Annotated in this window: 52 protein-coding genes (1 of these 52 running past the window's edge); 33 read left to right on the top strand and 19 right to left on the bottom strand. The window is 72.7% G+C overall.

Translation table 11 applies throughout. From position 1 onward, the window contains the following. Positions 1-618: the 5' portion of a hypothetical protein gene (locus ACPZVR_RS20645; protein ID WP_436701565.1), read on the bottom strand. 453 nt of this gene lie to the left of the window's left edge; 618 of the gene's 1,071 nt are visible here — the first part of the coding sequence; it begins with the start codon at positions 616-618; its stop codon lies beyond the left edge, outside the window. Between the two features lie 149 nt (positions 619-767). Between ACPZVR_RS20645 and ACPZVR_RS20640 the strand changes: the two genes are divergently transcribed. The 5 genes from ACPZVR_RS20640 (at position 768) to ACPZVR_RS20620 (ending at position 7,572) form a co-directional block, all read left to right on the top strand. Beyond that, the gene (locus tag ACPZVR_RS20640) at positions 768-2,525 is read left to right on the top strand and encodes a methylmalonyl-CoA mutase family protein (protein WP_436701564.1); all 1,758 of its coding nucleotides are present in this window, start codon (positions 768-770) and stop codon (positions 2,523-2,525) included. Continuing rightward, positions 2,522-4,687, top strand: a complete 2,166-nt coding sequence (scpA, locus tag ACPZVR_RS20635; protein WP_436701563.1) for a methylmalonyl-CoA mutase — start codon at positions 2,522-2,524, stop codon at positions 4,685-4,687. Before ACPZVR_RS20640 ends, scpA begins: the two co-directional genes overlap by 4 nt. Then, positions 4,687-5,682, top strand: coding sequence for a methylmalonyl Co-A mutase-associated GTPase MeaB (gene meaB / locus ACPZVR_RS20630; RefSeq protein WP_436701562.1), 996 nt, complete (start codon positions 4,687-4,689; stop codon positions 5,680-5,682). The genes scpA and meaB overlap by 1 nt, the downstream gene beginning before the upstream one ends. A 44-nt stretch (positions 5,683-5,726) precedes the next feature. Continuing rightward, positions 5,727-6,905 (top strand): amidohydrolase, encoded by a 1,179-nt coding sequence (locus tag ACPZVR_RS20625; RefSeq protein ID WP_436701561.1) that lies wholly within the window; start codon positions 5,727-5,729, stop codon positions 6,903-6,905. A gap of 61 nt (positions 6,906-6,966) precedes the next feature. Next, positions 6,967-7,572 carry a DUF3060 domain-containing protein gene (locus ACPZVR_RS20620; RefSeq protein ID WP_436701560.1) on the top strand — a complete coding sequence of 202 codons (606 nt, stop codon included), beginning with the start codon at positions 6,967-6,969 and terminating at the stop codon, positions 7,570-7,572. A gap of 25 nt (positions 7,573-7,597) precedes the next feature. Here the strand turns inward: ACPZVR_RS20620 and ACPZVR_RS20615 are convergent, their stop codons facing one another. The 4 genes from ACPZVR_RS20615 to ACPZVR_RS20600 all read right to left on the bottom strand — a co-directional run bounded on the left by ACPZVR_RS20615 (position 7,598) and on the right by ACPZVR_RS20600 (position 12,899). Further along, entirely contained in the window at positions 7,598-8,887 is a 1,290-nt protein-coding gene (locus tag ACPZVR_RS20615; protein WP_436701559.1) for an ABC transporter permease, read from the bottom strand. Then, entirely contained in the window at positions 8,884-10,137 is a 1,254-nt protein-coding gene (locus ACPZVR_RS20610; protein WP_436701558.1) for an ABC transporter permease, read from the bottom strand. Before ACPZVR_RS20610 ends, ACPZVR_RS20615 begins: the two co-directional genes overlap by 4 nt. Then, a complete protein-coding gene (locus ACPZVR_RS20605) occupies positions 10,134-11,648 on the bottom strand; it encodes an ABC transporter ATP-binding protein (RefSeq protein ID WP_436701557.1) in 1,515 nt (504 codons plus the stop codon). Before ACPZVR_RS20605 ends, ACPZVR_RS20610 begins: the two co-directional genes overlap by 4 nt. A gap of 162 nt (positions 11,649-11,810) precedes the next feature. Then, positions 11,811-12,899 carry a BMP family lipoprotein gene (locus tag ACPZVR_RS20600; RefSeq protein ID WP_436701556.1) on the bottom strand — a complete coding sequence of 363 codons (1,089 nt, stop codon included), beginning with the start codon at positions 12,897-12,899 and terminating at the stop codon, positions 11,811-11,813. 201 nt (positions 12,900-13,100) lie between these two features. On the opposite strand from ACPZVR_RS20600, the gene ACPZVR_RS20595 reads away from it, so the two are divergent. Both ACPZVR_RS20595 and ACPZVR_RS20590 read left to right on the top strand, forming a co-directional pair. Continuing rightward, complete coding sequence (locus ACPZVR_RS20595; RefSeq protein WP_436701555.1) at positions 13,101-13,526, top strand: cytidine deaminase; 426 nt, start codon at positions 13,101-13,103, stop codon at positions 13,524-13,526. Further along, positions 13,523-14,833 carry a thymidine phosphorylase gene (locus tag ACPZVR_RS20590; RefSeq protein WP_436701554.1) on the top strand — a complete coding sequence of 437 codons (1,311 nt, stop codon included), beginning with the start codon at positions 13,523-13,525 and terminating at the stop codon, positions 14,831-14,833. The genes ACPZVR_RS20595 and ACPZVR_RS20590 overlap by 4 nt, the downstream gene beginning before the upstream one ends. 18 nt (positions 14,834-14,851) lie before the next feature. Here the strand turns inward: ACPZVR_RS20590 and ACPZVR_RS20585 are convergent, their stop codons facing one another. The 3 genes from ACPZVR_RS20585 to ACPZVR_RS20575 are packed head-to-tail and all read right to left on the bottom strand — an operon-like array spanning position 14,852 to position 18,548. After that, positions 14,852-16,270 carry a YlbE family protein gene (locus tag ACPZVR_RS20585; RefSeq protein WP_436701553.1) on the bottom strand — a complete coding sequence of 473 codons (1,419 nt, stop codon included), beginning with the start codon at positions 16,268-16,270 and terminating at the stop codon, positions 14,852-14,854. After that, a complete protein-coding gene (locus tag ACPZVR_RS20580; protein ID WP_436701552.1) occupies positions 16,267-17,745 on the bottom strand; it encodes an AllF/FdrA family protein in 1,479 nt (492 codons plus the stop codon). Before ACPZVR_RS20580 ends, ACPZVR_RS20585 begins: the two co-directional genes overlap by 4 nt. Next, entirely contained in the window at positions 17,742-18,548 is an 807-nt protein-coding gene (locus ACPZVR_RS20575; RefSeq protein WP_436701551.1) for an oxamate carbamoyltransferase subunit AllH family protein, read from the bottom strand. Before ACPZVR_RS20575 ends, ACPZVR_RS20580 begins: the two co-directional genes overlap by 4 nt. A gap of 119 nt (positions 18,549-18,667) precedes the next feature. Here ACPZVR_RS20575 and ACPZVR_RS20570 point away from each other — a divergent pair, with 119 nt between their 5' ends. The 16 genes from ACPZVR_RS20570 (at position 18,668) to ACPZVR_RS20495 (ending at position 39,188) form a co-directional block, all read left to right on the top strand. Then, positions 18,668-19,897 carry a PucR family transcriptional regulator gene (locus ACPZVR_RS20570; RefSeq protein WP_436701550.1) on the top strand — a complete coding sequence of 410 codons (1,230 nt, stop codon included), beginning with the start codon at positions 18,668-18,670 and terminating at the stop codon, positions 19,895-19,897. A gap of 163 nt (positions 19,898-20,060) precedes the next feature. Beyond that, positions 20,061-21,422 (top strand): uracil-xanthine permease family protein, encoded by a 1,362-nt coding sequence (locus ACPZVR_RS20565; protein WP_436701549.1) that lies wholly within the window; start codon positions 20,061-20,063, stop codon positions 21,420-21,422. Next, positions 21,419-22,294: an FAD binding domain-containing protein gene (locus ACPZVR_RS20560; protein WP_436701548.1), complete on the top strand. Its 876-nt coding sequence runs from the start codon at positions 21,419-21,421 to the stop codon at positions 22,292-22,294. Before ACPZVR_RS20565 ends, ACPZVR_RS20560 begins: the two co-directional genes overlap by 4 nt. After that, a complete protein-coding gene (locus ACPZVR_RS20555) occupies positions 22,291-22,797 on the top strand; it encodes a (2Fe-2S)-binding protein (protein ID WP_436701547.1) in 507 nt (168 codons plus the stop codon). Before ACPZVR_RS20560 ends, ACPZVR_RS20555 begins: the two co-directional genes overlap by 4 nt. Then, positions 22,794-25,172, top strand: coding sequence for an aerobic carbon-monoxide dehydrogenase large subunit (gene cutA, locus ACPZVR_RS20550; protein ID WP_436701546.1), 2,379 nt, complete (start codon positions 22,794-22,796; stop codon positions 25,170-25,172). The genes ACPZVR_RS20555 and cutA overlap by 4 nt, the downstream gene beginning before the upstream one ends. Next, the gene (locus ACPZVR_RS20545; protein ID WP_436701545.1) at positions 25,169-25,813 is read left to right on the top strand and encodes an SRPBCC family protein; all 645 of its coding nucleotides are present in this window, start codon (positions 25,169-25,171) and stop codon (positions 25,811-25,813) included. Before cutA ends, ACPZVR_RS20545 begins: the two co-directional genes overlap by 4 nt. Continuing rightward, positions 25,810-27,201, top strand: coding sequence for an amidase (locus ACPZVR_RS20540; protein ID WP_436701544.1), 1,392 nt, complete (start codon positions 25,810-25,812; stop codon positions 27,199-27,201). Before ACPZVR_RS20545 ends, ACPZVR_RS20540 begins: the two co-directional genes overlap by 4 nt. A 238-nt stretch (positions 27,202-27,439) precedes the next feature. Beyond that, entirely contained in the window at positions 27,440-29,518 is a 2,079-nt protein-coding gene (locus ACPZVR_RS20535) for a hydantoinase/oxoprolinase family protein (RefSeq protein ID WP_436701543.1), read from the top strand. 1 nt (position 29,519) lies between these two features. Continuing rightward, positions 29,520-31,523 (top strand): hydantoinase B/oxoprolinase family protein, encoded by a 2,004-nt coding sequence (locus tag ACPZVR_RS20530; RefSeq protein ID WP_436701542.1) that lies wholly within the window; start codon positions 29,520-29,522, stop codon positions 31,521-31,523. Positions 31,524-31,533: 10 nt separating this feature from the next. Continuing rightward, positions 31,534-32,277: an SDR family oxidoreductase gene (locus ACPZVR_RS20525; RefSeq protein ID WP_436701541.1), complete on the top strand. Its 744-nt coding sequence runs from the start codon at positions 31,534-31,536 to the stop codon at positions 32,275-32,277. A 90-nt stretch (positions 32,278-32,367) separates the two neighbouring features. Next, on the top strand, positions 32,368-33,303 hold the full coding sequence (locus ACPZVR_RS20520) for a carbamate kinase (RefSeq protein ID WP_436701540.1): 936 nt from the start codon (positions 32,368-32,370) through the stop codon (positions 33,301-33,303). A gap of 23 nt (positions 33,304-33,326) precedes the next feature. Then, on the top strand, positions 33,327-34,433 hold the full coding sequence (bar, locus tag ACPZVR_RS20515; RefSeq protein WP_436701539.1) for a barbiturase: 1,107 nt from the start codon (positions 33,327-33,329) through the stop codon (positions 34,431-34,433). A 165-nt stretch (positions 34,434-34,598) separates the two neighbouring features. Next, entirely contained in the window at positions 34,599-35,084 is a 486-nt protein-coding gene (locus ACPZVR_RS20510; RefSeq protein ID WP_282403476.1) for a (2Fe-2S)-binding protein, read from the top strand. Beyond that, positions 35,081-37,567, top strand: a complete 2,487-nt coding sequence (locus ACPZVR_RS20505; protein WP_436701538.1) for a xanthine dehydrogenase family protein molybdopterin-binding subunit — start codon at positions 35,081-35,083, stop codon at positions 37,565-37,567. The genes ACPZVR_RS20510 and ACPZVR_RS20505 overlap by 4 nt, the downstream gene beginning before the upstream one ends. Beyond that, the gene (locus ACPZVR_RS20500; protein WP_436701537.1) at positions 37,564-38,421 is read left to right on the top strand and encodes an FAD binding domain-containing protein; all 858 of its coding nucleotides are present in this window, start codon (positions 37,564-37,566) and stop codon (positions 38,419-38,421) included. Before ACPZVR_RS20505 ends, ACPZVR_RS20500 begins: the two co-directional genes overlap by 4 nt. 2 nt (positions 38,422-38,423) lie before the next feature. Continuing rightward, complete coding sequence (locus ACPZVR_RS20495; RefSeq protein WP_436701536.1) at positions 38,424-39,188, top strand: SRPBCC family protein; 765 nt, start codon at positions 38,424-38,426, stop codon at positions 39,186-39,188. Between the two features lie 4 nt (positions 39,189-39,192). On the opposite strand, the gene ACPZVR_RS20490 is transcribed toward ACPZVR_RS20495, so the two are convergent. The 9 genes from ACPZVR_RS20490 to vapB are packed head-to-tail and all read right to left on the bottom strand — an operon-like array spanning position 39,193 to position 45,896. Next, complete coding sequence (locus ACPZVR_RS20490; RefSeq protein WP_436701535.1) at positions 39,193-39,915, bottom strand: hypothetical protein; 723 nt, start codon at positions 39,913-39,915, stop codon at positions 39,193-39,195. Beyond that, positions 39,912-40,880, bottom strand: coding sequence for a VWA domain-containing protein (locus ACPZVR_RS20485; RefSeq protein ID WP_436701534.1), 969 nt, complete (start codon positions 40,878-40,880; stop codon positions 39,912-39,914). Before ACPZVR_RS20485 ends, ACPZVR_RS20490 begins: the two co-directional genes overlap by 4 nt. Continuing rightward, the gene (locus ACPZVR_RS20480) at positions 40,877-41,950 is read right to left on the bottom strand and encodes a vWA domain-containing protein (protein WP_436701533.1); all 1,074 of its coding nucleotides are present in this window, start codon (positions 41,948-41,950) and stop codon (positions 40,877-40,879) included. The genes ACPZVR_RS20485 and ACPZVR_RS20480 overlap by 4 nt, the downstream gene beginning before the upstream one ends. Further along, a complete protein-coding gene (locus ACPZVR_RS20475; protein WP_436701532.1) occupies positions 41,923-42,435 on the bottom strand; it encodes a hypothetical protein in 513 nt (170 codons plus the stop codon). Before ACPZVR_RS20475 ends, ACPZVR_RS20480 begins: the two co-directional genes overlap by 28 nt. Then, entirely contained in the window at positions 42,419-43,327 is a 909-nt protein-coding gene (locus tag ACPZVR_RS20470; RefSeq protein ID WP_436701531.1) for a DUF58 domain-containing protein, read from the bottom strand. Before ACPZVR_RS20470 ends, ACPZVR_RS20475 begins: the two co-directional genes overlap by 17 nt. Before the next feature lie 7 nt (positions 43,328-43,334). Continuing rightward, the gene (locus tag ACPZVR_RS20465) at positions 43,335-44,393 is read right to left on the bottom strand and encodes an AAA family ATPase (protein ID WP_436701530.1); all 1,059 of its coding nucleotides are present in this window, start codon (positions 44,391-44,393) and stop codon (positions 43,335-43,337) included. 35 nt (positions 44,394-44,428) lie between these two features. Beyond that, a complete protein-coding gene (locus tag ACPZVR_RS20460) occupies positions 44,429-45,235 on the bottom strand; it encodes an RDD family protein (protein ID WP_436701529.1) in 807 nt (268 codons plus the stop codon). Between the two features lie 29 nt (positions 45,236-45,264). Next, positions 45,265-45,666, bottom strand: a complete 402-nt coding sequence (locus tag ACPZVR_RS20455; RefSeq protein ID WP_436701528.1) for a PIN domain-containing protein — start codon at positions 45,664-45,666, stop codon at positions 45,265-45,267. Continuing rightward, complete coding sequence (gene vapB, locus ACPZVR_RS20450) at positions 45,663-45,896, bottom strand: type II toxin-antitoxin system VapB family antitoxin (protein WP_436701527.1); 234 nt, start codon at positions 45,894-45,896, stop codon at positions 45,663-45,665. Before vapB ends, ACPZVR_RS20455 begins: the two co-directional genes overlap by 4 nt. An 86-nt stretch (positions 45,897-45,982) precedes the next feature. On the opposite strand from vapB, the gene ACPZVR_RS20445 reads away from it, so the two are divergent. The 10 genes from ACPZVR_RS20445 (at position 45,983) to ACPZVR_RS20400 (ending at position 55,190) form a co-directional block, all read left to right on the top strand. Then, the gene (locus ACPZVR_RS20445; RefSeq protein ID WP_436701526.1) at positions 45,983-46,987 is read left to right on the top strand and encodes a stage II sporulation protein M; all 1,005 of its coding nucleotides are present in this window, start codon (positions 45,983-45,985) and stop codon (positions 46,985-46,987) included. 30 nt (positions 46,988-47,017) lie between these two features. Further along, positions 47,018-48,373 (top strand): protoporphyrinogen/coproporphyrinogen oxidase, encoded by a 1,356-nt coding sequence (locus ACPZVR_RS20440; RefSeq protein ID WP_436701525.1) that lies wholly within the window; start codon positions 47,018-47,020, stop codon positions 48,371-48,373. Positions 48,374-48,442: 69 nt separating this feature from the next. Continuing rightward, the gene (locus ACPZVR_RS20435; RefSeq protein ID WP_436701524.1) at positions 48,443-49,156 is read left to right on the top strand and encodes a hypothetical protein; all 714 of its coding nucleotides are present in this window, start codon (positions 48,443-48,445) and stop codon (positions 49,154-49,156) included. A 62-nt stretch (positions 49,157-49,218) separates the two neighbouring features. Beyond that, a complete protein-coding gene (locus ACPZVR_RS20430) occupies positions 49,219-51,270 on the top strand; it encodes a sensor histidine kinase (RefSeq protein ID WP_436701523.1) in 2,052 nt (683 codons plus the stop codon). Beyond that, positions 51,267-51,935, top strand: a complete 669-nt coding sequence (locus ACPZVR_RS20425) for a response regulator transcription factor (protein WP_436701522.1) — start codon at positions 51,267-51,269, stop codon at positions 51,933-51,935. The genes ACPZVR_RS20430 and ACPZVR_RS20425 overlap by 4 nt, the downstream gene beginning before the upstream one ends. A 20-nt stretch (positions 51,936-51,955) precedes the next feature. Next, positions 51,956-52,687 carry a hydrogen peroxide-dependent heme synthase gene (gene hemQ, locus ACPZVR_RS20420; RefSeq protein ID WP_436701521.1) on the top strand — a complete coding sequence of 244 codons (732 nt, stop codon included), beginning with the start codon at positions 51,956-51,958 and terminating at the stop codon, positions 52,685-52,687. A 66-nt stretch (positions 52,688-52,753) separates the two neighbouring features. After that, entirely contained in the window at positions 52,754-53,230 is a 477-nt protein-coding gene (locus ACPZVR_RS20415) for a cysteine dioxygenase (protein WP_436701520.1), read from the top strand. Beyond that, a complete protein-coding gene (locus tag ACPZVR_RS20410; RefSeq protein ID WP_436701519.1) occupies positions 53,227-53,658 on the top strand; it encodes a rhodanese-like domain-containing protein in 432 nt (143 codons plus the stop codon). The genes ACPZVR_RS20415 and ACPZVR_RS20410 overlap by 4 nt, the downstream gene beginning before the upstream one ends. A 22-nt stretch (positions 53,659-53,680) precedes the next feature. Then, a complete protein-coding gene (gene msrB / locus ACPZVR_RS20405; RefSeq protein WP_436701518.1) occupies positions 53,681-54,085 on the top strand; it encodes a peptide-methionine (R)-S-oxide reductase MsrB in 405 nt (134 codons plus the stop codon). Positions 54,086-54,095: 10 nt separating this feature from the next. Further along, the gene (locus ACPZVR_RS20400; protein ID WP_436701517.1) at positions 54,096-55,190 is read left to right on the top strand and encodes a DNA polymerase domain-containing protein; all 1,095 of its coding nucleotides are present in this window, start codon (positions 54,096-54,098) and stop codon (positions 55,188-55,190) included. Here the strand turns inward: ACPZVR_RS20400 and ACPZVR_RS20395 are convergent. Both ACPZVR_RS20395 and ACPZVR_RS20390 read right to left on the bottom strand, forming a co-directional pair. Continuing rightward, positions 55,187-55,717: a hypothetical protein gene (locus ACPZVR_RS20395; RefSeq protein WP_436701516.1), complete on the bottom strand. Its 531-nt coding sequence runs from the start codon at positions 55,715-55,717 to the stop codon at positions 55,187-55,189. The genes ACPZVR_RS20400 and ACPZVR_RS20395 overlap by 4 nt on opposite strands. Before the next feature lie 32 nt (positions 55,718-55,749). Continuing rightward, complete coding sequence (locus ACPZVR_RS20390; RefSeq protein WP_436701515.1) at positions 55,750-56,874, bottom strand: ATP-dependent DNA ligase; 1,125 nt, start codon at positions 56,872-56,874, stop codon at positions 55,750-55,752. Between the last annotated feature and the right edge of the window lie 134 nt (positions 56,875-57,008).

Below are 57,008 nucleotides of genomic sequence, written 5' to 3'. Positions count from 1 at the left end.
GCCGTACGCCACCGGGCCGTCGGGATACAGCGGCGCCGCGCGACCCGCCTCGACCTCCCCGGTCGCCATGGCGACCGTCTGGGACTGGTCCTCGTAGGTCACCTCGACGCCCAGGTCGTCGCCGCCCCCGGCGACGACCGCGATGAGGGACCGCTCGGGGAACACGCCGGAGTCGAGCGTCTCGTGCAGGTCGACGTCCTGCTCGCCGAGCTCGGTGCGCTCGCCGCCCGCGGTGAGGGCGAGGGTGAACGTCGCGGGGTAGCCGAGCAGGTCCTCGTAGGCGAGGGAGGGGCGGAAGGTCCAGGAGATCGGCACGATGACCGCGTCGTCCCCGGCGCGGACGGAGCCGTCGCCCTGCTTGCCGACCCGTCGTGCCGCGATCTCGTCGAGCGGGCCGCCCGAGGCGAGCTGCACGGTCCCGATCGGGAGCCGGACCTCCGCCTCGTGGCTCATCGCCGAGCCGGACGTGCCGTCCGCGACGAAGCCGGGCTCGAGAGTGTCGCCACCGAGCCGGGCCACGGCGACGGCGACGCCGGCGGCGATCGCCAGCACGGCGACGACCGCGACCGCCCACGCGGCCTTCCTGCTCCCGAGCATCGAGCGACCTTCCTGATCCATGCGACCCCCATGCGGACCTGTCAGCGTTTGTTGCCTGGCGGTGGACCCGCCAAACCTGTCACCCTGCGCCGAGTTCGGTTACCTAGGGGTAGCCGGAGATATCTCACACCCCGCTGACACCGGCGCTGTCACGGATAGGCTCTCCCCTTGTGACTGACTCGCCCCTGACGCTGGCGCAGCCCGAGGATGCGCACACGCGCGCCGAGTGGGAGGCCGCCACCGCCGCCGTCCTGCGCAAACAGCGCAGGCTCGGCGACGACGCCCCCGACAGCGCGGTGTGGGACAAGCTGACCCGCACCACCCTCGACGGCATCGGCATCACGCCGCTCGGCCTGCCCGGCGCCCCGACGACGGCCGTGCGCCCGACCCGCCAGGGTGCCTGGGACATCCGCAGCCTCGTCGCGGGACCGGACGCCAAGCTGTCCAACGAGGCCGCGCTCGTCGATCTCGACGGCGGAGTCACCAGCCTGTGGCTGGCCGCCGATGCGGACACCGACCTCGCCGCGACCCTGAAGGACGTGCTCCTCGACCTCGCGCCCGTCGTCCTCGACGCGCCGTCGGCGACGACCACGGTGGCCGAGGCGTTCTTGGCACTGCCCGGCGCGAAGCACCCCGACAGCAACCTCGGCATCGACCCGCTCGGCGTCATGCTGCGCGACATCCCGCTGGCGGTCGACGAGGCCGTCGCGGAGCTGCGGACGCTGGCGGGCAAGGCCGACCAGCACGACATCCGGGCGATCGTCGTCGACGCCACCGCGGCCCACGACCTCGGCGCCAGCGACGCGCAGGAGCTCGGCTGGTCGATCGCGGTCGGCGTCGCCTACCTGCGCTGGCTGACCGACCACGGCCTCTCGGTCGAGGCCGCGGCCCGGCAGATCGAGTTCCGCTATGCCGCCACCGACGAGCAGTTCCCGACCATCGCCAAGCTGCGCGCGGCGCGGGTGCTGTGGGCGCGGGTCCTCGAGCTGAGCGGCGTCGGGGTGGACGCGGCCGACGGGGGCGTCGCGCAGCGGCAGCACGCGGTGACCAGCCGGCCGATGCTCAGCAAGTACGACCCCTACGTCAACATGCTGCGCGGCACGGTCGCGGCCTTCGCCGCCGGTGTCGGCGGTGCCGACGCGGTCACCGTGCTGCCCTTCGACAGCGCGAACGGCCGCCCCGACGCCTTCGGCCGCCGGATCGCGCGCAATGTCAACCACCTGCTCATCGACGAGTCGCACGTCGCCGCCGTGGCCGACCCGGCCGGCGGCGCGTACGCCGTCGAGCAGCTGACCACCGACCTCGCCGCCGCCGGCTGGGCGGAGTTCCAGCAGCTCGAGACCGAGTGGGAGGACGGTCACGACTTCGACCCGTTCCGGGCCCGCATCGCGGCGGTCGTCGAGCGGCGCGAGGCCGACATCGCGCGGCGCAAGCGCCCGCTGACCGGCCTGAGCGAGTTCCCGAACCTCACCGAGACGCTGCCGGAGCGCCCCGCGGACCCGCTCAACGACCGGGTCCGCCGCTACGGCGCCTCGTTCGAGGCGCTGCGCGACGAGCCGGCCCGGCAGCCGGTCTTCCTGGCCACGCTCGGGACCATCGCGCAGCACACCGCGCGCGCCACCTTCGTGAGCAACCTGTTCGCCGCCGGCGGGATCGCCGTCGAGGTCGCCGGCCCCACCGCGGGCGTCGAGGACCTGGTGGCGGCGTACCGCTCGTCGGGCACGCCGCCTGTCGTGTGCCTGGCCGGCACCGACCCGGCGTACGCGGAGTGGGGCGCCGCCGCGATCGCGGCGCTGCGTGAGGCCGGCGCCCAGCACGTGATCATCGCCGGCAAGCCCGACGCCGTGGACGCGGAGGTCGACGACGCCGCCGCCCTGGGCGTCGACGCCCTGGCGTTCCTGACCGCCACGAGGGAGAAGCTGGCATGACGATCCCCAAGAGCTTCGCGGGCCTCTCGCTCGCCGCCGACCGGGCCACGGCCGCCGCACCGGCCGTCCCCACGGGGGAGGGCTGGAAGAGCCCCGAGGGCATCGAGATCGCGCCGTCGTACGGACCCGCGGACCTCGCCGACCTCGACGCGCTCGACACCTACCCGGGCCTGAGCCCGTTCCTGCGCGGGCCCTACCCGACGATGTACACCACCCAGCCGTGGACGATCCGGCAGTACGCCGGCTTCTCCACCGCCGAGGAGTCCAACGCCTTCTACCGCCGCAACCTCGCGGCCGGCCAGAAGGGCCTGTCGGTCGCCTTCGACCTCGCCACCCACCGCGGCTACGACTCCGACCACCCGCGGGTGCGCGGCGACGTCGGCATGGCCGGCGTGGCGATCGACTCGATCTACGACACCCGCACCCTGTTCGACGGCATCCCGCTCGACCAGATGTCGGTCTCGATGACGATGAACGGCGCGGTGCTGCCGGTCCTCGCCCTCTATATCGCCGCGGCCGAGGAGCAGGGGGTGAAGCCGGAGCAGCTCTCGGGGACCATCCAGAACGACATCCTCAAGGAGTTCATGGTCCGCAACACCTACATCTACCCGCCGTCCCCGTCGATGCGGATCATCTCCGACATCTTCGCCTTCACCAGCCAGCGGATGCCGCGGTTCAACTCGATCTCGATCTCCGGCTACCACATGCAGGAGGCCGGGGCGACCGCCGATCTCGAGCTCGCCTACACGCTGGCCGACGGCGTCGAGTACATCCGCGCCGGCCTCGAGTCGGGCCTGACCATCGACCAGTTCGCGCCGCGGCTCTCGTTCTTCTGGGCCATCGGCATGAACTTCTACATGGAGGTCGCCAAGATGCGCGCGGCCCGGGCGCTCTGGTCGCGGCTGGTGCGCCAGTTCGACCCGCAGAACCCGAAGTCGCTCTCGCTGCGCACCCACTCGCAGACCTCGGGCTGGTCGCTGACCGCCCAGGACGTCTTCAACAACGTGGGCCGCACCTGCATCGAGGCGATGGCCGCGACCCAGGGCCACACCCAGTCGCTGCACACCAACGCGCTCGACGAGGCCATCGCGCTGCCGACCGACTTCTCCGCGCGGATCGCCCGCAACACCCAGCTGCTGCTGCAGCAGGAGAGCGGCACGACGTACTCCATCGACCCGTGGGCCGGTTCCTACTACGTCGAGAAGCTGACCCACGACCTCGCCGAGCGCGCATGGGCGCACATCGAGGAGGCCGAGGCGGCCGGCGGCATGGCCGCCGCGATCGAGCAGGGCATCCCCAAGATGCGCATCGAGGAGGCGGCCGCCCGCACCCAGGCGCGCATCGACTCCGGCTCGCAGAAGGTCATCGGCGTCAACACCTACCGCCTGCCGGCCGAGGACCCGCTCGAGGTCCTCAAGGTCGACAACGACGAGGTCTACCGCCAGCAGGTCGCCAAGCTGGAGCGGCTGCGCGCCGAGCGCGACCAGGGCGACGTGGACGCGGCCCTCGAGGCCCTCACCCGCTCGGCCGACACCGGCGAGGGCAACCTGCTCGACCTCGCCGTCGGCGCGGCCCGCGCCAAGGCCACGGTGGGCGAGATCTCCGACGCGCTGGAGAAGGTCTACGGCCGGCACCAGGCGGTGATCCGTACCATCAGCGGCGTGTACAGGGACGAGGCCGACCTGGCCAACGACGGTGAGGGCGACTCCCTCGTCGCCCAGGCCCGCGCGGCCACCGACGAGTTCGCCGAGGCCGAGGGGCGCCGTCCGCGCATCCTGGTCGCCAAGATGGGCCAGGACGGCCACGACCGCGGCCAGAAGGTCGTCGTGTCCGCCTTCGCCGACCTCGGCTTCGACGTCGACGTGGGCCCGCTGTTCTCCACGCCCGAGGAGGTCGCGCAGCAGGCGATCGACGCCGACGTGCACATCGTCGGCGTCTCGTCGCTCGCCGCCGGTCACCTCACCCTGCTCCCGGCGCTCAAGAGCGCGCTGGCCGAGCAGGGCCGTGACGACATCGTGGTCGTCATCGGAGGCGTGATCCCGCCGGACGACGTGCCCACCCTGAAGGAGATGGGCGCCGCGGCGGTGTTCCTCCCCGGCACGGTGATCGCGGAGTCCGCGCTCGACCTGCTGGCGAGGCTGCGCGAGTCGCTCGGGCACTGATGCGGGTCGAGGACCTGCTCGACGGCCTGCGTGCGGGGCACCGCGCCACCATGGCGCGGGCCATCACGCTCGTCGAGTCGACCGCGCCGCGGCACCGCGAGACCGCCCGCGAGCTCCTGCTCTCCCTGGCCGCCGACGCGGCGACCCGGACCCCCGCGGTCCGGGTCGGCATCTCGGGCGTGCCCGGCGTCGGCAAGTCGACCTTCATCGAGGCGCTCGGTGGCCGGCTGACCGCGGCCGGCCACCGGGTCGGCGTCCTCGCCGTCGACCCGTCCTCGGTGCGCACCGGCGGCTCGGTGCTCGGCGACAAGACCCGGATGGCCACCCTGTCTGCCGATCCCCACGCCTTCATCCGGCCCTCGCCCTCGGCCGGCACCCTCGGCGGCGTCGCCCGCGCGACGACCCAGGCGATGGCCGTCCTCGAGGCGGGCGGGTACGACGTCGTGCTGGTCGAGACCGTGGGCGTCGGTCAGTCCGAGGTGACCGTGTCCGGCATGGTCGACACCTTCCTCTTCCTGACCCTCGCGCGCACGGGCGACCAGCTCCAGGGCATCAAGAAGGGCATCTTGGAGATCGCCGACGTCATCGCGGTCAACAAGGCCGACCCGGAGGACCCGGCGCGGGAGCAGGAGGCGCGGGTGGCCGCCCGTGAGCTCGCCGGCGCCCTGCGGCTGGTCCGCGGGCAGGCGGGCGCCGGTGGGTGGTCGCCTCCCGTCGTGACCTGCTCCGGACTGACCGGAGCGCGGGTCGACGAGGTGTGGGGCCAGATCCTCCAGCACCGCGAGCACCTCGGCGAGGCGGGCATCGCCCGCAAGCGCGCGGAGCAGCAGCTCGACTTCACCTGGGCGCTGGTGCGCGACGAGCTCGACCAGCGGCTGCGCCACAGCGCCGGCGTCAAGGCCGTCCAGGCCGAGGTGCGGGCCGCCCTGCTCGCCGGCGAGCTGACGGCACCGCTCGCCGCGGACCGACTCCTCGCGGCGTACGACGGCTCCTGACCCGCCGTGTGCCGGCGTCCTCGCCCCGGGCATAGGCTGGTCGGGTGACCGCGCTCGCCCTGATCGACTCCGTCGTCGCGAAGTACGCCGACGAGCTGGTCGAGCTGCGCCGCGACCTCCACCGGCATCCCGAGCTGTCCTGGCACGAGCAGCGCACCTCCGACCGCGTCGTCGAGCACCTCGAGCGCCACGGCTGGCAGATCAGCCGGATGCCGCGCAGCGGCGTCGTCGCCGACCTGGGAGAGGGCGGCAGCACCGTCGGCCTGCGGGCCGACCTCGACGCCCTCCCGGTCGCGGACCTCACCACCGACCCGTGGCGCAGCGACGCCGAGGGCGTGGCCCACGCCTGCGGTCACGACGTGCACACCAGTGCCCTCGTCGGCGCCGGCCAGGCGCTGGCCGAGCTGCACGCCCAGGGCCTGCTGCCCGGCCGGGTGCGGCTGCTGTTCCAGCCCGCCGAGGAGGTCATGCCGGGCGGCGCCCGGCACCTGATCAACCACGGCGCGCTCGCCGGCATCGACCGCATCTTCGCGCTCCACTGCGACCCGTCGGTCGACGTGGGGGCCGTGGGGCTGCGGACCGGACCGATCACGAGCGCGGCCGACCGCATCGACGTCCGCCTCGAGGGCAATGGCGGGCACACCTCGCGGCCGCACCTGACCGGGGACCTCACCTTCGCGCTGGCGAAGATCACCAGCGAGCTCCCGGCGGTCCTGAGCCGCCGGATGGACCCGCGGGCGGGGGTCAGCGTGGTCTGGGGGATGCTCCGTGCCGGGTCGGCGGCCAACGTGATCCCCGACCACGGGATCGCCAGCGGCACGGTGCGGATCCTCGACGCCGAGGCATGGGCGTCGTGCGAGGCCGTGGTCCGCGAGGCCGTGCTCGACATCGTGCGTCCCTACGGCGTCACCGCGAGCGTCGACTACCTCCAGGGCGTCCCGCCGGTCGTCAACGACCGGGTCAGCGTCGCGATGGTCGCGTCGGCGGCCGACGAGATGCTCGGCCTGCACCACCGCACCGAGGTCGAGCAGAGCCTGGGCGGCGAGGACTTCGGCTGGTACCTCGAGCAGATCCCCGGCGCCATGTTCCGCCTCGGCACGCGCAGCCCCGGCGGAGCGACCTTCGACCTGCACCAGGGCGACTTCGAGGTCGACGAGGCGGCGATCGGGTACGGCGCCCGGATGCTGGCCGGTGTCGCGGTCAAGGCCCTCACCCAGGCGTGATCGCGCCCACCCCGCCCGGGCGCGGGGTTTCGTGCCCGGCCGCCCCGGCAAGGGTGCAGGCATGACTCGCCCCTCGCTGCTGCGCGCCCCTGCCACCCTCGCCGCGTCCCTCGCCGCCGTCGCCCTCGCCGGCGCCACCGCGGCCGTCGTCCCCGCTCCCGCGCAGGCCGCGGTCACGCTCGACTGCGCGACCGGCCCCCTCACCCTGGCCGACAGCACCGCCGACTATGTGCTGACGGGAGCCTGTGCCGACGTGTCCGTGACCGGGAGCAATGTCACCGTCACGCTGGCGAGTGCCACGTCGCTGACGGTGACCGGCGCGAACGTCGAGGTGGACGCGACCGGCGCCCTCGGCCCGGTCGTCGTGACCGGCGCCAACTCCTCGGTGGCGGCGGCCGCCGCCCCGCTCGTCCGGGTCCGGGCGAGCAATGTCGACCTCGAGATCCCGGCGCTCGGCAAGGCCGTCCTGGTCGGCTCCAACAACGAGGTCGAGGCCGTCAAGGGCGCGAAGGCCACGATGCGGGGCGCCAACAACGAGGTGACCTACCGCAAGCTGCGCAAGGTCGTCGTCCGCGGCGCCAACAACACCGTCAAGGTCCGCGCCGGCAGCACCAAGGTCCGGGTCAAGGGCGCCAACAACACCGTGCGGGTGCACCGCCGCGGCTGACCGGACCGGTCGGACGCCCGCCCGCTCAGCCCTTGCGGTACGGCTCGCCGTCGGCCGCGGGAGGCCGGGAGGCCCCGACCAGGCCGGCGACGGCGATGATCGTCACGACATAGGGCAGCATCAGCATGAACTGGCTGGGCACGGGGGAGCCGAGCACCGACAGCACCCCGGACAGGTTGGTGGCGAAGCCGAAGAGCAGCGCCGCCAGGGTCGCCCGCACCGGGTCCCAGCGGCCGAAGATGACGGCGGCGAGGGCGATATAGCCCGCGCCGTCGGTCATCTCCTCGCCGAACTGGGGCACGGAGACCAGCGTGTAGGTCGCGCCGCCCGCGCCGGCGATGAGCCCGGCGATGAGCAGGGTGGTGTAGCGGGTCCGGTTGACCTTGATGCCGACGGTGTCGGCGGCCTTCGGGTGCTCGCCGACGGCACGGACCCGCAGGCCCCACTTGGTGCGGTAGAGCGCCCAGGCGACGATCGCGACGGCGGCGTACATCAGGTAGACCAGGATCGTCTGGCGGAACAGCACCGGCCCGATGACCGGGATCTCGCCGAGCACGGGGATCGGGATCCGCGAGAAGTGGTCGGGGGCGTTGAGCTCCTTCGGGTGCTCGGCGAGCACCTGGCCGAACAGGAAGCTGGTCAGGCCGATCACCAGGACGTTGAGCACGACGCCGACGATGATCTGGTTGACGAAGTAGGTGATCGCGAAGAAGCCGAGCACCAGCGCGACGAGACCGCCGGCCAGCATCGCGGCGACGAGTCCGCCCCACGGCGAGCCGACGACGGTGCCGAAGACCGCGGCGGCGAAGGCCCCGAAGAGCAGCTGGCCGTCGATCGCGATGTTGACGACGCCCGCGCGCTCACCGAGGACGCCGCCGAGGGCGCCGAAGACGAGGGGGACGGCGAGGGCGATCGAGCCGCCCAGCAGGCCGATGACCGGCACCGACTTGCCGGCGGCGGCCCAGGCGAGGAAGCCGACCATGGCGATGACGGCGAAGAGCGCGACCAGCCAGACCGGCGTACGCCGCCCGCGGCTGACGAGCAGTGCCGAGGCCGCCGTGCAGGCGGCGAGGAGCACCACGACCGTCGCGACCGTGGCGGTCGACGGCACGGTGATCTCGGGCAGGTCGAAGAAGTCGGTCTCGGCCGCGAGGCGGAAGGTGGTCTTGCCGGAGCGGGCCTTCACCGCGATCAGCAGGGCGACCAGCAGCGTGACCACGCCGAGCATGATCGGCGCCTTGAGCGCCGTGCGCAGGGGGACGGTGGTGGGCTCGGTGTCGTCGACCGGGACCGGGACCTTGGCGGTGGTGCTCACGCGCTCGCCTCCTTCGGCAGCCGGAAGATAGCTCGCACCAGCGGGGGAGCGGCGATGAACAAGACGATCAGCGACTGGATGACGAGCACGATCTCGACGGGGATGCCCTCGGCCGCCGCCATCGAGAAGCTGCCCGCCTTGAGGCCGCCGAAGAGGAGACCGGCCGCGAGGATGCCGAGCGGTCGGGAGCGGCCGAGCAGGGCGACCGTGATGGCGTCGAACCCGATGCCGGCGTCGAGGTCGACGGTGATGCCGCTGGTCGCGGTGCCGAGGATCTGGTTGACGCCCGCGAGGCCGACCAGCCCGCCCGCGATGAGCATGACGGTGACATAGGTCCGGCCGACGTCGATGCCCGAGGCGCGCGCGGCGTCCGGGTTCTCGCCGACCGCGCGGAACCGGAAGCCCATCGCGGACTTGTTGAGGAGCCACCACACGACACCGACGGCGACGAGCGCGATGACGAACCCGAGATGGAGGTTGAAGCGGTCGCCGAGGAGCTTCGGCAAGATCACGGACTCCGGCATCGGCTCCGACTTCGGGTTGAGCGACCCGGGCGCCTGGAGCAGTCCCTGCTTGGAGAGTGCGTAGAAGACCAGGTAGTAGCCGACGTAGTTGAGCATGATCGTGACGATCACCTCGTGGGCCCCGCTCTGTGCCTTGAGGAACCCCGCGATGCCGGCCCACAGGGCGCCGGCGAGGGCGCCGGCAAGGACGGCCAGCGGCAGGTGCAGCGCGAGGGGCAGGTCCATCCCGACGCCGACCCAGCCGGCGGCGGCGCCGGCCAGCAGCATCTGGCCGCGGCCGCCGATGTTGAACAGGCCCGCGCGGAACGCGAGGCCGACGCCGAGGCCGGCGAGGATCAGCGGCGCGGAGAACTTGAGGGTCTCGGTCAGCGGCTTGATCCGGCCCTCGAAGCCCTCGACGTTGGTGTTGTAGATCGCGCCCCGGAACAGGGCCGAGTAGGCGTCGGAGATGGCGGTCCAGACCGCGCTGAAGAAGTCGCCCGGGCGCGCCCCGATGTAGCCGATCGTCTCGCGGACGTTCTCGTCGGTCAGCAGGATCATCAGCGAGCCGACGAGGACCGCCAGGACGACCGAGAGGACGGAGACCAGCGCGTTGCCGAGCACGATCTCGCGCACCACGCCGCTGAAGCGGCCGGCCTCGCCGGGACCGCCCGGACCGGTGGGCTCCTTCGGGTCCGCCGTCGGCTCGTCGACGGAGGTGGACTGGGTCTCGTCGTTCGCGCTCACGCGGCCGTCCCTTCGGGGCGCTCGCCGGCCATCATCAGGCCGAGGGTCTCGCGGGGCGTGTCCGCCGGCACGATGCCGACCACCTGCCCTCGGTAGAGGACCATGATCCGGTCGGAGAGCGCGACGATCTCGTCGAGCTCGGTGGACACCAGGAGCACCGGTACGCCGGCGTCGCGGGTGGCCACGACCTGCTTGTGGATGAACTCGATCGAGCCGACGTCGACGCCGCGGGTGGGCTGGGCGGCGACGAGGAGGCTCAGGTCGCGGGAGAGCTCCCGGGCGACCACGACCTTCTGCTGGTTGCCGCCCGAGAGCTGGTTGGCCTTGGCCTGGATGCCGGACGCGCGCACGTCGTACTCGACGAGCTTGCGCTGGGCGAAGTCCTCGAGCACCCCGGCACGGACGGTGCCGGCGGAGACGAAGGGCAGGCCATGGCTGCGGTTGAGCATGAGGTTCTCGGCGATCGTGAACTCGCCGACCAGGCCGTCGACCTGCCGGTCCTCGGGCACGAAGCCGACCCCGGCGTCGAGCACCTTGCGGACGGAGCGGCCGACCAGCTCCTGGTCACCGAGCCGGATCGAGCCGTGCACGTGGCTCTGCAGGCCCATGATGGCCTCGGTCAGCTCGGTCTGGCCGTTGCCCTGGACGCCGGCCACGCCGAGGACCTCGCCGCGGGCGATGGAGAAGCTGATGCCGTCGAGGTGGGTGTGGCCGGTGTCGTCGAGCACCCGCAGATCGCGCACGACCAGGGCGTCGGGTCCGGGCTGGGCCGGCTCCTTGTGCACGGTCAGCTCGACCGGCCGGCCGACCATGAGGGAGGCCAGCTCGGCGTTGGTGGCGGTCGGGCTGGCCTCGCCGACCACGGCGCCGCGGCGGATGACGGTGATCCGGTCCGCGATGGCGCGGACCTCGCGCAGCTTGTGGCTGATGAAGACGATCGCGGCGCCCGACTCGCGGAGCTGGCGCATGATGCCCATCAGCTCGTCGGTCTCCTGCGGCGTCAGCACGGCGGTCGGCTCGTCGAAGACGAGGACGCGGGCGTCGCGGGAGAGCGCCTTGATGATCTCGACGCGCTGCTGGACGCCGACGGGCAGGGTCTCGACCAGCGCGTCGGGGTCGACGTCGAACCCGAAGCGCTGGGAGATCTCGCGCACCCGCTCGCGCGCGGCGCCGATGTCGAGCGTGCCGGCGAAGCCGGTCGCCTCGTTGCCGAGCATGACGTTCTCGGCCACCGTGAAGACGGGGACCAGCATGAAGTGCTGGTGGACCATGCCGATGCCGGCGGCCATGGCGTCGCCGGGTCCGGCGAACCTGCGCACCTCGCCGTCCAGGACGAGCTCGCCCTCGTCGGCCTGGTAGAGGCCGTAGAGCACGTTCATCAGGGTCGACTTGCCGGCGCCGTTCTCACCGAGGAGGGCGTGGATCTCGCCCTCGTTGACGGTGAGGGTGATCCGGTCGTTGGCGACCAGGGGGCCGAAGCGCTTGGTGATGCCCCGGAGTTCGAGCGTCATGGGGGAATCCTCTCGGAGCAGGGGTGCAGAAGCCAGCAGGTGCGCGCCGGACGCGACGGGCGCGTCCGGCGCGAACGCCTCCGGGGGAGGTCGGAACCGACCTCCCCCGGAGGGTGTCTCCGCCCTGCGGTCGGCGCTCGGCCGGCGGAGGGCAGCGGGGTGTCACTGGTTGAGGTACGACTCCACCGGGATGCTGCCGTCGATGATGCCGGCCTTGACCTCGTCGAGCTCGGCCTGGAGGGTGTCGGAGATCTTCGCGTCGAAGTTGTGGAACGGCGCGATGCCGACCCCGTCGTTCTCGAGCGTGCCGACGTACGCCTCGGTGTCGAACTCGTCGTTGCCCGCAGCCACGACGGCCTCGGTCGTCGAGATCTTCATGTTCTTCAGGATCGAGGTGAGCACCAGGTCCTGGGTGTTCGGGTCGGTCTCGTAGAAGTCGGCGTCGACGCCGATGAGCGCGACGTCCTTGCCGGAGTCCTTGATCGCGGTGAGCGCGCCCTGGTAGATCGGGCCGCCGACCGGCAGGATCACGTCGGCGTTCTGGTCGAGGATCTGCTTGGCGGCGTTGGTCGCCTTCTCGTTGGCGTCGAAGCCACCGGTGAAGACGCCCTTGTCGTTGCCCTCCCAGCCGAAGAGCTTGACGTCCTTGCCCTTCTTCTCGTTGTAGTAGTCGACGCCCTGCTTGAAGCCGTCCATGAAGATGGTCACCGTCGGGAACGGCTGGCCGCCGTAGGTGCCGACGACACCGGTCTTGGTGTAGTCCGCCGCGGCGTAGCCGGCGAGGAACGCGGCCTGCGCGGTGTCGTAGAGGATCGGCTTGATGTTGTCGGCGTCCTTGGTGCCGTCGAAGTCGTTGTCGGCCGCGTCGTCGATGAGGATGTACTCGATGTCCGGGTTGGCCGTGGCCGACTCGACGGTCGCGGCGGAGAGCGCGAAGCCGACGGTCACGATCGCGTCGCAGCCCTGGGCGACGAACTGCTCGAGGGCGCCCGCGTAGTCGTTCTCGTTCTTGGACTCGAACTCCTTGTACTCGCTGCCGAGCTCCTCGGCGGCGTCCTGCACGCCCTCGTAGCTGAGCTGGTTGAACGACTTGTCGTCGAAGCCGCCCGCGTCGGAGAGGATGCAGGGGAGGAAGTCGCTCTTCTCCGAAGCGCCCTTGTCGTCCTCGGGCGCGTCGCCACAGGCCGCCAGGGCCGCGCTCGCCATCAGCGCCACGGCCGCCGCGGCCGTCGTCCTCTTCCAGGTCTTCACAGATGTCCTCCAGGTCGACGCCCGGCTCCGAGTCGCAGGGCAGGAAAGATTGGTTCTGATACTCCGGGGTGCATCCTCACCCACGGAGCGCGTTGCGGGAAGCGCATTCGTCGAAACGGTTACCAACTTGGGACATTTCCCGTCGAGACCTGCCAGCGCGGAAGATCCTCGCGACCGCCGTCCATGGCCTACCGTGGCCGCGTGGTCGACTGGGACAGCCTCACGCAGGCGGCGAACGAGATCGCCGCACGGGCCTACGCGCCGTACTCCGGCTACCGGGTGGGTGCCGCGGCGCTCGCCGACGACGGCCGCCTGGTGGTCGGCTGCAACGTCGAGAACGCGGCGTACGGCGTCACGCTGTGCGCGGAGTGCGGGCTCGTCTCCCAGCTGCATGCCACCGGGGGAGGCCGGCTCACCCACTTCGTGTGCGTCACGCTCGACCCGCGGGGCGCCGGCGAGGTGATCATGCCGTGCGGCCGCTGCCGCCAGCTGCTCTGGGAGAACGGCGGGGCGGCGCTGGAGGTGCTGACGCCGCGGGGCGTGCTGCCGATGGACGCCGTCCTGCCGCAGGCGTTCGGCCCCGAGGATCTCGAGCGCGTGGCGCGTCCTGGTACAAACGCACCGTGAGCAGCCACAGCGCCCCGTCGGGCCCCCAGCACGATGCCGTCGAGGTGATCCACGCCAAGCGCGACGGACGCACCCTCACCAGCAGCCAGATCGCGTGGATGGTCGACGCCTACACCCGCGCCGCTGTCGCCGACGAGCAGATGTCCGCGCTGCTGATGGCGATCCTCCTCAACGGGATGGACCGCCGCGAGATCTCCGACTGGACCGCGGCGATGATCGCGTCCGGGGAGCGGATGGACTTCTCCTCGCTCTCGCGCCCGACCACCGACAAGCACTCGACCGGGGGAGTCGGCGACAAGATCACGCTGCCGCTCGCTCCGCTCGTCGCGGCCTGCGGGGTCGCCGTCCCCCAGCTGTCGGGCCGCGGCCTGGGCCACACCGGTGGCACCCTCGACAAGCTGGAGTCGATCCCCGGCTGGCGGGCGCTGCTGTCCAACGAGGAGATGCTCGCGCAGCTGGAGTCGGTCGGCGCGGTCATCTGCGCGGCCGGCGACGGCCTGGCGCCCGCCGACAGGAAGCTCTACGCGCTGCGCGACGTCACCGGCACGGTCGAGGCGATCCCGCTCATCGCCTCGTCGATCATGAGCAAGAAGATCGCCGAGGGCACCGGAGCCCTCGTCCTCGACGTCAAGGTCGGTAGCGGCGCGTTCATGAAGGACGTCGACCGCGCGCGCGAGCTGGCGGAGGTGATGGTCGCGCTGGGCACCGACGCCGGGGTGCGCACCGTCGCGCTGCTCACCGACATGGAGACCCCGCTCGGCTTCACGGCCGGCAACGCGATCGAGGTCGCCGAGTCGGTCGAGGTGCTCGCCGGCGGCGGCCCGGCCGACGTCGTCGAGCTCACCGTCGCGCTGGCGCGCGAGATGCTCGCCGGCGCGGGTCGCGACGACGTCGACCCCGCCGACAAGCTCGCCGACGGCTCGGCGATGGACGCCTGGCGCCGGATGATCCGGGCGCAGGGCGGGGACCCCGACGCGGCACTGCCGGTGGCGCGCGAGCAGCACGTCGTCACGGCGTCCTCCGACGGGGTGCTGACGCGTCTCGACGCCCTCGCCGTCGGCCTCGCCGCCTGGCGCCTCGGCGCCGGCCGCGAGCGCAAGGAGGACCCGGTGCAGGCCGGAGCCGGTGTCGTGTGGCACGCCCGTCCCGGTGACGTGGTGACGGCCGGCGCACCGCTGTTCACGCTGCACACCGACACCCCCGAGCGCTTCGAGCGGGCACTCGCCGCGCTCGAGGGTGGCTACGACGTGGCGGCGGCCGGCACGTCGTACGTGCCGGCGCCGCTCATCATCGACCGGGTCGGCTGATCGGCGCGGCAGGCAGGATCAGCCCGCGGAGCGCTCGCGGGTGCGCCGGGCGAGCTCGGCCAGCGCGGCCGGGAAGATCGACGCCGGCGGCGTGACCAGGCCCGCGCCGACCTGGCCCACGCCGGCGACCTTGCCGGCCATGCCGGTGTTGATCTGCGGCAGGATGCCGGTGCGGCACACCGAGGACACGTCGATGCCGGTGGCGGCGCCCGCGAAGTCGAGCACGGGGATCGGCCAGCGGTTGTTCTCGCCGATGGTGATCTCGCGCATCCGGCGGCTGGTCGCCAGGGCGTCCGGCACGGTGCCGCCGACGAAGCGCACGATCGCGGGGGCCGCCGCCATCGCGAAGCCACCGATGCCGGCGGTCTCGGTGATCGCCGAGTCGCCGATGTCGGGGTTCGCGTCGTCCGGGCCGTAGTCGCCGAGGAAGAGGCCGTCGGCGAGCTGCGCGGGGCCGGTGAACCACTGGTCGCCGGTGCCGGAGACCTGGATGCCGAAGTCCGTGCCGTTGCGGGCCATCGCGACGACCATGGTGGAGCCGGGGATGTCGCGCGCGGCGTCGAGGGCCAGCTTGCAGGCCGGCATCGCGACGTTGAGGAAGAAGTGGTCGTTGCCGCCCATGAAGGCGAACGCCTCGGCGACCTCCTCGGAGGAGCGCGAGGAGCGGACCAGCGACGGCGCGATATCGCGCAGCAGCATCAGCGTCCCGGCGCGGTTGCGGTTGTGCGCCTCGTCGCCCATCTGCAGCATCTGGCCGAGGATCGCGGTGGCGTCGACCGGTCCCGCGGCGGCCACGGCCTCGCCGAGCAGCGGGCCGAGCACGTCGCGCATCCAGCGCAGCCGCTCGAGTACCTCGGGGGAGTAGGCGCCGTACCGCAGCACCTTGCCGAGGCCCTCGTTCAGCGAGCAGTAGGTACGCCGACCGGTGGCCGGGTCCTCGAGGACGAACATCCACATCGACGGCGAGACGACGCCCGCCATCGGGCCGACCGCGCTGCGGTGGTGGCACGGCTCCAGCGACACCTCGGCGCCGGAGGCGAAGAGCGCCTCGGCGTCCTCCGGGTCCTCGACGAGGCCCTCGAACGCGGCGGCGCCCATGAGCGCGCCACGCAGCGGGCCGGAGGCGCGCGACCACTCGATCGGCGGGCCGGCGTGGAGGAACTGGCCCTTCTCGAGGCCGAGCAGCTCGGAGGCGGGGGCGACGCCGACGAGCATCGCCTGCACGTCGAGCATGCGCGAGACCGCGAGCGCGTTGGCGTCGCGGCGCAGGGGGTCGGCGGCGACCGTGGCGAGGTCGTCGGTGGTGCCCTCCATCGGCGGCGTCCAGTCGACCCGCTCGACGGGCACGGCCTGGTCGGCCACGGCGCTGGCGAACATGTCGGCACCGACGGCGGCGACGGCGGCGGGGGCGGCGCTGGGCAGGGAGGTGGTGGTCATCGGGCGCCTCCAGTGGCGAGAGCGATCGCGCGGCGGGTGGCCGCAGCGTTGGACAGGTGGACCTCGGCGCCGGCGGCGGCCAGCGCCTCGGCCTGACGGGTCAGGCCCTGCGGGTCCGCGGAGGTGCCGACGCAGGCGACGACGACGGGGACCTCACGCGCGGCGCGGGCGGCGGCGATCGCGGGGGCGAGCCCGGCCGCCGGGTCGTCCTCGGCACCGTGGCCGATGACGACGTCCATGAGGACGACGGCGGTCTCGGGATCGGCCGCGACCTTGGCGAGGTGCTCCAGGCGCAGGGTCGGGTCGATCATCGGGTGGGCCCGGCCGCGGGTCAGGCCGTCGTCGCCGAAGTCGATCATCAGGTGGCCCGGGTCGAGCAGGCTGCTGCCGAGGGCCAGCTCGGGCGAGAGCGGGATGTTGCTGCGGATCGGGCCGAGCGTCTCCGCGGCGAGCAGCATCGCCTCGTCGCACAGCGTGCCGCCGACGAAGAGCCCGCGCAGGGCGGACCCGCCGTCGGGGGCCGGGACGGCGGGGGCGCCCCACGTCGGCCAGGTCGGCACGGCGACGCCGAGGTCGCCGAGCAGCGCCTCGACCTGCGTGGTGAGGTCGGGCTGGCCGGCGCCGAGCAGGGCGAAGCGCACCGGCGTGGTGAGGCCGGCGGCGTACTTCTCGACGGCGGCGGCCACCTCGGCGGCCGGCGGCTTCGACACGACGACGACCTGCTCGACGGCCGGGTCGGCGTCGAGCCGGTCCAGGGCCGTCATGGTGGAGATGCCGCCGATCGCCGCGGACAGGTCGCGACCGCCCACGCCGAGCGCGGCGGCGACACCGACGCCCGCGGCGTCGAGGAGCGCGAGGATCTGCTGGCAGCCGGTGCCGGAGGCGGCGACGATGCCGACCTTGCCGGGCGAGACGGTGTTGGCGAAGCCGAGGCCGACGCCGCCGACGACGGCCGTGCCGCAGTCGGGACCCATCACGAGCAGGCCGCGCTCGCGGGCGATCCGCTTCATGGCGAGCTCCTGCTCGACCGGCACGTTGTCGCTGAAGATCATCACGTCGACCCCGGCGTCGAGGGCGTCCATCGCCTCGACCAGGGCCGACGCGCCCGGGACCGAGACCAGGGCGAGGTCGCCGCCGGCGCGGCGCAGCGCCGAGCCGGTGGTGCGCGGCGGCGCGGTGACCTCGCCGCCGGAGGAGGAGCCCTTGCGGGCCGCCGCGAGAGCGGCGTCGACGGCCGCCAGCGCGGCGGACAGGGCCGACTCCTCCTCGAGCCGCAGTGCCACGACCATGTCGTTGGGGCTGGCCGCGGGCAGCGTGAAGCCCATGCCCTGCAGCACCTCCACGTTCAGCTCGGTCGCCATCGCCACCTGGGCGGCGGCGACGCCGGGCGTGGCGGCGACGTCCCGGCTGACCTGCAGCAGCGCGACGCTGTCGGCGTACGCACCGGGCCGGATCTCGACGTGCTCGACGGTCATCGAGTACTCCCTTCAAGGGCTTCATTGGTGATGGACACGGACGGAAGGTCCGGGGAGGAGAGGGCGAGGTGGGCGCCCAGGAGCATCCCGGCGCCGGAGGTGTGGCCCACGGCGAGCAGCCGGGCGACCGTCGCCGGGTCGCCGCCGGCCAGGGCCGCCCGGAACGGCGCGATGGCCTCGCCGTCGGCGGCGTGGCGCAGCAGCGTCGCGGACAGGCCGGTCGTGCGGGGGAGCAGCGCGCGGACCTCGTCGGCGACGGCACCGGGGTCCCCGCCGGCCGCACGCGTCGCGACCAGCCAGCCGGACAGCACGTCGTCGCCGACGGGGGTCAGCCCGTCGCCGCGGCCGACGAGCGGCCGCACGGAGGCCGGGTCGCCGGCGGCGAGGCGGTCGAGGGCAGCGGCCGGGAGCTGGTCCCGGGCGGGGGCCAGGTCGGCCGGGACGGCCAGCAGCCGGGCCGCGGCGTCGCGGGAGAGCGGCGGCGCGGCGAAGGAGACCAGCCGGGCGACGCCGACGCGCAGCGGGCCGACCCGCAGCGTCCCGGCGTCGACGGCGACGGGGGCGCCGACGGCGATGTCCGTCGGGTGGGGGAGCTCGGGGAGGGCCGTGGCGATCGCGCAGGGCACGTGCACGGCGCCGCGGGCGAGGACGCCCACGACCCGTCCGCCGAGATCGGCGTACACGGCCTGGCGGCCGGCGTGCACGACGGCACCGGTCGCCGGGGGGCCGTGGAGCAGGCCGCGCAGCGCCGGCGAGCCGGCGCCTCCGACCTGCGGGGCACCCCTGGAATCGACCCGTTGCACCTCTGGGACGCTAACGGCTGGGTATCGTGCATCGAATGGTGAGCATTGCCAACGTCCATGCAGAAGTCGGGCAAGAGTTGATAGCACCAGGGGGCAGCGGTATCGCCGACCATGGCGTCATGGATGTCGAGGAGCTCGCCGAGTCGCTCGCCCAGCTGGTGCTGGCCGGAGCGGACCTCGGCGACCTCGTCGCCGCGATCGGTGACGCGCTCGACGTCCAGGTCGCCGTCACGACCACCGACGGTCGGGAGCGGGCGGCGCGGATCGACGACGCCATGCGGGAGCGGATCACCGCCGCCGGCCTGACCGACGAGACCGGCCGGCTCCGGGTCGAGTGGCTGGGCGATCGCGGCGGCCACGAGGGCCAGCCGGTGAGCGGCGCCCACGTCCACCGCGAGCCGCTCGCGGCGCCCAACCAGGCCCTCGGGCACCTGGTCGCGATCGCCGAGGAGGGCATGCTGCCGCAGCAGGTGGTCGCCCTCCAGCGCGCGGCGACCGCCGTGTCCCTCTCGATCACCCGGGAGCAGGCCGTCTCCGCGGTGGAGAACAAGTACCGCGGCGACTTCCTGCGCGACGTCTTCCTGGGCCGGGCCGGCTCCGACGAGTTCGTACGCGAGCACGTCGTCGGGTTCGGCTGGGACCTCAGCGGGCCGACCATCGTGCTCGCCGCGCAGATCGACCCGCAGCCGTCGTACCAGCCTCCGGCGTCGGTCGAGGACCGGCGGCACTGGCAGGAGCGGTTCGCCAACGCCTGGCGCCAGGTGACCGCGTCGGTCGACCGGGCCATCCCGATCGCCGACTTCGGCTCCGAGGTGGTCGCGGTGCTGCCGGCCGAGGACCTCGACGCGTGCTCCGCCCTCGTCCGGCGTCTCGTGCACGCCGTCGCGGGCGACAAGGGAGGCGGGCGACGCCCGTTCACCGCGGGCGTCGGTCGCGTCGCGTCCGCGCCGTCGGGGCTGCCCGACAGCTACAGCCAGGCGCGCCGCGCGCTCGAGGTCGGCCGCCGGTTCCGCGGCCCGAGCACCACCACCTGGTTCGACGACCTCGGGCTGCACCGCCTGATCGCCATGGTGCCGGACACCGAGGAGCTGCGCGCCTTCGCCCACGACGTGCTCGGGGAGCTCGCCGGGACCACGGAGGAGGCGGTCACCCTGCGGGAGACCCTGCAGGTGCTGCTCAACACCAACTTCAACGTGGCCGAGGCCGCGCGCACGCAGTTCTTCCACTACAACACCATGCGCTACCGGGTCGGGAAGCTCGAGCGGCTCCTCGGGCCGGTCGCGTCCGACCAGAACCTGCGTCTCGACGTCGCGGTGGCGCTCAAGGTGCTGGAGGTCGTCAGCAAATGACAGGGCGGAGCTGAATCGCAGGCAATCTTCGACAGCACTTTCCCCGGATCCTTTGGCGGAAGTGGCCAGTGAGGTGTGATCTCGCCCTCAATAGGTTGGTGAGTCTCGACGGCACCATCAAGGGAGCACCAAGTCGAGCAGCCCCAGATCAGGAGGACTCAGCATGTCGATGTTCAAGTGGGAGGTAGTCGACCCGGCGCCCGGCGAACCGGTAGCGCCGAACCAACGGCTCCCTTGGGGGCGGACCGTAGGCCTGGGAGCACAGCACGTCGTCGCCATGTTCGGCGCGACCTTCGTGTTCCCCATCGTGATGGGCCTCGACCCCAACCTCGCCATCATGTTCTCGGGTATCTGCACGATCGGCTTCCTGCTGATCTGCAACAACAAGGTGCCGAGCTATCTCGGCACCAGCGCCTCGTTCGTGGCCGGTGTGGCCGCGATCCGCGCGCAGGGCGGTGACTCGGCGGACGTCACCGGCGCCATCCTGGTCGCCGGTCTCGTGCTCGCCGCGATCGGCGTCGCCGTGCACTTCGCCGGTGCCGGCCTCATCCACAAGCTGCTGCCGCCCGCCGTCACCGGCGCGGTGGTCATGCTCATCGGCTTCAACCTGGCGCCCGTCGTGGCGGGCACCTACTGGCCGCAGGACCAGTGGATCGCCCTGGCGACCGCGGCGTTCATGGTCTGTGCCGCCGTGCTGCTGCCGGGCTTCTGGTCGCGGATCGCGGTCTTCCTCGCGCTGGTGTTCGGATACGTGATCTCGTTCCTCGCCGACAAGATGTTCGGCTCGATCACCTCGGTGCTGCCGACCGGCCCCGACGCCGTCGAGCACGACCGCGTCTCGTGGGCCGCGGTGAAGTCCGCGGACTGGATCGGCTTCCCCAGCGGCGACCTCGCCGACGGCGTCTCGGTCGTCCACGGCCCGAGCTTCTCGATGACCTTCATCCTGCTGGTCCTGCCCGGCGTCATCGCCCTGATCGCCGAGAACACCGGCCACGTCAAGGCCGTCGCCGAGATGACCGGTGAGAACCTCGACCCGTACATGGGCCGCGCGATCGGCGCCGACGGTGCCGCCACCGCCTTCGCCAGCGTCTTCGGCGGATCCCCGACGACCACGTACGCCGAGAACATCGGCGTCATGGGCGCGACCAAGGTCTACTCGACCGCGGCCTACTACGTCGCCGGCATCGTCGCGATCCTGCTCGGCCTCTGTCCGAAGTTCGGCGCGATCGTCAACGCCACCCCGGGCGGCGTCCTCGGCGGCATCACCGTCGTCCTCTACGGCATGATCGGCCTCGTCGGCGCCAAGATCTGGGTCGAGAACAACGTCGACTTCGGCAACCCGGTCAACATGGTCGGCCTCGCCGGCGGCCTGATCGCCGGCATCGGCGGCGTGACGCTGAAGGTCACCGACGACTTCGAGCTCGGCGGCATCGCCCTCGGCACGATCCTCGTCATCGTCTTCTTCCACGCCGTGAAGGGACGCTCCACCGACGCCACTTCAGGAGAGGTGACCAAGAGGCTGTGAAGCCCGCATCGTTCGACTACGTCCGGCCGGGGACCCTGGAGGAAGCCCTCCAGGCCCTGGCCGGGCACCCGGAGGCCAAGGTCCTCGCCGGAGGACAGAGCCTCGTCCCGCTGCTCTCGATGCGCCTGGCCGCCCCGGCGGTCCTGGTCGACATCAACGACCTGCCCGACCTCGGTCACGTCCGCGCCGACGCGGACGGGGTGCGGATCGGGGCACTCGCCCGGCACGCCGAGGTCCTCCAGGACGCCGGCGTCGCCCGCGTGCAGCCGCTCGTGCCGCTCGCGCTCGCCAACGTCGCCCACGCGACCATCCGCAACCGCGGCACCACGGTCGGCTCCCTGGTCCACGCCGACGCGGCCGCGGAGATGCCGATGGTGCTGCGCCTGCTCGACGGCTCGGTCGACGTCGCCGGACCCGGCGGGCGTCGTACGATCCCGGCGGCGGAGCTCTACGTCGGCCCGCTCGAGTCCAGCCTGCACCACGACGAGATCGCCGTGGAGGCCTTCTTCCCGGCGCTCGCCGCCGGGAGCGGCGTGGCCTTCGAGGAGATCGCTCGGCGGCACGGCGACTACGCCATGTGCGGCGTCGCGGCGGTCGTCGGCGTCGAGGGGGACCGGGTCGTGTCGGCGAAGGCGGGCTACCTGTCCGTCTCCGACATCCCGGTCGTGGTCGACCTGACCGAGGCGCTCGACGGCACGGTGGACGCCGCCGCCCTCGCCGCGGCCGCCGCGGTCGCGCTGGAGCAGCTCGACCCCGAGACCGACATCCACGCAACGGCGGACTACCGCGCGCACCTGGCCACCGTGCTGACCGCGCGGGTCGTGACCGCCGCCTACGACGACGCCCGCACCCGGGCTGGGGGAAGCCGATGAGCGAGAAGCAGCACGAGATCAGGCTGAAGGTCAACGGCACCGATCACGAGGTGGCGGTGCCGGCGCGGCGGCTGCTGTCCGACGCGCTGCGGCACGACCTCGGCCTCACCGGCACGCACGTCGGCTGCGAGCACGGCGTCTGCGGCGCCTGCACCGTCCTGGTCGACGGCCAGCCCATGCGCAGCTGCCTGATGTTCGCCGTGTCGGCGTCCGGACACGACATCACCACGGTGGAGGGGCTCGCCCGACCCGACGGCGAGCTCGGCCCGGTGCAGCAGGCGTTCCGCGAGTGCCACGGCCTGCAGTGCGGCTTCTGCACCCCCGGCTTCCTGACCACCATCACCGCCGGCATCGCCGAGAACCCCGACCCCACCGAGGACGAGGCCCGCGACATGGTCGCCGGCAACCTGTGCCGGTGCACCGGCTACCAGAACATCGTCAAGGCCGTGTGCCGTGCCGCGGAGCTGGCCCGCGACGAGCGTGCCGAGGACGGTGCCGCATGACGACCAAGATGATGGGCGCCAAGGTCCAGCGGGTCGAGGACGACCGGCTGGTGCGCGGCACCGGTCGCTACGTCGACGACGTCGCGCTCGACGCGCTGCACACCGCCGTCCTGCGCAGCCCCCACGCCCACGCCCGGATCCTCTCCATCGACGTCGACGGCGTGCTCGACGTCGAGGGCGTCCACGCCGTGTGGACCTACGACGACCTCGAGGGCGCGATGGCCGAGCCGCTGCCGCTGCTCATCCCGCACCCGACGCTCACCCACGGCCGCACGCAGTACGCCCTGGCCAGGGACGAGGTCAACTACGTCGGCGAGGCGATCGCCTTCGTCGTCGCCGACGACCGCTACCTCGCCGAGGACGCCCTCGCGCGGATCGTCGTCGAGTACGAGCCCCTGCCCGCCGTCGTCGGGGTCGAGGCCGCGCGGGCCGCCGCGAACCTGGTCCACGACGACGTCCCCGGCAACGTGGCCGCGCGCATGGAGCAGTCCAACGGCGACGCCGCCGCGGCGATCGAGAGCGCTCCCCACCGGCTCTCCCTCGACCTGCAGATCGAGCGCAGCGCCTGCATGCCGATGGAGGGTCGCGGCACCGTCGCGCGCTGGGACCCCGACCAGAACCGGCTCCAGGTGTGGACGTCGACGCAGACCTCCACCGGCGTGCGCGCCGCCGTGGCCGCCAAGCTCGGCCTCGACCTCGGCCAGGTCGACGTCATCACGCCCGATGTGGGCGGCGGCTTCGGCGTCAAGATCGTGCACCCGTGGCCGGAGGAGCTCCTGGTCCCGCTCGCGGCGCAGAAGCTGGGCCGTGCGGTGAAGTTCACCGAGGACCGGCGTGAGCATTTCATCTCCTCGGCCCACGAGCGCGCGCAGCTGCACCACGTGGAGGTCGGCTTCGACGACGAGGGTCGCGTGCTGGGCCTCGACGTGCGCTTCTGGCACGACCACGGTGCGTACACGCCGTACGGCCTGATCGTCCCGATCATCACCTCCACGCAGCTGCTGGGCCCCTACAAGCCGGGCGCGTACCACGTGCAGTTCGACTCGCTCTACACCAACACCGTCATCGTCACGCCGTACCGCGGCGCGGGCCGCCCCCAGGGCTGCTTCGTCATGGAGCGGACCATGGACGCCATCGCGGCCGAGCTCGGCAAGGACCGCGCCGACGTCCGTGCGGTGAACTTCATCCAGCCCGACGAGTTCCCCTACGACCAGGGCCTGATCTTCCAGGACGGCCGCGAGCTGGAGTACGACTCCGGCGACTACCCGGCCATGCTCGACAAGATCAAGGAGCTCGTCGGCTGGGACGACTTCGAGTCCTTCCGCGAGGCGAAGGCGGCCGAGGGCAAGCGGGTCGGCCTCGGCCTCGCCTGCTACGTCGAGGGCACCGGCGTCGGTCCCTACGAGGGCGCGCACGTGCACATCGAGACCTCCGGGAAGGTCAAGGTCGCCACCGGCCTGACCTCGCAGGGCCAGGGCCACCAGACCGCGTTCGCGCAGATCGTGGCCGACGAGCTCGGCGTGCGGTTCGAGGACGTCGAGATCACGACCGGCGACACCCGCCGGATGGCGTACGCCGTCGGCACCTTCGCCTCGCGCGCCGCGGTGATGAGCGGCTCGGCCATCCACCTGGCCGCCAAGCGCGCCAAGGAGAAGGCGCTGCGCATCGCCGCGGACGCACTCGAGGCCGACGTCGACGACCTGGAGATCGTCGACGGGGTCGTCAGCGTCAAGGGCACCGACAGCTCGATCCCGCTCGGCACCATCGCGGTCCTCTCCAACCCGCTGCGCTACGCCTTCGACGAGGCGTCCAAGGCGGCGACGCAGTTCAACGTCGGCGACCCGTCGAAGCCGCCGGTCGCCGAGGACGACGAGCCGGGCCTGGAGGGCAAGGACTTCTACTCGCCGCCGCGCTCGACCTTCGCCTCCGGCATGCACGCCGTGATCGTCGAGACCGACGTCGAGACGGCCGAGATCCGGATCCTCAAGTACGCCGTCGTGCACGACTGTGGGCACCTGATCAACCCGATGATCGTCGAGGGCCAGATCCACGGCGGCGTCGCGCAGGGGGTCGGCGGCGCGCTCTACGAGCGGATGGCCTACGACGAGTCCGGGCAGCTGCTCAACGCGTCGTTCATGGACTTCCTGATGCCCTACGTCACCGAGGTGCCGACGAGCATCGAGATCGACCACCTGGAGACCCCGTCTCCGCTCAACCCGCTCGGCATCAAGGGCGCGGGCGAGGCCGGCGTGATCCCCGGGTCCGCCGCCTTCGCCGCCGCCATCGAGGACGCCGAGCGCCTGCCCATCACCGCCATGCCCATCTCGCCGTCGGAGCTCTTCGCGCTCCGGGCGGCCCAGAAGGAGTCGAAGTGAAGATCTCCGGTCAGAACACCATCGCCGCCCCCGTCGGGAAGGTCTGGGACGCGATCCTCGACCCGCGGGTGCTGGTGGCGACGATCCCGGGCTGTGAGCAGCTCGAGGCGACCGGCGAGAACGCCTACGCGATGACCGTCAGCGCGGGCGTCGCTGCCATCAAGGGCACCTACTCCGGGTCGTGCGTCCTGGAGGACCTGCGTCCCGGCGAGGGGCTGACGATGAAGCTCAAGGGCGCGGGCGCGCCGGGCACCATCGACGCGACCGTGCTGGTCACCTTCGCCGAGCAGGACGGCCAGACGGTCCTGTCCTACGACGCCGACGCCGTGGTCGGCGGCATGATCGGCGGCGTCGGCCAGCGGATGCTGACCAGCGTCTCGCGCCGGATGGCCGCGGAGTTCTTCGGCAACGTCGAGAAGGTGATCGCGAACGGCCTGCCGGCCGAGGTCGCCGCGGCGACGGCCGAGCCGACCGTGAACGCCGAGGGCGCGCAGGTCTTCGCGGCCGCGCCCAGGACCGCCGCCGGTGCCGGTGGCGGTGCCGCGGTGGGCGGCGAGTCGTTCCTCATGGGCGTCGCGGTGGGCGGTGGGCTCGTGCTCGCCGGTGTGATCGTGGGCGGCCTGCTGGGCCGTCGTCGATGACCTCCCTGTCGGTCGAGTCGACGGCGCGGGACCAGGCGGGCGCCGTACGACGTCGGGAGATCTCGGCGCGCGAGCTGCTCGACCTCCACCTCGACCGGATCGCCGAGCGCAACCCCGAGCTCAACGCCATCGTCTCCCTCGACGAGGATCGGGCCCGGGCGGGGGCGCTCGCCGCCGACGAGGCGCTCGCCGCCGGCGCCGAGGTGGGTCCCCTGCACGGCCTGCCGTTCGCGTTCAAGGACACCCACGCGGTCGGCGGCTGGCGCACGACCTACGGCTCCACGGTGATGGCCGACAACGTGCCCGAGCACGACGAGCTGCTCGTCGAGCGCGTGCGCGCCGCCGGTGCCGTCACCATCGGCAAGACCAACGTCCCGGAGTTCGCCGCCGGGTCGCACACCTTCAACAAGGTCTTCGGGACCACCCTCAACCCGGTCGACCCGACGCGGTCGGCCGGCGGGTCCAGCGGGGGAGCGGCCTGTGCGCTCGCGGCCGGCATGGTCCCGCTCGCCGACGGCTCCGACATGGGCGGGTCCCTGCGCAACCCCGCGTCCTTCTGCGGCGTCGTCGGGATGCGGCCGAGCCTGGGCCGGGTCCCCGAGTGGCCGCTCTACAACCAGTGGGAGACGACCTCCGTCGGTGGCCCTATGGCCCGCAACGTCGGGGATCTCGCGCTGCTGCTGTCGGTCATGGCGGGTCCCGACCCGCGGGCGCCCCAGGCCCTGGGGGCGCCCGGCGCGGCGTTCGCGTCCCCGGCGCCGGCCTCGCTGGCGGGACTGCGGGTCGCGCTCAGCGTGGACCTCGGCGGAGCGCTCGAGGTCGACCACGAGGTCGCGGCGGTCGTGGAGGCCGCCGGTCGCTCGCTGGCCGCGGCGGGGGCGACCGTCGCGTCGGCGTACCCGGACCTGTCGCTCGCCGAGGACACCTTCCGCACCCTGCGGGCCTGGCACTTCCAGGCGAAGCTCGGCCGGCTGCTCGCCGAGCACCCGGACGCCTTCAAGCCGTCCCTCGCCGACAACATCCGGGCCGGGGAGTCCCTCACCGGCGCCGACGTCGCCCGCGCCTACACCCAGCGCACGGCGCTGTCGGAGACGATGCGGTCGTTCTTCCGGTCCCACGACGTGCTCGTGCTGCCGGTCTCCCAGGTGCCGCCCTTCCCGGCGACGAGCGAGTTCCCCAGTGAGATCAACGGCAAGCCGATGGCGACCTATCTCGACTGGATGCGCTCGGCGTACTTCATCACCGTCACCGGCTGCCCCGCCATCTCCGTGCCCTTCGGCACCACCGCCGACGGGCTCCCCGTCGGGGTTCAGCTGGTCGCCCCGCACGGTGCGGACCTGCGGCTGCTGGAGGTCGCGCTGGCGTTCGAGGAGCTTGCGGCGCGCTGATCTGCTCGCGCGATGTGACAGATTCACCGGCCGGCCGGAGAAACTCACGCTTGGACGAGGAAGTTTCCTCGTCCAAGCGTGAGTTTTGTCGTCCAACCCCCGACAGTTTCACCGGCCGGCCGGTGAAACTGTCTCCGACCCCGGCCACACCCAGCAGGCAACATCTGCCCACGAAGCCCGAATCCCTCGGCAGATCATGCCGTCGTGCGCAGCGATCCGGCTCACTTGAATGTGACCCATGACAGCGAGGCGGATCAGGATCGGCATCGACACGGGCGGCACCTTCACCGACGTCGTTGCCTTCGATGAGGACAGCGGTGAGGTCGTCACCACCAAGACCCCGAGCACGCCGGGGAACCCGGCCGACGGGTTCCTGGCGGGCATCGACAAGGTGCTCGGGATCGCGGGGGCGGAGTTCGCCGACGTGGTGGCCGTGAGCCATGGCACCACGGTCGCGACCAACCAGCTCCTCGAGGGGAAGGTAGACGCGCTCGGGTTCATCACCACCGAGGGCTACGAGGCGATGCTGGAGATCGCCCGGCAGTCCGTGCCGGACGGCTACGGCAACTCGTACTTCTGGGTGAAGCCGGACCGCATCGTCCCGCGCGACCTCGTCAAGGGCGTGGGCGGTCGCCTCGACTTCACGGGCGCGGAGATCCGCCCCTTCGACGAGGACGGCGCCCGGCGCACCGCGCGCTGGTTCAAGGACAAGGGCATCGACACCCTGGGGGTCTGCTTCCTGCACGCGTACGCCAACCCGGCGCACGAGGAGCGGATGCGCGAGATCATCGCCGAGGAGCACCCCGACGCCGTCGTCTCCATCTCGAGCGAGGTGCTGCGGGAGTACCGCGAGTACGAGCGCTCGATGACCACCCTCGTCGACGCCGCGGTCAAGCCCAAGCTGAGCCGCTACGTCAACAACATCAAGGACCGGCTCGCGACCCAGAGCGGCCGGACCATCCCGTTCTACGTCATGAAGTCCAACGGCGGCGTGCTCTCCGCCGACGAGGTCGTGCACCAGCCGATCACCACGGTCCTCTCCGGCCCGGCCGCCGGCGCCCTCGGTGCGGCGCTGATCGCGAAGGTCGCGGGCTTCGACAAGGTCCTCACCTCCGACGGCGGCGGTACGTCGACCGACGTCTCCGTGGTCATCGACGGCGACCCGACCCTGACCACCGAGGGCAGCGTCGGCGTCTACCCGTCGAAGATCCCGATGATCGACGTCGTCACCGTCGGCGCGGGCGGCGGATCGATCGCCTGGCTCTCGCCCGAGGGCACCCTCAAGGTCGGCCCGCACTCGGCCGGTGCCGACCCGGGCCCGATCTGCTACCGCAAGGGCGGCACGGACGTCACCATCACCGACGCCCACGTCTTCCTCGGCCGGATCCCCCCGCACCTGCTCGGCGGCGAGATCCCGCTCGACGTCGACGCCGCCACGGCCGCGATCCAGCAGCTGGCCGGCAAGCTCGGCATCTCGGCCGAGGCCTGTGCCACGGGCATCCTGGAGATCTCCGCGTGGAACCAGGCCAACGCCCTGCGTCAGGTGACGGTCAAGCGCGGCCTGGACGTGCGCGACTTCGCCCTCACCACGTTCGGCGGCTCGGGATCCCTGCTGCTGTGCCGGCTGATGGACATCCTCAACGTCCCGACCGTGCTGGTGCCGCCGAACCCGGGCAACGTCTCCGCCTTCGGCCTGCTCACCGTCGACGTGAAGAACGACTACGTGCAGACCCACGTCGCGCTCCAGGAGAACCTCGACCCCGCCGACCTGCAGCGGGAGTACGACGTCCTCACGGCGCGTGCCGCGGAGGCGCTCAGCAAGGAGGGCTTCGCGGAGGCCGACCACGTCTTCGTGCGCACCGCCGACGTCCGCTACTTCGGCCAGGCCTTCGAGGTCCGCGTCGGCGTCCCGGACGGCCCCATCACGAGCGAGACGCTGACCACGGTCGCGGACCGCTTCCACGCCGAGCACCGGGTGCTCTACGGCTACGACTTCTCCGGCGACGCGTCGCAGCAGGTCGAGGTCGTCAACCTGCGGGTCTCGGGCGTCGGCCCGATCAAGCGCCCCGAGATCCTGCGCGCCGACGCCGCGAAGCCGGAGCCGCAGCCGACCGGCTCGCGCTCCATCTGCTTCGACGCCGAGGCCGGGTACGTCGAGACGCCGATCTTCTGGCGTCCCGACCTGCCGGCCGGCCAGGTGCTCGCCGGCCCGGTGATCATCGAGGAGTTCGGCTCGACCGTGCCCATCCACCCCGGCTTCACGGCCCGGGTCGACGACTACGCCAACATCATCGTGACGCGCTCGGAGGAGAGCTGACATGTGCCTGAGCTGCCAGACCGTCTCTGTCCAGAACCCCACGGCGCCGCGGACCTTCACGCACGACGGTGACATCACCTCGCACCGCGCGCCGACCCAGTTCCCCTTCGGCACCCTGACCGAGGACGCCGGCCGCAGCGCCGACCCCGTCCTGGTCGAGATCGTCCAGGGGTCGCTGGCCGCCGTCGAGCACGAGGTCGAGACCGCGATCGCGCGCACCAGCCGCTCGCCGATGATCCGCGACGCGCACGACTTCCGTGCGGGCATCCACGACCGGCTGCTGCGCAAGCTGACCGGCCGCTCGTACTCCGCGCTCGTGCACCCGGTCGCCCGGGACTTCCCGATCGAGGAGATGAAGGAGGGCGACGTCTTCTTCCACAACGACGTCTACCTCTCCGAGGGTGGCATCGGCCACCTCCCCGACCTGTGCGTCACCGTCCCGGTGTTCGCGGGTCCGGAGGGGGAGCGGCGTGTCGTCGCGTTCATCCAGGCCTTCGGCCACCACGACGACATCGGTGGCGCGGTGCCCGGCTCCATGCCGTCGCACGCCACCAGCGTGTTCGAGGAGGGCCTGCAGGTCCCGCCGATCAAGCTGTGGGACGCCGGCGTGCCGAACCGCTCGGCGCTGACGATCATGACCCGCAACTCGCGCATGCCCGAGTCGCTGGCCGCCGACCTCGACGCCGAGTGCTCGGCCTGCCTGATGGGCGCCCGTCGCCTGGGCGAGCTGTTCGACCGCTACGGCATCGAGACCGTCGAGGCCTGCTTCGACGCCGTCATCGACCGGTCCACCGAGACCTACCGGCGCGAGATCCTCTCCAAGATCCCGGTCGGCACCTGGACCTGGGAGGACTACGCCGAGCACGACGGCGTCGACGACCCGAAGCTGCACACGCAGCGGATCACCCTCACCCGCACCGCGGCCGAGGACCCCGAGGGCGAGCGGCTGATCCTGGACTTCGCGGGCACCAGCCCGCAGGCCAAGGGCCCCATCAACCACTGCGGCGACTACTCCGACGGCGTCTTCCTCAAGAAGTGGCTCGCGCCGATCCTGCGCAACCTGGCCGACACCCCGGAGCGGATGGCCGAGCTCGACGTCAACGAGGGCGTCGTGCCGCTCATCGAGATGCGCTTCCCGGAGAAGGGCACGCTGCTGACGCCGGTCTTCCCGGCGCCGACCAACGCCCGCACGTTCGTCATCCTGCGCCTGCTCGGCGTCCTGGCCGGCGTGATCGCGAAGGCGGTCGACGGCAAGATGCCCGCCGACCAGGAGACGATCCGCTACACCGGCGTCTACGGCGAGGACCTCGAGGGCCGCTCGTACCTCATGCGCGAGGTGCTCGGCGGCGGCTCGGGCGGCCGCTACTACGCCGACGGCGAGGACACCATCCACGTCGTCCCGGACTCGCGGAACCTCCCCACGGAGTTCACCGAGTCGCGCTTCCCGTTCGTGGTCGAGTCGCTCAGCCTCGCGATGGACTCCGGCGGCGCCGGCCAGTTCCGCGGTGGACTGGGCTACGAGAAGCACATCCGGATGCTCAAGGACGCGAACTTCATGTCCATCGCCGACCGCTCGATCCTCGCCTGCTGGGGCGTGAAGGGCGGCAAGGCGGGCAAGCCGTTCCAGGTCACCATCGACCCGGGCGGCCCCAACGAGCGCGAGGTCGACGCCCTGGCCGACGCCGAGCCCGTGGTGGCCGGCGAGACCATCCGGATCCGCACGACCGGTGGCGGCGGGTGGGGCAACCCGCTCGAGCGCGACCCGGAGCTCGTCGTGCGCGACGTCGTGTGGCGCAAGGTCTCCACCGAGGCGGCCCTGGCCGACTACGGCGTGGTCCTCACCGGCTCGCTGGACGACGACTCCCTCGGGTACGACGCCGCGGCGACCGCCACGGAGCGGGCCGGGCGTCCGGTGCCGGCGGAGGACGACGCGTTCTTCGACCGCGGACCGGGCTACGGCGTCCTCGCCGGTGGCGCGGCCGCCGCCGCGGTGGACGTGCTCTGAGGACGACGGCATGAAGGTCGCGATCCTCGGGGGATCCGGCAAGACCGGCCGCGCCGTCGGCGCGGCCCTGGCCCAGGTGGGCGTGGCGACACGCCCCCTGGGCCGGGCCGCGTTCGACGACCTGCCGGCGGCCCTGGCGGGCGCCGACGCCGTGCACGTCATCGCCCCCAACCTGCACCCCGACGAGCCGTCGTACGTCGCCGCGGTGCTCGCCGCCGCCACGGAGGTCGGCGTCGGGCGGGTGAGCTACCACTCGGTGGCCTCGCCCTACGTGCCGGCGATGCCGCACCACCTCGGTAAGGCCGTCTCGGAGGACCTGGTCCGCCGCTCCGGCCTGGACTGGACGATCCTCCAGCCGTGCGCCTACGTCCAGAACCTGCTGCCTGCCCTGCGCGCGGCCCGGTCGGCGGCCGGCGACCTGGAGGTGCCCTACGCGGTGGACACCCCGTTCGGGATGGTCGACCTGCAAGACGTCGCCGCGGCGACCGCCGTGGTCCTCACCGGCGAGGGGCATGTCGGCGCGACCTACGAGCTCGGGGGACCGGCGCTGGTGAGCGTCGCCGACGTCGCCGCCGCGGCGGGCCTGTCGGCGCGGCGGGTGCCCGCGGACGACGACGTGCATCCCTGGCTGCGGGCGATGTTCGACTACTACGACGACCACGGACTGCCCACCGGCGGCGTACCGCTGGGCGCGCTGCTGGGCCGTGCGCCCGGCTCGGTCGCCACGGTGCTGGCGCGCGATCTCGCGACCTGAGCTCCGCTGGCAGGTGTTGCCACCCTTCGCGCTCCGAGTTGGCTGATCTCCACGATGAACGGCGGTGATCCGGCTCACTAGGTTCGCTGCATGAGGATCCTGCTGGCGCTCGGCGGCAACGCGATGACGTCCCCGGACGGGAAGGCCCGACCGGAGGACCAGATCGCGGCCGCGACCGAGGCGATGGAGGCCGTGGCCGATCTGGTCGCGGCCGGAGTCGACGTCGTCATCACCCACGGCAACGGCCCCCAGGTGGGCAACCTGCTGGTGAAGAACGAGATCGCCGCGCACGTCGTACCCCCGGTTCCGCTGGACTGGTGCGGGGCGCAGACCCAGGGCACCCTGGGCGACATCTTGATGAACGCCCTGGACGGCGCGCTCGCCGCCCGAGGCCTCACCCGCCCCACCGCCGCGTTGGTCACCCGGACCCGGGTCGACGCCGCGGACCCGGCCTTCGCCACGCCGAGCAAGCCGGTGGGCCGCTATCTGTCGGCCGCCGAGGCGCGCACGATGATCGAGCACGGGGAGACCTGGGAGGACCGCGGCGAGCGCGGGTGGCGGCGGATGGTCGCCTCGCCCGAGCCGCTCGAGGTCCTCGACGCGCCGGCCGCCGTCGCGCTGGTCGAGGCCGGGTTCGTCGTCATCGCCAACGGCGGCGGTGGCATCCCGACCGTCCGGCGGGCCGACGGCTCGCTCGCGGGCGTCGAGGCGGTCATCGACAAGGACCTGGGCGCTGCCCTGCTCGCCCAGGCGATCGAGGTCGATCTCCTCGTCATCGCCACCGACGTCGCGCACGCCGTGCTCGGCTTCGGCACCCCCGAGGCCACCGACATCGGCCAGGTCACCCTCGACCAGATGCGGCAGTACGCCGCGGACGGCCACTTCGCCGGTGGCTCGATGGGGCCCAAGGTCGACGCGGTGTGCCGCTTCGTCGCCGAGTCCGGCAAGCGCGGCGTCATCACCGACCTCAGCAGCATCCTCGCGGCCGCCGACGGCCGCGCCGGAACGATCGTCACGCCCAACTGAAGAACCCGAAAGGAAGCTTGACCATGCCTTCTGCCATCGAGGTCCGCAAGGTCCCGATCCACTCCGTCGCCGACGCCTCCGAGCTGGCCAAGCTCATCGACGAGGGTGTCTTCAAGGCCGACCGCGTCATCGCGATCATCGGCAAGACCGAGGGCAACGGCGGGGTGAACGACTACACCCGGATCATCGCCGACCGTGCCTTCCGCGAGGTGCTCGTCGAGAAGGGTGCGCCCGCCGACCAGGTCAAGCAGGTCCCGATCGTCTGGTCGGGCGGCACCGACGGCGTGATCAGCCCCCACGCCACCATCTTCGCCACGACCGACGTCGCCGAGGACGACCCGAGCCGCGAGGAGCAGCGCCTCACCGTCGGCTTCGCGATGAGCGAGCCGATCCTGCCCGAGGAGATCGGGTACGTCGCGATGATCGAGAAGGTCGCCGCCGGCGTGAAGGTCGCCATGGAGCGCGCCGGGATCACCGACCCGGCGGACGTGCACTACGTGCAGACCAAGACCCCGCTGCTCACGATCCACACCATCCGCGACGCGCACAGCCGCGGCAAGGAGGTCTGGACCGAGCACACCCACGAGTCGATGGACCTGTCCAACGGCGTCACGGGCCTCGGCATCGCCGTCGCCCTCGGCGAGATCGAGATGCCGAAGGACGAGGACGTCATGAAGAACCGCGACCTCTACTCGTCGGTCGCCTCGTGCTCGTCGGGTGTCGAGCTCGACCAGGCGCAGATCGTCGTCGTGGGCAACGCCAAGGGTGTCGGTGGCCGCTACCGCATCGGCCACTCGGTGATGAACGACGCCCTCGACCAGGACGGCATCTGGAACGCGATCAAGGACGCCGGCCTCGACCTGCCCGAGCGCCCGCACACCTCCGACCTGCAGGGCCGGCTGGTCAACGTCTTCCTCAAGTGCGAGGCGTCGCAGAACGGCGAGGTCCGTGGCCGTCGCAACGCGATGCTCGACGACTCCGACGTGCACTGGCACCGTCAGATCAAGTCGTGCGTCGGTGGCGTCACCGCCGCCGTGACCGGCGACCCGGCCGTCTTCGTGTCGGTCTCGGCCGCCCACCAGGGCCCCGAGGGCGGCGGCCCCGTGGCCGCGATCGTCGACCTGGGCTGACGCCTGCGGCTCGCGTCACTGTGCTGCGCTCGGCACTCACCTGGTGGGTGCTGAGCGCAGCACAGCGCATTTCGGGCAGGGGATGAGCTCGCTCACCAACCCCGCGCCAACCACCCCTCCCTAGCGTGAGCCGGGTCACAGGTCCCTCACGCTCAAGGGAGAGTCATGACCCGGATCAACCTCACCGTCGACGGCCAGCGGGTCGCCGACGACGTCGAACCCCGGATGCTGCTGGTGCAGTACCTGCGGGAGAAGCTCGGCAAGACCGGCACGGTCGTCGGCTGCGACACCAGCAACTGCGGCGCGTGCACCGTCCACCTCGACGGCAGGAGCGTGAAGTCCTGCAACGTGCTGGCCGTCCAGGCCGACGGCGGTGAGGTCACCACGATCGAGGGACTGGCCGGCGAGGACGGTCAGCTGCACCCCGTGCAGGAGGCGTTCCGCGAGTGCCACGGCCTGCAGTGCGGCTACTGCACCCCCGGCATGATCATGCAGACCGTCGACCTGCTCGCCGAGAACCCCAGCCCGTCGGAGGAGGCGATCCGGCTCGGCCTCGAGGGCAACCTGTGCCGGTGCACGGGCTACCACAACATCGTGCGCGCGGTGCAGCACGCCGCGGGTACGACGAGCGAGAGCGGGGCGTCGGCATGACCGCGACCCAGGAGCCCACCACGGGCGCGGAGATCGGCCGCGACCGGCGCCGCAAGGAGGACCAGCGCCTCATCACCGGCCGCACGCGGTGGACCGACAACATCACGTTGCCCGGGATGCTGCACCTGGCGATGGTGCGCAGCCCGTTCCCGCACGCGCGGATCGTCGGCATCGACACCGAGGCGGCCCAGCAGAGCCCCAACGTGGTCGCCGTCCTCACCGGCGCCGACCTCGGCGAGAGCCAGGGCGCGTGCATCAACGCCTGGCCCGTCGTCCCCGACCAGGTCACGCCGGCGCACCTGCCGATGCCGACCGACCGGGTCGCCTTCGCCGGCGAGACCGTCGCCGTCGTCGTCGCCCGCAGCGCCGCCGAGGCGCGCGACGCGGCCGAGCTGGTCGAGGTGGACTACGAGGAGCTCCCGGCCGCGCTGGACCTCAAGGACGCGGCGGCCGCGCACGAGAGCGGCGGCGCGATCGCGCACCCCGACCTCGGCACCAACGTCAGCGCGGTCTGGCGCTTCGACTCGGCCGAGGCCGGCACCGGCGGCGACGTCGAGCAGGCCATCGCGGAGGCGCGCGAGAACGGCATCGTGATCGAGCGGGAGTACCGCCAGCAGCGGCTGATCCCGGCGTTCATGGAACCGCGCAGCGTGGTCGTCGACCCGACCGGCGAGCAGATCACCGTCTGGTCGGCCACCCAGGTGCCGCACATCCTGCGCTTCGCGATCGCCGCCACCACGGGCGTGCCCGAGTCGAAGATCCGGGTCATCGCGCCGGACGTGGGCGGCGGCTTCGGCGGCAAGCTGCAGCAGACGCCGGAGGAGATGATCGCCTTCGCGGTGGCGCGCCGGCTGGGCAAGCCGGTGAAGTTCACCGAGACGCGCAGCGAGTCGCTCCTCACCGCCCACCACGGTCGCGACCAGTGGCAGCGGCTCACCCTCGCGGCGACCAGGGACGGCCACGTCACCGGGCTCAAGGTCGACCTGCTCGCCGATCTCGGCGCGTACGTCGCCATCGTGGGCGGTGGCGTCCCGGTGCTCGGGGCGTTCATGTTCAACGCGATCTACAAGTTCCCGGCCTACCAGTTCCAGACCACGAACGTGCTCACCAACAAGACCTGGACCGACGCCTACCGCGGCGCCGGCCGGCCCGAGGCGACCTTCGCGATCGAGCGGCTGATGGACGAGCTCGCCCACGAGCTGGGCAAGGACCCGCTCGAGGTCCGGGAGATGAACTGGATCAAGCACGAGGAGTTCCCGTTCACCACGGTGGCCGGTCTCGAGTACGACTCCGGCAACTACGAGGCCGCCACCGCGCGGGCCAAGGAGATGTTCGGGTACGACGCCCTGCGCGCCGAGCAGGCCGAGCGGCGGGCCCGGGGCGACCGGGTGCAGCTCGGCATCGGCGTCTCCACGTTCACCGAGATGTGCGGCCTCGCGCCCTCCCGCGTGCTGGGCAGCCTCAACTACGGCGCCGGCGGCTGGGAGCACGCCGAGGTCCGGATGCTGGCCACCGGCAAGGTCGAGGTCGTCACCGGCGCCTCCGCCCACGGGCAGGGACACGAGACGGCGTTCAGCCAGATCGTGGCGGACCGGCTCGGCGTACCGTTCGAGGACGTGGAGGTCCTGCACGGCGACACCCAGATCTCCCACAAGGGCCTGGACACCTATGGGTCCCGGAGCCTGGTCGTCGGCGGCGAGGCCCTGGTGCGGGCCGCCGACAAGGTGATCGAGAAGGCCCGGCCGATCGCGGCCCACCTGCTCGAGGCCTCCGTCGACGACCTCGAGTTCAGCGGCGGCCGGTTCGCCGTCAAGGGGACCGACTCCGGCGTCGCGATCACCGAGATCGCGACCGCCGTCTTCGCCGCCCACAACCTGCCGGACGGGGTGGAGCCGTCGCTCGACTCCGAGGCGACCTTCGACCCGGTGAACTTCAACTACCCCCACGGGACCCACTTGTGCGCGGTGGAGGTCGACACCGAGACCGGTCAGGTGCGGATGCGCAGCTACGCGTGCTGCGACGACATCGGCAACGTCATCAACCCGCTCATCGTCTCCGGCCAGGTCCACGGCGGCCTGGTCCAGGGGATCGCACAGGCGCTGTGGGAGGAGGCGGTCTACGACGACAACGGCACCCTCGTCACCGGCTCGTTCGTCGACTATCTGCTGCCGACGGCGGCCGACACGATCAGCTTCGACCTCGACCACACCACCTCCCCGGCGACGACCAACTCGCTCGGCACCAAGGGCGTCGGCGAGGCCGGCACCATCGCGTCCACCCCGGCGGTCGTGAACGCGGTCGTCGACGCGCTGCGCCCGTACGGCGTCCACGACGTCGCGATGCCCTGCACGCCGGAGCGGGTGTGGCGGGCCATCAACAGCGGCGGGTCCGGTGGGGAGACCACCGGCGCCGCCGCACCGCACTTCGATCCATCGACGGGCATGTCCGGCACCGTCGACCGCGCGGAAGGAGAGGTCCAGTGATCCCCGCAGCCTTCGAGTACGTCGCCCCGGCCTCGGTCGAGGAGGCGCTGGCGGCCCTCGCCGAGCACGGTGACGACGCCAAGATCATCGCCGGGGGACAGAGTCTCCTCCCGGTGCTCCGGATGCGGCTCAACGCGCCGGAGTGGGTCATCGACCTCGGCCGGATCCCGGCGCTGCGCGGCGTGCGGGACGGTGGGGACCACCTCGCCATCGGCGCGATGACGACGCACCACGATGTCGGCCAGGATCCGCTGGTCCACGAGCACGCGCTGCTGATCAGCAAGGCGATCACCCATCTCGCCGACGCGCAGGTGCGCCACCGCGGTACCTTCGGCGGCGCTCTCGCGCACGCCGACCCGGCCGGGGACCTCGGTGCCCCGGCGCTGGCCCTCGACGCGACCTTCGTCGTCCAGGGCCCGGGGGGCACCCGCGAGATCCCGGCGGCCGACTTCTTCGTCGACCTCTTCGAGACGGCGATCTCCGACGACGAGATCCTCACCGAGGTGCGCGTCCCGAAGTACGACGGCTGGGGTGCGGCGTACGAGAAGTTCGTCCGGATCGCCCACCAGTGGCCGATCGTGGCGGTCGCCGCGAGCGTGCGGCTCGAGGGCGACACCATCGCCGAGGCGCGGATCGGGCTGACCAACATGGGCTCGACGCCGGTCCGGGCCCGGGCCACCGAGCAGATGCTGGCCGGCCAGCCCGCGACGGAGGAGGGCGTGGCGGCGGCCGCCGCGCTGGCCGCCGACGGCACCAGCCCGCCGAGCGACCTCAACGGCGACGCCGACTACCGCCGGCACCTCGCGACGGTGCTGACCCGGCGGGCCGTGCTCGCGGCCGCGGGGAGGGGCTGACCTTGGACCTCAGCCACTCGTTCACCGTCCCCACGTCGCTGGACGCGACCTGGGCGCACTTCCAGGACATCGGCGGCCTCGCCGAGTGCTTCCCGGGGGCCCAGGTGACGTCCGTCGGGGAGGACGAGGACGGCGCGCCGACCTTCGAGGGGACCTGCAAGGTCAAGCTCGGGCCGATCGCGCTGGTCTACGCCGGCTCCGGCAAGTTCGTGGAGCGCGACGAGGCGGCGCACCGCTTCGTGGTCGACGCGAAGGGGCGCGACAAGCGGGGCAACGGCACGGCGGGCGCCAAGGTCACCGTGACCATGACGGCCGCCGGCGGCGACGGCGCCACCCAGGTGGACGTCGTCACCGACCTTGCCATCACCGGCAAGCCGGCCCAGTTCGGCCGGGGCGTGATGCAGGACGTCTCCGACAAGCTGCTGGGGCAGTTCGTCTCCTGTCTCGAGCAGCGGCTCGCCCCGCCCGCGGAGCCGGCCGACCAGGACGCCGGCCCGGCCTCGCAGTCGACCGGCGCCGCGGCCGTGGCCGCGCCGTCGGGCGATCCGGACGCGGGACCGGCCTCGGCCCCCGCCCCGACACCCGCCCCGCCACCTGCTCCGGCGCCGGTGCGCCCGGTCGCCGACGACGACGCGCTCGATCTGGGCTCGGCGGTACTGCCCGTGCTCCTGAAGAGCTACGGCAAGCAGATCGGCGCCGTGCTCGGCGTCCTCCTCGCCGTCGCGCTGCTGCGGCGCAGGCGGAGTCGGCGGCACAGGCGGCGCTGAGGCCTCACCAGGTGTCGGGACGCGTGTAGTCGTCGTCCTCGTAGAGCTCCTCGTCCTGGTGCCGCTGCTCGAGGCCCCGGTCGTTCTGCTCGTCCAGCCGGTCGCGGCGCGGGTCGGACTCACCGGGGTCCTCGGACTGCGGCGGCTCCTCCGGCTGCTGCTGCGGCTGCTCCGGCGGGGGCTGGCTCTGCGCCAGCTTGTCGCGCAGCCGCTTGTCCACCGCGGCCGCGTCGGCGCTCTGGTCCTCGCCCCGTCCCGCGTCGGTCGGGCACCGTCCCGCGGCGAGGACCTCGATGCCCGCTTCGAAGGACGCGCGGGCGTCCTCGGGCGCTCCTGCCTCCAGTGCGGCGTCGCCGACGGCCTCGTGGGCGAGGGCGAGGTTGATCCGCACCGTGCACTCGTCGCGGTGCGGGACGTCCTCGAGTGCCGTCTCGTAGGCGGAGATCGCGTCGTCGTACCGCTCGCGGGCGTGCTCGGCGGTGCCGGCGTCGAACGCGGCCACCCAGGGCTCGAACCAGTTGAGCCGTCGGGTGTCGGCGAAGTCGGCCGCCGCGGCGTCGTGGTCGCCCCGGTCGAAGGCGTCGCGACCGGATGCGTTGGCCTGGAGCATGAGCGCCACCTTGAGGGTGTAGGCCACGAGCACCAGGGTGGGCAGCAGGCCGGCCAGGAGGAGCACGCGCCGCAGGCGTCGTCGGGGGTGCGCGGGCCGGTCGGGGAGCGTGTTCACCGCGGCACCTCCTGCCGCCGTACGTGGTCGGGACGGTCGGCGGCACGGGCCGGCGCCAACGTGTGCCGGGAGGACCACACGGCCCGCCAGCCGGCGTGCAGCTCCAGCAGCAGCAGGCCGAGCAGCAGCACGGCGGCCAGCCAGGTCAGGTCGTGCTTCGCCGGGCGCTCGCGGCCGCCCGCGCCGTCGGAGTACGACGCCCGGAACGACTCGGCGACCTCCTCGAGCCTGCCCGGCCCGGTGCGGTGCTCGAAGGGCACCCCGAGCTCGTCGGCGATCTCCCGCAGCCGGTCCGGATCGGCCCGGGACACGGCGGTGTCGCCGGTCTCGGGGTCCTGCACGTAGCCCAGCGACCCGTCCAGCGCGTCGTCCTGCGGCATGGGCGCTCCCTCCGGCGTGCCGTAGCCGAGCACCACGCCGCCGGCCACGAGGTCGTCGAGGTCGGCGTACGACGCGTCGTCGCCCTCGCTCGTCGTGTCCTCGCCGTCGCCGACGTAGACCACGATCCGGCGTCGTTCGGGTGCCTTGCTCGCGGCCCTCTCGAGCATGTCCCGCAGCTCGGGCACCGGGCGGTCGGCCCGGGAGCCCACGCCGTCCTTGGGGCCCTCGAGGTAGAGCGTCTCGACCGCGGCGCCGAACGCGGCGCTGTCGGAGGTGAAGGGCAGCACGACCCGGGCGTCGGTGCCGAACGCGAGCATCCCGAACCGGGCTCCGGGCAGCGCCTCGGCGAGCGCGGCCAGGTCGGCCTTGGCGCCGGTGATCCGGGGCTGCTGACCCGCGTCGCCGGGGTGGTCGAGCGCGGCCATGGACCGGGTCCGGTCGATGACCACGACGACGTCGACGTCGGCGAGCTGGGTCGGGACATCGGCACGACCGAAGCCCGGCCGCAGCAGGATCACGACGAACAGCAGCACGATCCCGAGCCGCCGGGCCAGGACGAGGGCGGTCGCGGTGGCCGGGCTCATCCCGCGCCCTCCTCACGTCGGTCACGCAGGACGAGCCCGGCCTGCGCGACCCACAGCAGCGCCAGCCCGGCGAGCCCGATCCCCAGCAGCCAGGTCCCGAGCTGCGGCCGGTCGACGACCTGCACCAGCGGGGGTCGCTTGATCGGCTTCGCGTCCAGGTCGGCGATCGCGTCGATCACGGTGCTGGTGCTGCCGTCCTCGCCGAGCAGCGAGAAGGTGCCGCCGGTGGCGCTGGTCGCGGCCTCGAACTCCTGAACGGCCGCCGGTCGCTCGGCCGTCTTGGGGGCGGCGATGCCGTGCACGACGACCTTCTCGTCGCGGGCGTAGTCGGCGGCGTCGGGCACGGTGAAGATCCCGGTGCCGATCGGCTCGTTGTCGGAGGCGAGGACGATCGCGCGGCTGCGCTCCTCGTCGCGGCGGTCAAAGCGCTGCACGCAGGAGGCCAGTCCGTCGCCCATCTGGGACTGGACGTCCCAGTCCAGCACCGTGCCGGCGGTGAAGATCGCGTAGTCGTCGCTGTAGACGTCACCGGACGCGAACGCCTTCTCGGCCGCGCTGAGCTGCTCGACGACGTACTCGTAGTCGTCGGTCAGGGGGAACACGGAGATCGCCGCGCCGCTCCAGATGGTCAGCCCGACCCGCTCGCCGCGCAGGCCGGAGATGATCGTGCGGAACTCGCGCAGCACCTGTGCGTCCACCTCCGCCATGGAGCCCGACGCATCGAGGCACAGCACGATGTCGCGGGTGCGGTCCTCCTGGGTCATCGTCTGGCGCTGGTGCAGCCGGCCGGACAGCACCACCGCCCCCGCGCAGGCCACCAGCGCCGCCACGGTGAGGCAGGTGCCGAGGACGACCTGCCGGCGCACGAGGGTGCGGTAGCGCGGCAGCGCGCGCAGCCGGGCCGCGTGGGCGACGTACGCCGCGCCGGTGGGTTCGGATCGCCGCCACGGGCGCAGCCACAGCACGAGGAGCAGCACCACGAGCGCTGCCAGGCCCAGGGCCAGCCACGGCCACCGGAACGTCGTCGCCTCGCTGTCCCACATCAGCCGGCGCTCCCGGGGACGCTCCACGAGCCGACGAGGTCGCGCGCCTGCCGGACGGCGACGTCGAACCGGTCGCGCGCGACCGTCTCGTCGGGCGCGAACTCCGGCGGGTAGACGAGCTCCAGCACCGCGACCAGGGCCGCGGGCGCGCGGTCGCGGAAGTCGGCGAGCGCCATCGTGCGCGCGGGCAGCGGCGTCACCGCGGCGACGTAGTCGCGGACCACCTCGCTGAGCTGCTGGTGGCCCTCGCGCGCCGCGAGCCCGCCGGACCGCACCTGCTCGTCGATCAGGTCGATCCGGGCCAGATGCTCCCGGCGTACGTCGGGCAGGTCGGTGCGCTCGACCGAGGGCGGCCGCTCGGGCCGGGTGAGCCACCAGGCGAGCAGGTAGTAGACGACCAGGGCCCCCGCGACCCCGACCGCGATCCACAGCCACCGGTCGGCGTACCCGACGGGGCCGGAGAACTCCGCGGGCAGGTCGGCGCGCACGACCGGGCTAGCGACGGCGGGCATGACGGTGCCTCTCCAGCAGGCGGAAGACGGCGGTGACCGCGCCGTCGAGGTCGCGGACCTGCTCCTGCACGATGCCGAGCTGGTCGAGACGCCGCCGCATCTCCTGGGTCTGGTCGGCGACGAGCGCGGCGAGCTCGCGGTGCAGCCGCGCGTCGCGACGCAGCCAGGCCGGCACCTCCACGCCGGCGTCGATGTCGACGAGGCGATGCCCGGACATCGCCGGCGTCGTCGGGTCGAGGTCGCCGACCGTCAAGAAGAGCACCTCGTGCTGGACGGCGAGGCGGCGCAGCAGTGTCGCCTGCTCCTCGGTGACCGCGGGCTCGTCGGTGACGACGAGCAGGATCGTGCGTCGCCGGATGGTGCGCACGACGTGGCGCAGCAGGGCGGTGAGGTCGCCGGGCGGCCCGTCGGCCCGGATCGCCTGGTGCACCGTGCCGAGCAGTCGCTCGAGGTGGAGGTCGCCGCTGCCCGGGCGGGAGACGTGCTGATGGTCCGCATCGCCGTGGACCAGGCCGACCAGGTCGCCGTGCTGCACCGCGAGGTGCCCGGTGACGCCCGCGACGAAGACCGCCAGGTCGCGCTTCGAGGTCGGGACGCCGCGCTCGCTGCCGACGCCCGCGAGCGCGGCCATGCTGCGTCCCGTCGACACGCAGAGCAGCACGGTGTGCTTGCGCTCGGCGACGTACCGCTTGACCAGCAGCTGCCGGCTGCGGGCCGACGCCTTCCAGTCGATGTCCTTCACGTCGTCCCCGCGGACGTACTCGCGCAGGTCGTTGAAGTCGATGCCCCGCCCGGCGTGGATCGCGGCGTACTCGCCCTCGAGCAGCCCGCGCACCTTGCGGTGGGCGTGGATCGAGAGTCGCGAGGTGATCCGGGTCAGGTGCGCGGTCATGCGCGCCTCACGGGGTCGGGACCGCCCGGAAGACGGCGTCGATGACCGTCTCGGGACGGACCCGGTCGGCGAGTGCCTCGAAGCTGAGGTGGAGCCGGTGGCGCAGCACGCTGTGCCGCAGCTCGCGGACGTCCTCGGGGATCACGTAGTGCCGGCCCTGGACGACCGCCATCGCCCGGGCGGCCTGGAAGAACGCGATCGACCCGCGAGGGCTGGCGCCGATCTCGACGTAGTTGCCGAGCTCGGGCCCGAGGAGCCCCGTGACGTCGCGGGTGGCCCGCACCACCGCGGTGATGTAGCGGCGGATCGCCGGGTCGACGTACACCCGGCGGACCAGGTCCTGCAGCTCGGCGACCTCCTGGGGGGTCACCACCGCCGCCACGTCGGTCATGTGCTGGCCGAGGATGCCGTCGTCGATCCGGTCGAGGACCGTCAGCTCGTCGTCCTCGCTGGGATAGTCGACGATCTCCTTGAGCAGGAAGCGGTCCATCTGGGCGTGGGGGAGGACGTAGGTGCCCTCTTCCTCGATGGGGTTCTGGGTGGCCAGCACCATGAACGGGTCCGGCAGCGGGTGGATCGTGCCGGCGATCGACGTCTGCCGCTCCTGCATCGCCTCCAGCAGTGCCGACTGGGTCTTGGCGCTGGCGCGGTTGATCTCGTCGAGGAGCACGAAGTTGGCGTGCACGGGGCCGAGCTGGGTCTCGAACTCGTGACGGCGGGGGTCGTAGACCTGGGTGCCGATGATGTCGCTGGGGAGCAGGTCCGGGGTGCACTGGATGCGGGCGAAGCGCGCGCTGACCGCCTGAGCGAGCGTCGAGGCGGCCAGCGTCTTCGCGAGACCGGGCACGCTCTCGAGCAGGACGTGCCCCTCCGAGAGCAGGGTGACCAGCAGCGCGGTGCGGATCCGGTGCTGACCCACGACCCGGCTGGAGAACGCGTCCGACACCCGGCCGATCGCCTCGGTCGCGCGCGCCAGCTCGTCGGTCGACAGCGGTGTGCCCGGGCCGGCGGGGGTGCGCCGGGTGGTCCCGGCGGGGAACGCCTGCGGCTCGTTGACCTGCGTCATGCGGCCCAACCTACCCAGCGGGCGTGCGCGCGGGGTCAGGCCAGCAGCCGGTCGCGCAGCTCGGCGTCGCGCCGGAGCCGGGCGAGGTCGCGCTCGCGGCGCTCCGCGACGACGGCCATCAGCACCAGCTCCGCCGGCGCGCCCGGGGGCGGAGGCGGCGCGACGTACGGCAGCACGTCGGCGAGCAGGGCGCGGCCGACCCGGTCGCGCGAGCCGGGATCGAGCGTGCCGAGCCGGCCCAGGAACTGGCGCACGGCCAGGGCCGTGCCCGTCGGCAGCGCGCCGAGGTCGGTCCGCCGCGCCCAGGACGCCAGTGCGGGCGGCAGGGGAGGCGGCTGCGGCAGCCGCAGCGGCACCCGCTCGCGGACCACGTAGGTGCCGGCCGCGTAGTCGCCGAGCCGCTTGCCCCGGGTGCTCAGCATGATCGAGAAGAACGCCGGCGCCCCGGAGAAGGCGTAGATCTCCACGAACCCGATCAGCGCCCGGACCAGCGCGTGCTGGAGGCTGATCGGCCCGCCGTCGTCGCGGACGGCACGCAGCCCCAGGGCGAGCTTGCCCAGAGACCGGCCGCGGGTCAGCGTCTCCACGGTGGTCGGCAGGACCAGGAACGTCAGCACCGTCGTCAGCACGGTCGCGGCGCCGAAGAGCGCGGCGTCGGCGAACGGCGAGGCCGCCACGGTGAGCAGGATGAACAGCGCCACGAAGGTGAACAGCGTGACCAGGACGTCGATGAGGCCGCTGGCCATCCGCAGCCCGAGCGAGGCCGCGGGCAGGTCGAGCGCGACGCCCTCGCCGGTGACGAGGTCGTCGGCGGTGACGGTGGCGAAGTCGGACGGGGGCATCGGCGTTCAGCCTACGACGCGGGCGAGTCTCACCAGCGCTCGACGCGGAGGCCGTCGATCCGCCGGAACTCGCGCTCGTTGCGGGTCACCACGATCAGCCCGCGGGACCGGGCATGCCCGGCGATCATGATGTCGTAGGCGCCGATCGGTGTGCCGCGGCGGGCGAGGTCGGCGCGGATGTCACCGGCGTGTGCTGCCGCCTCCGCGTCGAAGTCGAGGAAGTCGACGGCGGCGGCCAGCTCGTCGACGGCGAGGTCGTTGCGAGCCGGCTCGGCGCTGCGGGCAGCGCCGAAGCGGAGTTCGAACAAGGAGACCGACGACGCGGCCGCCCGGCCCGCAGCCCGCCAGGCCTCCCGCAGCGCCACGTCCCGCTTGCGGAGGAGCTCGATGGCGATATCCGTGTCGAGCAGGTGACGGTGGCCCGGTGTCATGCCCAGGCCCGCTCCTGCGGCGCTTCGGGCTGCTCGCGGGCGAAGTCGTCACTGACCCGCAGGTCGCTGCTCCAGAACGCATCGATCCGCGAGCCGGCGGGACGGATCACCCGAGCGTCGCCGACGATGTCGATCTCGACCTCGGACACCGACGCGTCGAACGCGACGGCCTTGGGAAGGCGGACGGCTTGGGTCCTGTTCGACAGGAACAGCCTGGTGACCACGGACATACGACGAGTATATACGAAGCGCTGGTCGTCGGGTCGGGCCGCCGCGGGCACAGGGGGGCGCCCGTGCTCACGGATAGGCTCTGCCCGTGCCGCGCATCGACCTCGACGCCTACGTGGCGGCCCACTCCCACGCCTGGGTCCGGCTGGACCAGCTGGTGCGCCAGCGGCGGCGCACGGGGGCGGAGGCCGACGAGCTGGTCGACCGCTACCAACAGGTGGCGACCCACCTGTCCGTCGTGCGCACGTCCGCGCCGGACGGTGAGCTCGTCGCCCACCTCTCCTCGCTGCTCGGGCGGGCGCGGATCGCGATGCTGGCGGCCCGGGTGCCGAGCTGGCGCGGGCTGGCGGGCTTCTTCACCGAGCGGTTCCCGGCGGCGCTCTACCAGCTGCGCTGGTGGTGGCTGGGGTGCGTGGCCGGCAACGTCGTCGTGGTCGCGGTGATGATGATCTGGCTCGGGCAGCACCCGCAGGTGGAGCAGAGCCTGCTCTCGCCGCAGGAGGTCGACCAGCTGGTCGACAGCGACTTCGAGAGCTACTACAGCGAGAACGCCGCCGGCGCCTTCGCCGCCCATGTGTGGATCAACAACGCCTGGGTGAGCGCGCTGTGCATCGCCCTCGGGATCCTCGGGCTGCCGGTGCTCTACCTGCTCTTCCAGAACGTCGCGAACCTCGCGATCGTCGGCTCGATCATGACCCGCCACGACCGTGGGGAGCTGTTCTGGGGGCTGATCATCCCGCACGGCCTGCTCGAGCTGACCTGCGTCTTCGTCGCCGGCGGGGTGGGCCTGCGGCTGTTCTGGTCGTGGATCGAGCCCGGTCAGCTGTCGCGGGCCGGATCCCTCGCGCGAGCCGGCCGGACCGCGGTCACCGTCGCGCTCGGGCTCGCGGTGTGCCTGTTCGTCAGCGGCATCATCGAGGCGTTCGTGACACCGTCGCCGCTGCCCACCTGGGCCCGGATCGCGATCGGCGTGCTCGCCGAGGCGGCGTTCCTGGCCTACGTGTTCGTCGTCGGCCGGGCCGCCGCCTCGCGGGGCGTGACCGGGGACGTGTCCGCCGCGCTGCTCGAGGACCGGGTCGCCACCCAGGCCTGACCGACCGGGCGCGCTCACTACGCTGGGGCCATGAGCCGGGCGGTCGTGGTGGGGGCGGGGATCGCCGGGCTGACGGCCGCCCGGGACCTGGCCGAGGCCGGGATCGACGTGCTCGTGCTCGAGGCCACCGACCGTCCCGGCGGCAAGCTCCGCTCCGGTGAGGTCGCCGGGGTCACCGTCGACGTCGGCGCCGAGGCGATGCTGCACCGGCGTCCCGAAGGCGTCGCGCTGGCGACCGACCTCGCCCTGCCGCTCGTCCACCCCACCGCCGCCACCTCGCGGGTCTGGACCCGGGACGCGCTGCGCCGCCTGCCGCGCACCGTGATGGGGGCTCCGGTCGACCTCGACGACCTCGCGGAGTCCGGGATCCTCTCCGCCGAGGGCCTCGACCGCGCCCGCCACCAGGCCGTCGCCCACCCCGACGGCCATCCCGACGGTGACGTCTCGGTCGGCGACCTCGTCGGCGCCCGGTACGGCGACGAGGTGGTCGACCGCCTCGTCGAGCCGCTCCTCGGCGGGGTCTACGCCGGCCAGGCCCGGCGCATCTCCACCCGTGCCGCCGCGCCCCAGCTGCTCGACCTGCTGACCCGGCCGGAGGTCACCCTCCCGGCACCGCCGACCGGCGCCCCGCCGGTGTTCGCCGCCGTCGCCGGAGGCATGTGGCGGCTCCCGGCCGCGCTCGACGCCGACCTGCGCGACCGCGGCTCCGCGGAGCTCCGCTACGACGCGCCGGTGACCGCGCTGCGTCGTACCTCGTCGGGGTTCGTGACGACCACCCCGGCCGGTGACGAGGTGAGCGACCTGCTCGTCCTCGCGACCCCGGCGGCGCCGAGCGCCCGGCTGCTCGCCGACGTCGCGCCCGCCGCGGCCGTCGACCTCGCGGGGATCGCCTACGCCTCGGTCGCCCTCGTGACCTTCGCGTTCCGCTCCGACGACCCCGGCGTGGCGGAGGCGCTGGAGACCGGCGCCTCCGGCTTCCTCGTCCCGCCGGTGGACGGGCGGCGGGTGAAGGCCTCGACCTTCTCGTTCGCCAAGTGGGACTGGGTGCGGGCCGCGGGGGAGGGCCTGCTGGTCCTGCGCACCTCCCTCGGCCGCTACGGCGAGGAGGCCGGCCTCCAGGTCCCCGACGACGCCCTGGTCCGGGCCTCCCTCGCCGACCTCGCCGCCGCGACCGGGCTCAGCGCGGCTCCCGTCGACGCGGTCGTGCAGCGCTGGGGCGGCGGACTCCCGCAGTACTGGGTCGGGCACGCGGAGCGCATCGCCCGTCTCCGGGCCGCCGTCGCGCGGGTGCCGGGCCTCGCCGTCTGCGGTGCCGCGTACGACGGCGTCGGCATCCCGGCCACGATCGCCTCCGCCCACGGCGCGGTCGCCGGCCTGCTCGCCTGACAGGCGGCCCGTCGAACCTTGCCCCGTTGTCCCTGTCCCGCGGGACACCGGGCCCGCGATGGTCCTGTCATGACAGCACAGACCCACGTCCCCCCGACCGCACTCGACCGGACCGAGCCACGCGACGAGCCGGTCGTCTACCCGCCGACCCGCTGGGCGCTGGCCGGCCTCGGAGCCGGGCTCGCCGGCGTCGTGATGATGGTCTCGTCCTCGATGGTGGACGCCGTCTACGACGAGAAGATCCAGGGCGACGCCGCCGCCATCTCCGAGCGCCTGGGCGACCAGGTGCCGCAGATGCTCGCGTTCCACCTGAGCGCGATGATCGGCGCCGTCTTGATGGTCGTGTTCGCCGCCGGGCTGTTCCGCCGGCTGCGGACGACCGTCGCGGCCGACAGCATCCTGCCGCTCGTGGCCTTCTCCGGCGTCCTGGTCACCGCGATCATGCTCGTCGTCGGCTCCGGTCTCGACACCGAGTTCATCTTCGCCGCCGGAGACCCCGAGATCGTCGTTCCCGAGGACGCCGCGATGTTCAACCACTGGATCGGCACCGTCCCGTGGTGCTGGGGCCTGCTCGGCCTGTCCGGCATCACGCTCTTCGGCGCGGCCCGTCAGGGCGCCGTCCCGAAGTGGATCGGTCTCGTCGGCCTTCTCGGCGGCGGTCTCACCCTGCTGCTCGGCATCTCGCCGCTGCAGTACATGGCCGGCATGACGGGGCCGATCGGCCTGGTCGTGATCGCGATCGGCTTCCTCGCCGGCGACAAGGCGTTCCGCGGCCGCGCGTGAGCGGGCCGTCCAATTCGGCCGGTCCGCACCATGGGGGTGCGGACCGGCTGCACAATGTGCCGGTGCAGGAGCAGGCCGTCACCCGCCCGCGCGGCCTGAGGGCCGTCGCGGTCCTCGTCGTCCCCGCCGTGTGCGTCGCGCTCGTTCCGGTCACCGTCTGGCTCGACGCGGGTGCACCCACCTCCGGGCTGGGCTACGACGTCTCCCTCGGCCCCGGGTGGCCCTGGACGCTGATCGGCGCATTGCTCGGCGTGCTCGCCGGGATCATCCTGATGAAGGATCCACGACAGCGGGTGGGCTGGGTGCTCGCCGGCTCCGGCATCTTCTGGGCGCTCGACGGCTTCGCGCAGAGCTACATCCTGTCCGGCCTGCGCGAGACCGGCGCGTGGCCGGGGATGACCTTCGCGCTGTGGTTCCTCAACCGCTTCGGGTCCTACCTGACGGCGGTGACCGCGGTGCTGGTCATGATCTTCCCGACCGGCCGCTTCCTGCCCGGACGCTGGCGCACGGCGTCCTGGGTGGCCACGGTCGCGATGGCGATCAGCGGCCTGTGCTTCCTCGTCCTGCCGGCCGAGGGCGACCGGGCGATCGCCGGTCTGCCGCCCGGCGTCGACGAGAACCCGACCTCGATCAGCGCCCTCTCCGGGCACGGCGACGGGCTCGCGACACTCGGCCTCTCGCTCGGCATCGCCGGCTTCTTCTTCGCGCTGCTCTCCGTGATCGTGCGCTACCGCCGCTCGGAGGGCCTCGAGCGCGACCGGATGCGCTGGCTGCTGTGGAGCGTCATCGTCATCCTCGTCGTGACCGTGGCGACCATGGCCCTCTCGGTGCCCGACAGCGACTTCGTCGGCGCCCTCGTGGCGTCGGTCGTGCCCCCGATGGCGATGACGATCGCGATCGTCCGCCCGACGCTGGTGTCGATCCAGGACCTGCTGGCCCGCACCGCCGTGCTGGCCGCCGTCTTCGCGGTGCTCGTCGCCGCGGACGCGCTGGTGCTGTGGCTGTTCACCCTGCTCCTCGACGACGAGCTGACCCAGGCCCAGGTCGTCGGCGTGGTGCTCATCGTCTGCGTCGTCCTCTACGGCCCGCTGCGGCAGCGGCTCTCCGCCGGTGTGCGCCGGCTCATGCTCGGCGAGCGCGGCAACCGGTACGACGCCGTCGCCGGTCTCGCGTCCACGCTGGAGAACACCGACGACACCACCGAGCAGCTCGCCGCGGTCGCGCGGGCCGTGGCCTCCGCGTTCGCCGTCCCGTTCGTCAGCGTCGAGGTCGACCGCGGCCACGGGGAGCGCCTGGTGACCACCTTCGGCGAGCGCCCGGCCGAGGTGCGCACGCTGCCGATCACCTGGCGCGACACCACGATCGGCCGGCTGGTGCTGCCCGCCCGCGGCCTGCGCAGCCGGCTCACGGTCCGCGACGAGGAGCTCCTCGGCGACCTGGTCCGCCAGGCCGCGACCGCCGCCCGCACCAGCCAGCTCGCCGAGGAGGTCCAGCACAGCCGCGAGCGACTGGTCACCGCCCGCGAGGAGGAGCGCCGCCGGATGCGGCGCGACCTGCACGACGGCTTCGGGCCGGCGCTGAGCGGCATCGTCTTCCAGCTCGAGGCGGCCCGGATGACCGTCGAGCGCGACCCGGACCGGGCCCGCGCCCAGCTGGAGACGGTCAGCGCCCAGGTGCAGGAGGTCGTGGCCGACGTACGCCGCCTCGTGCACGACCTGCGTCCCCCGGCGCTGGACGACCGCGGCCTGGTCGGTGCGCTGCGCCAGCAGGCCGAGCACCTCGCCGTACCGCTCGCCGTGACCGCCCCCGACGACCTCCGGCTGCCCGCGGCGGTCGAGGTCGCGGCGTACCGGATCGCGGGGGAGGCGCTCACCAACGTCGCCCGGCATGCCGCGGCCCACAGCGCCCGGCTGGTCGTCGAGGCCTGCGACGACGCGCTGGTGGTCGAGGTCGCCGACGACGGGCGCGGCATCCCCGCCGACCGGGCCGCCGGCGTCGGTCTCGCCAGTCTCCGCGAGCGCGCCGCCGAGCTCGGCGGCACCACGACCATCACCAGCCCACCGGACGGCGGCACCGTCGTCCGGGCCCGCCTGCCGCTGAGGAGCCCCGCATGAGCACCACCGCCGGACCGGTCCGGGTCGTCGTGGTCGACGACCACCAGATCGTCCGCGACGGGCTGACCTCCCTGCTGGGGGCGCTCGACGGGATCGAGGTCGTCGGCTCGGCCGCCGACGGCCGGGAGGCGCTGCACGTCGTCGAGGAGACGGCGCCGGACCTGGTGGTGATGGACATCCAGATGCCGCACCTCGACGGCATCGAGGCGACCCGCTTCCTCACCGGCCGCGACCCCGCCCTGCGGGTCGTGATGCTGACGATGAACGAGGACGACGACACCGTGCTCAGCGCCATCCGGGCCGGCGCCTGCGGCTACCTGCTCAAGGGGGCCGGTGCCGAGGAGGTCCAGCACGCGATCCGCTCGGCGGCCGCGGGCGGCATGGTGTTCGGCGCCAGCCTGGCCGCCAAGGTGGCGGGCTTCTTCGCCGGTGCCCTCCCCGCCGCCCGGGCCGCCGACGAGCCCTTCCCCGAGCTGACCGACCGCGAGCGCGACGTCCTCCGGCGGATCGCCGCGGGACGGAGCAACGACGAGATCGCGGCCGCGCTCTATGTCTCCAACAAGACCGTCCGCAACGCGGTCTCGGCGATCTACGCCAAGCTGCACGCCACCGGCCGCGCCGACGCGATCGTCAAGGCCCGGGAGGCCGGCTACGGGAGGGAATGAGCGCGCGGCAGAATGGGGGCATGTCGGACCAGGACCCGCAGGCGCACCTCAAGACCAACGCGGCGAAGATCAACGAGCTCAACGACACGATCCGCTTCACCATGTGGTCGGTGTTCCGGCTCGAGCAGCCCCTCGGGTCCGACGAGGTGGTGCGCAAGGACGAGACCGCCGAGCTCGAGTCGCTCCTGGCCGACCTGGCCGCCGAGGACGTCGTCGTCCGCGGCCTGTACGACGTCGCGGGACTGCGCGCCGACGCCGACCTGATGGTGTGGTGGCACGCGGCCACGAGCGACCGGCTGCAGGACGCCTACCACCGCCTGCGGCGCACCTCCTTCGGCGCCCGGCTGGCCCCGGTGTGGTCGCAGATGGCGCTGCACCGTCCCGCCGAGTTCAACCGCAGCCACCTCCCGGCGTTCCTCGCCGACGAGCGCGCCCACGCGTACGCCGCGGTCTACCCCTTCGTCCGCTCCTACGAGTGGTACCTCCTCGAGGACGCCGAGCGGCGTCGCCTGCTCGCCGAGCACGGTCAGATGGCGCGCGGCTATCCCGACGTCCGGGCCAACACGGTCCCGAGCTTCGCGCTCGGGGACTACGAGTGGATCCTCGCCTTCGAGGCCGACGACCTGACCCGGATCGTCGACCTGATGCGCCACCTGCGCGGCTCCGAGACCCGACGCCACGTGCGCGAGGAGGTCCCGTTCTACACCGGCCGGCGGGTGACCTTCGCCGAGCTGCTGGCGACGCTGCCCTGATCTGACGGCGCTGCGTGGCGCGCCGCTCTACTTGCAAAGTCTATTGAATTACTCCACTATGGAGTCATGACCGGACGCTCCGCTGCCTCGCACTTCACCCAGCTCGCCGTCCTGCCCCTGCTCGAGGTCGTGCGCGACCACGCGACCGATCCCGACCTCCTCCAGCTCCTCGACCACGACCCGCACGAGCGCTCGTGGATCCGCCTCCTCGCGACCGACGACTACGAGCTCTGGCTGATCTCCTGGCCGCCGGGTGCCAGCACCGACTGGCACGACCACGGTCCGTCCTCGGGCGCCTTCACCGTCCTCGAGGGCCGGCTCACCGAGCACACCTTCGACGGCGGCCTGCAGCTGGTCGACGTGGGGCCGGGGGACGGCAAGGCGTTCGGCGCGGGCTACGCGCACGACGTCCGCAATGCCGGCACGCGCCCCGCCCTCTCGCTGCACGCCTACTCCCCACGGCTGCACACGATGACCCGGTTCCGGTTCCACGGCGACCGGCTCGAGGTGCTCGGCGTCGAGCGCGCGGGGGAGGAGTGGTGAGCACGCTCGCCCCCGTCTCCCACCCCGTGCGGTACGACGGCGTGGACGCCCTCCTCGCCGACGCCCGGTCCCGGCTCGACCGGGTCACCGCCCGGGCCGCCTTCCAGGAGCTCGTCGCGCTCGGCGCCCTGCTCGTCGACATCCGCCCGGCGGCACAGCGCGCCCGCGAGGGCGACCTGGCCGGCTGGCTGCCGGCCCTCGTGATCGAGCGCAACGTGCTCGAGTGGCGCTTCGACCCGCGCAGCGACGCGCGCCTGCCCGAGGCGTCGTACGACCGCCGGGTCATCGTGCTGTGCCAGGAGGGCTACACCTCCTCGCTCGCCGCCGACGCGCTGCGGAGCATCGGGGTACACCGGGCGACGGACGTCATCGGCGGATTCGCCGCCTGGCGGGCCGCCGGGATGCCCGTCGCGGGCGTGGCGGCGTGAGCCGCTGAGTACGCTCGGAGACATGGCATACGAGGTCGAGAAGACGGACGAGGAGTGGCGCGCCGCGCTCACGCCCGAGGAGTACCAGGTGCTCCGCCAGGCCGGCACCGAGCGGGCCTTCACCGGCGAGTACACCGACACCGAGACCACCGGTGTCTACCGCTGCAAGGCCTGCCAGGCCAAGCTGTTCGAGTCCGACACGAAGTTCCACTCGGGCTGCGGCTGGCCGAGCTTCTACCAGCCGATCAGCGACACGATCGAGTACCTCGAGGACGACTCCCACGGCATGAAGCGGGTCGAGGTGCGCTGCGCCAACTGCGGCTCGCACCTCGGCCACGTCTTCCCCGACGGCTACGGCACTCCCACGGGCGACCGCTACTGCATCAACTCGATCAGCCTCACCCTGGAGCCGGCCGACCAGGCATAGGGTTCGTCGCATGGCGAAGACCCCGGCGGCGATGGTGCAGGCAGGCGACCGCGAGGTCCGGGTCTCCAGCCCGGACCGGGTGATCTACGAGGCCACCGAGCGGACGCCGGAGGTCACCAAGCTGATGGTGGCCGAGTACGTCGTCGCGGTCGGCGACGGCCTGATGCGGGCGCTGCGCGACCGGCCGACCGCGCTCGAGCGCTGGCCGGACGGCTACCGCGAGGGCTTCCGGCTGGCCACCGGACCGCGCGACAACGACGCCGAGGGCTTCTACCAGAAGCGCGTCCCCAAGGGGGCTCCCGACTACCTCGAGGCCGTCGAGATCACCTTTCCCTCCGGCCGCGCCGCCGAGGAGATCTGCCCGACCGAGATCGCCGTCCCCGTCTGGTGCGCGCAGATGGGCACGCTCACGTTCCACCCGTGGCCGGTGCGGCGGGCCGACGTGGACCACCCCGACGAGCTGCGCATCGACTTCGACCCCCAGCCCGGGACCACGTTCGGCGACGCCGTGCGGGTCGCCGGCGTCGCCCGCGAGCTCCTCGAGGAGCTCGGGCTGCAGGGCTACCCCAAGACCTCCGGCAACCGCGGCGTCCACGTCTACGTGCGGATCGAGCCCCGGTGGGAGTTCACCGACGTGCGCCACGCCGCCATCGCCTTCGGTCGCGAGCTAGCCCGCCGCGACGACCAGGTCACCACCGCCTGGTGGAAGGAGGAGCGCGGTGAGCGGATCTTCATCGACTACAACCAGAACAACCGCGACCGGACCATCGCCTCGGCGTACTCGTTACGCCCCCAGCCCGGCGCCCCGGTCTCCACGCCGCTGACCTGGGCCGAGCTCGCCGAGGTCGACGACCCGCGCGGCTTCAACCTGTTCACCGTGCCCGACCGGATGGCCGACGGCGACCCCTGGGCGGGCATCGACGACACGGCCTACTCCCTCCAGCCGCTGCTCGACCTGTGGGACCGCCAGGTCGCCGACGGCGAGGGAGAGCTCAACTTCCCGCCCGACTATCCCAAGATGCCCGGCGAGCCGCCGCGCGTACAGCCGAGCAAGAAGGTCGCCGAGCACTGGGACGCCGAGGGCAACCGGGTCGAAGGGACCTAGTCGTCCGTCTCGTGCTCCAGCAGGTGCAGCACGGGCACGCCGAGCTTGCGGCGGGCGCGGGAGGTCCAGTCGACGTGGAAGAACTCGGCCACCAGGTGGGGCCGGGTGAGGATGATCGCCTCCCGGCCGTCGACCTGCTTGACCTTCTCGATGAGTGCGTCGACCGGGGGCTCCGTCGCGATGGTGACGCTGCCGATGATCGCGCCCGCCGCGACCAGTGCCTCACGGGTGGTCGCCAGGTCGCGCTCGGCCTGGTCGCGGTACTCGCTGCGCAGCCGCTCGATCTCGTCGGGCGAGGGGGTGATGGGCGGCGCGATCAGGTCGCTGCCGCCGATCGCGCCGAGCGAGGCCTCCACGGCGGCCGCCGCATCGGCCATCGGGAGCAGCACGTGGTACTGCACCTCGATCGTGGGGTCGTCGTCGAGCTCCTGGTGCAGCCCGCGGACCTGGGCGGCGTCGGCTGCGGTCAGGGCCTGCTCGATGAGCAGGACGACGGCGTACGGTTCCTCGCGGGGCGCGGTGCTCATGACCCCATCCTGCCGCTCCGGTGGTGGTCCCGTCAGCCCCCGAGCACGTCCGCGAGGTCGTAGCGCACCGGCTGCTCGAGCTGCTCGTAGCCGCACGACTCCGGGTCGCGGTCGTCGCGCCAGCGCTTGAAGTGCGCGGTGTGCCGGAAGCGGCGGCCCTCCATGGCGTCGTACTTGACCTCGAGGACGCGCTCGGGCCGCAGCGGCGTGAACGACAGGTCCTTGCCCTGGCTCCACCTGCTCTGCGTGCCGGGCTGGCGGCCGGGGTTGGCGACGAGGAACTCCTGCCACCGGCCCCACGGGTGCTCCTCGATCGGGACGACGAGCGGCTGGAGCTCGTGCCACAGCTCGGCGCGGCGCGCGGCGGTGAAGCTGGCGCTGACGCCGATGTGCTGCAGCTCGCCGTCCTCGTAGAGCCCCAGCAGCAGGCTGCCGATCAGCGGCTCCTCCGGCGTGCTCGTCTTGTGCTCGCGGTAGCCCGCCAGCACGACGTCCGCGGTGCGCTCGTGCTTGATCTTCAACATGGTCCGGGCGTTCGGGGAGTACGGCGCGCTCAGCGGCTTGGCCACGACCCCGTCCAGGCCGGCCCCCTCGAACCGGTGGAACCACTCCTCGGCCACCGCCGGGTCGGTGCTGGTGCGGGTCAGGTGGCACCGGCCCTGCCGCTCGAGCGGGTCGGCCGACAGGTGTCCGAGCGCCTCCTCCAGGGCCGCCCGCCGATCGGCGAACGGGCGCTCGAGGTACGACTCGTCGCCCAGGGCGAGCAGGTCGAACGCCACGAAGTCCGCCGGCGTCTGCTCCGCGAGCAGCGCGATCCGCGACGCCGCCGGGTGGATCCGCTCCTGCAGCACCTCGAACTGCAGCCGACCCTTGCCGTCCGCGCCCAGCTGCGACACGAAGATCTCCCCGTCGAGCACGCAGCGCTCCGGCAGCTCGGCCCTCATCGCCTCCACGAGCTCGGGGAAGTAGCGCGTCAGCGGCTTGGTGTTGCGGCTCGCCAGCTCCACCTCGTCGCCGTCGCGGAACACGATGCACCGGAACCCGTCCCACTTCGGCTCGAAGCTGAGCCCCTGCGCGTCGTACTTGGCGGGGTCGGGCACGCCCGAGACCGCCTTCGCGAGCATGGGCAGGACGGGCGGCAGCACGGGGAGGTCCACGAGGGTGAGACTAGTCAGGGCGCCGACACTCATCGGCCGGTGTGGGAGCCGGTGACAGTGTCCTGGTTCGGGACATCGGAATGGGGTGTCTCGCGACATCGGAATGGGATGTGTCGGGTGATCGGCATGGCGCG

The sequence above is a fragment of the Nocardioides segetis genome (assembly GCF_051390595.1).
Classification (GTDB): domain Bacteria; phylum Actinomycetota; class Actinomycetes; order Propionibacteriales; family Nocardioidaceae; genus Nocardioides.
This window is presented reverse-complemented; position numbering and strand designations above follow the sequence as displayed.

Excerpts from the sequence above, each read along its gene's own strand:
- scpA (WP_436701563.1), top strand. The coding sequence starts at position 2,522 with ATGACGATCCCCAAGAGCTTCGCGGGCCTCTCGCTCGCCGCCGACCGG.
- meaB (WP_436701562.1), top strand. The coding sequence starts at position 4,687 with ATGCGGGTCGAGGACCTGCTCGACGGCCTGCGTGCGGGGCACCGCGCC.
- ACPZVR_RS20620 (WP_436701560.1), top strand. The coding sequence starts at position 6,967 with ATGACTCGCCCCTCGCTGCTGCGCGCCCCTGCCACCCTCGCCGCGTCC.
- ACPZVR_RS20605 (WP_436701557.1), bottom strand. The coding sequence starts at position 11,648 with ATGACGCTCGAACTCCGGGGCATCACCAAGCGCTTCGGCCCCCTGGTC.
- ACPZVR_RS20585 (WP_436701553.1), bottom strand. The coding sequence starts at position 16,270 with ATGACCACCACCTCCCTGCCCAGCGCCGCCCCCGCCGCCGTCGCCGCC.
- ACPZVR_RS20580 (WP_436701552.1), bottom strand. The coding sequence starts at position 17,745 with ATGACCGTCGAGCACGTCGAGATCCGGCCCGGTGCGTACGCCGACAGC.
- ACPZVR_RS20570 (WP_436701550.1), top strand. The coding sequence starts at position 18,668 with ATGGATGTCGAGGAGCTCGCCGAGTCGCTCGCCCAGCTGGTGCTGGCC.
- ACPZVR_RS20565 (WP_436701549.1), top strand. The coding sequence starts at position 20,061 with ATGTCGATGTTCAAGTGGGAGGTAGTCGACCCGGCGCCCGGCGAACCG.
- ACPZVR_RS20555 (WP_436701547.1), top strand. The coding sequence starts at position 22,291 with ATGAGCGAGAAGCAGCACGAGATCAGGCTGAAGGTCAACGGCACCGAT.
- cutA (WP_436701546.1), top strand. The coding sequence starts at position 22,794 with ATGACGACCAAGATGATGGGCGCCAAGGTCCAGCGGGTCGAGGACGAC.
- ACPZVR_RS20540 (WP_436701544.1), top strand. The coding sequence starts at position 25,810 with ATGACCTCCCTGTCGGTCGAGTCGACGGCGCGGGACCAGGCGGGCGCC.
- ACPZVR_RS20535 (WP_436701543.1), top strand. The coding sequence starts at position 27,440 with ATGACAGCGAGGCGGATCAGGATCGGCATCGACACGGGCGGCACCTTC.
- ACPZVR_RS20530 (WP_436701542.1), top strand. The coding sequence starts at position 29,520 with ATGTGCCTGAGCTGCCAGACCGTCTCTGTCCAGAACCCCACGGCGCCG.
- ACPZVR_RS20525 (WP_436701541.1), top strand. The coding sequence starts at position 31,534 with ATGAAGGTCGCGATCCTCGGGGGATCCGGCAAGACCGGCCGCGCCGTC.
- ACPZVR_RS20520 (WP_436701540.1), top strand. The coding sequence starts at position 32,368 with ATGAGGATCCTGCTGGCGCTCGGCGGCAACGCGATGACGTCCCCGGAC.
- bar (WP_436701539.1), top strand. The coding sequence starts at position 33,327 with ATGCCTTCTGCCATCGAGGTCCGCAAGGTCCCGATCCACTCCGTCGCC.
- ACPZVR_RS20510 (WP_282403476.1), top strand. The coding sequence starts at position 34,599 with ATGACCCGGATCAACCTCACCGTCGACGGCCAGCGGGTCGCCGACGAC.
- ACPZVR_RS20505 (WP_436701538.1), top strand. The coding sequence starts at position 35,081 with ATGACCGCGACCCAGGAGCCCACCACGGGCGCGGAGATCGGCCGCGAC.
- ACPZVR_RS20485 (WP_436701534.1), bottom strand. The coding sequence starts at position 40,880 with ATGAGCCCGGCCACCGCGACCGCCCTCGTCCTGGCCCGGCGGCTCGGG.
- ACPZVR_RS20475 (WP_436701532.1), bottom strand. The coding sequence starts at position 42,435 with ATGCCCGCCGTCGCTAGCCCGGTCGTGCGCGCCGACCTGCCCGCGGAG.
- ACPZVR_RS20470 (WP_436701531.1), bottom strand. The coding sequence starts at position 43,327 with ATGACCGCGCACCTGACCCGGATCACCTCGCGACTCTCGATCCACGCC.
- ACPZVR_RS20465 (WP_436701530.1), bottom strand. The coding sequence starts at position 44,393 with ATGACGCAGGTCAACGAGCCGCAGGCGTTCCCCGCCGGGACCACCCGG.
- ACPZVR_RS20460 (WP_436701529.1), bottom strand. The coding sequence starts at position 45,235 with ATGCCCCCGTCCGACTTCGCCACCGTCACCGCCGACGACCTCGTCACC.
- ACPZVR_RS20455 (WP_436701528.1), bottom strand. The coding sequence starts at position 45,666 with ATGACACCGGGCCACCGTCACCTGCTCGACACGGATATCGCCATCGAG.
- vapB (WP_436701527.1), bottom strand. The coding sequence starts at position 45,896 with ATGTCCGTGGTCACCAGGCTGTTCCTGTCGAACAGGACCCAAGCCGTC.
- ACPZVR_RS20440 (WP_436701525.1), top strand. The coding sequence starts at position 47,018 with ATGAGCCGGGCGGTCGTGGTGGGGGCGGGGATCGCCGGGCTGACGGCC.
- ACPZVR_RS20435 (WP_436701524.1), top strand. The coding sequence starts at position 48,443 with ATGACAGCACAGACCCACGTCCCCCCGACCGCACTCGACCGGACCGAG.
- ACPZVR_RS20425 (WP_436701522.1), top strand. The coding sequence starts at position 51,267 with ATGAGCACCACCGCCGGACCGGTCCGGGTCGTCGTGGTCGACGACCAC.
- hemQ (WP_436701521.1), top strand. The coding sequence starts at position 51,956 with ATGTCGGACCAGGACCCGCAGGCGCACCTCAAGACCAACGCGGCGAAG.
- ACPZVR_RS20415 (WP_436701520.1), top strand. The coding sequence starts at position 52,754 with ATGACCGGACGCTCCGCTGCCTCGCACTTCACCCAGCTCGCCGTCCTG.
- msrB (WP_436701518.1), top strand. The coding sequence starts at position 53,681 with ATGGCATACGAGGTCGAGAAGACGGACGAGGAGTGGCGCGCCGCGCTC.
- ACPZVR_RS20400 (WP_436701517.1), top strand. The coding sequence starts at position 54,096 with ATGGCGAAGACCCCGGCGGCGATGGTGCAGGCAGGCGACCGCGAGGTC.
- ACPZVR_RS20395 (WP_436701516.1), bottom strand. The coding sequence starts at position 55,717 with ATGAGCACCGCGCCCCGCGAGGAACCGTACGCCGTCGTCCTGCTCATC.